This window comes from Arthrobacter sp. E44 (assembly GCF_041877125.1).
Classification (GTDB): Bacteria; Actinomycetota; Actinomycetes; order Actinomycetales; family Micrococcaceae; genus Arthrobacter.
The window spans coordinates 1-57671 of sequence record NZ_JBHDJA010000021.1 but is presented as its reverse complement, the minus strand read 5'-3'; the positions used below and the strand labels follow the sequence as shown (position 1 = coordinate 57671).

Genomic DNA, 57671 nt, shown 5'->3' with positions numbered 1-57671 from the left:
CCTCAAGCCCAGCACGAATACGGGCCGCCAATTCCACTGCGCCTGGACTGCCGCCCTGGAGGCGCAGGGAGTCCGGCCGGACCTTGACCGGCGTCCCGTCCACGGCCACCACTTCCCCTTGCGTTGCCAGTCGAACAGCGCGCTCAACTACCACATCAACGTCGTGCAGGACCGCGTCCTCGTCGGAAAGCGGCACCAAGCTGCCGTCGGCCAGGTACGCGCGGTCCGCGAAGGCCTCGATGAACACCGGGTGCCCTGCCTCTTTTGCCTGCTTCAGCAGCTCGGAGCCCGGGAAGCCCAGGATGGGAAGGCCGGGGTCATAGGCATTAACCGCGGCAACCACGGCGGAGGCCTGTTCGGCGTCGGAAATCAAAGCGTCGTACAGCGCTCCGTGTGCTTTCACGTAGTCCACGGAGGCACCCACGGCATGCGCGACGCCGTCGAGCGCCCCCAATTGGTACAGCACGTCGCCGAACAGCTCGTCGAAGCCCATCCCCAGCGCGCGCTGGCCATAGCCCGCCAGGTCGCGGTAGCCGAGGTGCGCCCCCACGGTGACGTCGAGTTCGTATGCTGCGCGGCAGCTGTCCAGCATGGTGACGGGGCCGCCCGCGTGCAGGCCGCAGGCCACGTTGGCACTGGTGATCAGCTGGAACATGGCCGGGTCGCCTCCTGCCGTCCAGGAGCCGAATGATTGGCCTACGTCAGCGTTGAGATCCAAGTATGTTGCCTTCCAGCGTCAGGTGGTCCGGTCCGGCAGCTGCGGTCAGCTCCCCGGGAATGGTGTCCGGCATCGGCCCGAACGCCTCACGGGCATTCTTGGCCACCGCACGGCCCATCACGAGGTTACCGGCTCCACCCACAACGGCCCCTATGCCGAACGGGAGCGCCCTGCCGAACAGGGCGGTACCCTGCCGCTTGAGCAGGTTCTTTAGGAAGGCGTGCTGGATTCTCTTGCGGACACTGCCGAAGCCCGGACCCACCATTGACTTGGAGAGCACATTGCCCCAATTATTGGCGGCGCTGTTGCCGCTGCCGGAGGCCTGGCCACTCAGCGTTCCCAGCAGGGCGGTACCCTCCTCGCCGAGCATGATGGCCATGACCATGGTGCCGGCCTTTTCCGGGTTGGTGAGGCGGATGCCGTGAAGTTCGGCCAGCGAGGTTGCGTAAAGCGCTGTTGCCTCCAGGAAGCCTACGGTGGCAGCGGCTGAGAGTCCCAGCGACGCCACTGTTCCAACCCCGGGAACGACGGCGGTTGCGCCCACCAGTGCGCCCCCTCCGGCGACGGCACGCAAGTAGTCGCGCTCTGCAATGTCTGCCAGTTGCGCGGCGGTGGCACGGGGATGCTTCTTCTGGAGCCGCCGGATGTAGGCAACCACCAGGGGCCGCTGGATCTGTACTGCCTTCAGGAGCATGTTGTGAACGCCGGGCTTGGGCTTGCCGTCAGCGTCAAACATCGCATTGTGGGCGGTTTCCTGTGCGATGCGTAATGCGGGATTGCTGCGCCGGGCCATGGTCACCTTCATTCAATCGACCTGCAGCGGGTTAGCTGCCGTGCACTTTCCATCCTATGTGGATAAACACTAAGCATGCTTAACTTCCCGCGTCCCGTACCTCTGCCCTCCTGGCAACCGCCCGTTAGCTGGCGTCCGCCAGATTATTGAAGGTGAAAACGTGGGCACCCTCCACCACTCCGCCGTCCTCCAGTTGGGTCAGGATCGTCGTGGGCGAGTAAAGACCGCCTTTGAGCAGGCGGCGGCCCAGGGGGCCACGCCGGTTCAGGAGTTTCAGGGATGGGCCCACGCCAATTTTCAGGGCGGCCCGAATCAGCTGCGCCCGGGGAAAGGCGCCGGATACCCCTGCCCACACAGGCAGCCGCACACCTTCCCGGCGCAGCGTTTCGGCGTACCACTGGATGCGGGGAGCCGAGAAGCACAGCTGTGTCACCACCCGCGAGGCCAGATGCTGCTTCTCCAGCAACGCATCAAGCATGTGCAGTTCAGTTTGGCTCGGATGTCCTTCCGGGTAGCCCGCCACGCCGGCCCGGATCCGGCCACCGGACAGTTCCGCGAGGTCTTCCAGCAGCCGAAGACTGCTGTCGTAGGGCCCGGCCGGTTCCCCTGCGTCACCACCGACGGCGAAAACCTCGGCAATACCGGCATCGTGGCAGTTCCGGACTACACCGGCCAGCTGCGCCCGGCTTTCGATGCTTCGTGCGGCCAGGTGCGGAACAACCTCAAAGCCGAGGTAGGCAAGCTCGATGGCTGTGCGAATGCTTGCCCCTACACCTTCGCGGGGCAAGCAGGACACCGTCAGCGCCGTCCCGGCAGGTACGTGGGCCTGGACGCGGGCGGCAATGCCCTCAGCGGGAATGATTTGAATCTGGACCGGCAGCTCCCGCCTGAAACCGCCGGTGGGCTGGTCGGCAGGCACTGATGCATGGGATGGTGCCGTAAGGGATTGAGTCGTCATGAGGAACTCCAGGTTTGGCCGGCCACGGGTGGCTCGGCATGGATCGGGTCCCTCCCCGCTCTGTATTGGACCTGAGAGATTCCGCAAACCCAGCCGGGGCCTGCTTGCACCGTCGGTGAGCGCTGCCGGAGCAGCGCTGCTTTCCAGAGTCGCCTCGCCGTGACGGTACATGGGCCTGAGAGATTCCTGGGGAGGATTTGCTCCTACGGCGCCTGCCCGGTGATGGCCGGGAGAACTCTCCCGCCACAGCTCGAAAGGCTGTCTTCAGATGTAGTGGTTCAACGGCCGGCGCCCGTCCCGTCACCGGATGGGATGCGGCGCCGGCCGCATGGATGGGCCGGCAATCAGCGCAGAATGACCGTCCGGTTGCCGGACAAAACGATTCGTCCTTCAGCATGCCAGCGCACCGCATTGGTAAGTGCCTTGCATTCAGCGTCGCGGCCAACGGTGACCAGGTCAGAGGCGGAATACGTATGGTCCACCTCGATCACCTGCTGAGAGATGATGGGTCCCTCGTCCAGCTCCGAGTTGACGTAGTGAGCAGTCGCGCCCACCGTTTTGACGCCGCGCTCGTACGCCTGGTGGTAGGGCTTTGCACCCTTGAAGCTGGGCAGGAACGAGTGGTGGATGTTGATGGCCTTGCCACTGAGTCGGGTAGTGGCTTCATCGCTGAGTACCTGCATGTAGCGGGCCAGCACCACCAGTTCCACGGCGTAGTGGTCTACCAGCTCCAGCAGGCGCTCTTCAGCATCCGCCTTGGTATCCGGGGTCACGGGAATGTGATGGAACGGAACACCGTGCCAGGCGGCAAGGGGTTCCAGGTCCGGGTGGTTGGACACCACGGCGGCAATTCGGACGGGCAACTCGCCACTGCGGGCACGGAACAGGAGGTCGTTGAGGCAGTGGTCGTACTTGGACACCATCACCAGGATGGGCTGCTTGCGGCCATGCCGTTCCAGGCGCCAGTCCATCCGCCACTCCCGGGCCACTTGCTCAAAACCGGAGCGGAGGCGGTCGAGTTCCATCTCTACCTGCGAGGTGACGTGGACGCGCATGAAAAACCGGCCGCTTGCCCTGTCGCCAAACTGCTTGATGTCCACGATGTAGCATTCCTGCTCCAGCAGGTATGCCGCCACCGCCTGGACAATGCCAAGGGCATCCGGGCAATGGAAGGTCAGCACGAATTCCTTGCCGGTTTCGGGAACCATGGCCTGGCGCTGTCCGGCCGCGGCCGTGCCCGCCTGCGATGTGCGGGTTTCCGTGCCGATCACCGCTTGACCCGCTCTTCCCCCACTTCTGCGGCGGCACCCGGACGGGAAGCCTTGCCGGATGCGGCGTCGGCGAAGTCCTGGTCTGCCTGCAGTTCAGCCTGGAACGTGGCAAAACGGGCCTGGTGTGCGGGCCGGCGGCGGAGGACGAACCATGCGGCGCCCAGCAGGATGAACCAGACCGGGGTGACCAGCAGGGCCACCAGGGTGTCTGGCTGGGTGGTGAGGGTCCAGATCACGAAGCCGAAGAAGGCGAAGACCACCCAGACCATGGCAATACCGCCGGGCATCTTGAACTTCGATGCGTCGTGCAGGTGCGGCCGGCGGCGGCGGAAGGCGATGTAGCTGGCCAGGATGATCGACCAGACAAAGACAAAGCAGACAGCGGACACAGTGGTCACCATGTCGAAGGCCTTGCCCACGTCCTGGCCCGCATACATGAGGACGACGCCGGACAGCAGCAGCACGCAGGAGAGGAACAGTGCGTTCTGGGGCACCTTCCGCCGGGACAGTTTGCCAAAGACGTCCGGAGCGTCGCCTTCCTGTGCAAGGCCGAAGACCATGCGTGAGGTTGAGTAGATGCCGGAGTTCGCGGAGGACATTGCGGAGCTCAGCACCACGAGGTTGACCACGGTGGCGGCGGCACCCAGGCCCGCCAGGGAGAACATGGCGATGAACGGGCTGTGGCCTGCCCTGAACTCGGTCCAGGGGGTGACAGCCATCAGGATGATGAGGGCACCTACATAGAAGAGCAGCACGCGGATGGGGATGGAGTTGATGGCCTTGGGCAGGTTCCGCTCAGGGTTCTTGGCCTCGGCCGCGGTGGTGCCCACCAGTTCGATGCCCACGAAGGCGAAGACTGCGATCTGGAAGCCGGCCACGAAGCCCATGAACTCGTTCGGGAAGAATCCGCCGTGGCTCCACAGGTTGGTGAAGGTGGCAGGGCCGGCGTCGGACTGGAAACCGGTGAAGATCATGAACAGGCCAACAATGATCAGAGCTGCAATGGCAATGATCTTGATCAGAGCGAACCAGAACTCCGTCTCGCCAAAGGCCTTGACGGTGGTGAGGTTCAGCAGGAGCAGGATGGCCACGGTGGCCAAGCCGGGGATCCACAGGGGCACCCCGGGCCACAGTTCACGGGAGTAGCCCGCGATGGCAATGACATCAGCGATGCCGGTGATGACCCAGCAGAACCAATAGGTCCAGCCCGTAAAGAAGCCGGCCCAGGGGCCCAGCAGGTCTGCGGCGAAATCGCTGAACGACTTGTAGTTGAGGTTGCTGAGCAGCAGTTCGCCCATGGCACGCATAACGAAGAACAGCATGAAGCCGATGATCATGTACACGAAGATCACCGAGGGGCCGGCTGCCGAAATGGTCTTTCCGGAACCCATGAACAGGCCGGTGCCGATTGCGCCGCCAATGGCGATCAGTTGGATGTGGCGGTTGCTGAGCTGCCGCTCCAGGTGCGGGGCTCCGCTTCCGGGGGACGTCGGGGAGTGGGTCGTCATTGAGGAACTCCATCGTTCGAGCGGCACCCGGGGTGTCGCAAAGATTGGATTTCCTCCCCGCTCTGTCTGGGACCTGAGAGTTTCCACGCGCCGGGATGGCGTGCTTGCACCGTCGGTGAGCCAGGACAGGGCCTGGCTGCTTTCCAGAGTTGCCTCACCGCGGCGGTACGTGGGCCTGAGAGTTTCCTGGGGAGGGTTTGCTCCTACGGCGCCTGCTGAACGTACCGGCAGGGCTCTCCCGCCGCAGGTCAAAAGCGTTAATTGGTAAATCAGTGTTCAGTTATCGGAGTGCATCCGCTGTGGACTTCAAGCCGCACGGTGCATTTCGGGGCCTCCGGTAATCACAGCCGGCGACGGAGCGCCCAGCGTTCTTTGGGCCAGTTCCGCTGCCCGGCCGGATCACGGGGTTCAGTGTGGCGTCCGTCACGAACAAAAGTCAAGCCCGGCATTACGGTCGCCGCGTAACGCACCTGTACTTGCCAGCGCGCTGCATGGCGGACCGATTTGCTCTCCGGGGGCGCCATCCTGTAACTTGTGAGCCGAATCACCCATATTTCAATAAGCCTTTCGAGCTGTGGCGGGAGAGTTCTCCCGGCCATCACCGGGCAGGCGCCGTAGGAGCAAATCCTCCCCAGGAATCTCTCAGGCCCATGTACCGTCACGGCGAGGCGACTCTGGAAAGCAGTGCTGCTCCGGCAGCGCTCACCGACGGTGCAAGCAGGCCCTGGCTGGGTTTGCGGAATCTCTCAGGTCCAATACAGAGCGGGGAGGGACCCGATCCATGCCGAGCCACCCGTGGCCGGCCAAACCTGGAGTTCCTCATGACGATTCAATCCCAACCGTCTGTCTTTGCGGACCGGCACATTGGTGCACGCCGCCAGGCTGACGTCGACACCATGCTCAAGGCCGTTGGCTATGACAGCGTTGACGGCCTGGTGGACATCGCTGTCCCCAGTTCGATCCGCCAGTCCAAGCCGCTCGCGCTCAAGGGCGCCCTGAGCGAGGTTGAGGTGCTTGCGGAACTGCGCAGGCTCGCCGCCAAGAACAAGACTGCCGTGCAGATGATCGGCCAGGGCTACTACGACACCATCACCCCTGCCGTCATCCGACGGAACATCCTGGAAGCCCCTGCCTGGTACACCTCCTACACGCCGTACCAGCCCGAAATTTCCCAGGGCCGGCTGGAGGCGCTGCTGAACTTCCAGACCATGGTCCAGGACCTGGTGGGCCTGCCCATCGCCAACGCCTCGCTGCTGGATGAAGCCACCGCCGTGGCCGAAGCCGTACTGATGATGCGCAGGGCCAATAAGGCCAGCGGCCAAAACGCTGGCGCCCGCGACGGCAAGACCGTGCTGGACGCCGACGTCCTGCCGCAGACCATCGCCATCGTCAAGGGCCGCGCCGAGGCGCTCGGCTTCGAGGTGGAGGTCGCCGACCTGTCCAAGGGACTCCCTGAAGGCGCGATCAACGGGATCGTGCTCCAGCAGCCCGGCGTCTCCGGCCGCGTCTTCAACCACGCCGGCGTCATCGCCGAAGCGAAGGAGCGCGGCGCGCTGGTGACGGTGGCCGCTGACCTGCTGGCCCTGACCCTGATCACCCCTCCGGGCGAGCAGGGTGCCGACATCGCCGTCGGCTCCACCCAGCGTTTCGGGGTGCCGCTGTTCTTCGGCGGCCCGCACGCCGCCTACATGGCCGTGGCCAAGGGCCTGGAGCGTTCCATGCCCGGCCGCCTGGTGGGTGTTTCCAAGGACGACGCCGGCCTCCCGGCCTACCGCCTGGCGCTGCAGACCCGCGAGCAGCACATCCGCCGCGAGAAGGCCACGTCCAACATCTGCACGGCGCAGGCGCTGCTGGCCATCGTGTCCTCCTTCTACGCCGTCTACCACGGCCCGGACGGCCTGAAGGCCATCGCCGAGCGCGTCCACAACAACGCCCGCGTCCTCGCCACCACCCTCAAGGCCGCCGGACGGGAACTGGCCACCGAGACGTTCTTCGACACTGTCACCGTCTCAGTTCCCGGCAAGGCCGCAAAGGTCATCACCGCAGCTGAAGCGCGCGGCATCAACCTGCGCTACATCGACGCCGACACCATCGGTGTCTCCACGGATGAAACCACGACGCCGGAAATCCTGTCCGCGATCGCCGTCGCCTTTGGTGCCGGCCCGGTGGTGGACGCCGAGGGCTTCGACCTCCCCGCAGAGGTACTCCGGACCTCCGAGTACATGCAGCACCCGGTGTTCAACACCCACCGGTCCGAGACGCAGCTGCTGCGCTACATCCGTAAGCTCTCAGACCGCGACCTGGCGCTGGACCGCACCATGATTCCGCTGGGCTCGTGCACCATGAAGCTGAACGCGACCGCCGAGATGGAAGCCATCTCCTGGCCCGAGTTCGCCTCCATCCACCCGTTCGCCCCGGACTCCCAGACCGAAGGCTGGCGCGAACTGATCAGCGGCTTGGAAGCCGACCTGGCGGAAATCACCGGCTACGACCAGGTGTCCCTCCAGCCCAACGCCGGGTCCCAGGGCGAGCTCGCCGGCTTGCTGGCCATCCGCGGCTACCACCGTGCCAACGGCGACACCCAGCGCAACGTCTGCCTGATCCCCGCCTCCGCCCACGGCACCAACGCCGCCTCCGCCGTCCTGGCCGGCATGAAGGTCGTCGTCGTTGCCACGGCCGCCGACGGCACGATCGACCACGAGGACCTGTACGCGAAGATCGAGGCGAACAAGGACGTCCTCTCGGCGATCATGATCACCTACCCGTCCACCCACGGCGTCTACGACGCGGACGTGACCGAGATCTGCGAGGCTGTCCACGCGGCCGGCGGCCAGGTCTACGTTGACGGTGCCAACCTGAACGCCCTTGTGGGCCTGGCCCAGCCCGGCAAGTTCGGCGGCGATGTGTCCCACCTGAACCTGCACAAGACCTTCTGCATCCCCCACGGCGGCGGCGGACCCGGCGTCGGTCCGGTTGCAGCCAAGGCGCACTTGGCGCCCTTCATGCCCGGCGATGCCAATAAGGCAGCGCACCAGGAAGGGCACGGCGTGGCCATCAGCGCCTCCAACTTCGGGTCCGCGGGTGTCCTGCCGATCTCCTGGGCCTACGTGAAGCTCATGGGCGGCGAGGGCCTGACCGAGGCCACCAAGGCAGCCTTGCTCGCAGCCAACTACGTTGCCGTTCGTTTGAACGAGTACTTCCCGGTTCTCTACACCGGTGAAGGCGGACTCGTTGCGCACGAATGCATCCTGGACCTGCGCGAGCTCACCGCCAAGACGGGCGTCACCGCGGAGGACGTCGCCAAGCGCCTCATCGACTTCGGCTTCCACGCCCCCACCTTGGCCTTCCCGGTCGCCGGCACCCTGATGGTGGAGCCGACCGAGTCCGAGGACCTGGCCGAGATCGACCGCTTCATCGAGGCCATGATCACCATCCGCAAGGAAATCGACCAGGTGGCCAACGGCGACTTCACTGTCCAGGACTCACCGCTGCGCAACGCACCCCACACCGCGTCCGCCGTCGTCAACTCCAACTGGGACCGCGCCTACCCGCGCGAGCAGGCTGCCTTCCCCGTCCACCACCTCAAGCAGGACAAGTACTTCCCGCCGGTGGGGCGCATCGACGGCGCCGGTGGAGACCGGAACCTGATCTGCTCCTGCCCGCCGCTGTCCGAGTTCGAAAACTAAGGATTCCCCATGACTGAGAACTACACGGCTCTTTATGAAGAGCACAAGAAACTGGGCGCCTCCTTCACCGACTTCGGTGGCTGGCAGATGCCGCTCAAGTACGGCTCTGAACTGGCCGAGCACCACGCCGTCCGCAAAGCCGCGGGCCTGTTCGACCTCTCCCACATGGGCGAAGTCTGGGTCACCGGCCCCGAAGCCGGCGCTTTCCTGGACTACGCCCTGGTGGGCAAGTTGTCCGCCATCGCGGATGGCAAGGCCAAGTACTCGCTGATCTGCAACGAGGACGGCGGCATCATCGACGACCTCATCACCTACCGTTTTGGCGACGAAAAGTACCTGGTGGTGCCCAACGCCGGCAACGCCCCCACCGTGGCGGCTGCGCTCGCCGAGCGGGCAGCCAACTTCGATGTGAAGGTGGAGGACGCTTCGGCGGCCACCTCCCTCGTCGCAGTCCAGGGACCCAAGGCCGAGGCCATCCTGCTCAAGCTCACGGATGAATCCCAGCACGCCCTGGTCACCGACCTGAAGTACTACGCCTTCAACGAGCTGACCATCGCAGGACAGGACGTCATCCTGGCCCGCACCGGCTACACCGGCGAAGACGGCTTTGAGCTCTTCCTGCCGAATGAAGGCGCCGCTTCCCTGTGGGAGTCCGTGGCCCAGGCCGGCGAAGAGTTTGGCATCATTTCGTGCGGCCTCGCATCGCGCGACTCACTCCGCCTTGAGGCCGGCATGCCGCTGTACGGCAACGAGCTGTCGCTTGAGCGTTCACCGTTCGACGCCGGCCTTGGCCCCGTAGTTGCGCTCAAGTCCAAGGAAGGCGACTTCATCGGCCGGGCCGCACTTGAGGCAGCCAAAGAGTCCGGTTCCAAGCGCAAGCTCGTCGGCCTGAAGGGCCTCGGCCGGCGCGCCGGCCGGGGTGGCTACCCGGTCCTCAAGGACGGCAACGTGGTGGGCGAAGTGACCTCCGGCCAGCCCAGCCCGAGCCTTGGCTACCCTGTTGCGCTTGCCTACGTCGACGTCGAGCACGCCGGGCTGGGCACCGCGCTGGACGTGGACCTCCGTGGAAAAGCCGAGCCCTTCGAAGTTGTTGCCCTGCCGTTCTACAAGCGCCAAAAGTAGCTCCGGCGCTTCCCACTCTTGAACACCAAACTTAAGGAAAAACACCATGGCTAAAGTTGCCGCTGAACTGAAGTACTCCGCCGAGCACGAATGGATCGCCGCTGACGGCTCCGGCCCGTCCGTGGTTGGTGTGTCCGCTGTTGCCGCCGAAGCACTGGGCGACATTGTCTACGTGGACCTGCCCGAGGTTGGCTCCACGGTGACCGCAGGTGAGACCTGCGGCGAGATCGAGTCCACCAAGTCCGTTTCAGACCTGTACTCCCCCGTTACGGGCGAGGTCACGGAAGTCAACGACGACGTCGTCAGCGACCCCGCCGTGATCAACAACGACCCGTACGGCGCCGGCTGGCTCTTCAAGGTCACCGTCACCGAAGAGGGCCCGCTGTTGTCCGCAGAGGAATACGCCGAAGCAAACGGCGGCGAACTGTGAGCGCGGCCGCTGACACCGCAGTGTTCGAGCAGGTAGTCTCCCCGAGCCTCAACGCGGGCCTTTCCGCGTTGGACCCGGAGGTCGCAGCCAAGATCGACGACGAACTGGTCCGCCAGCGCGATGGCCTGGAGATGATCGCTTCGGAAAACCACACCGCCGTGGCCGTGATGCAGGCCCAGGGTTCCGTGCTGACCAACAAATACGCCGAGGGCTACCCGGGCAAGCGCTACTACGGCGGCTGCGAGCACGTGGACGTCATCGAGCAGCTGGCGATCGACCGGGTGAAGGCCCTGTTCGGTGCTGGCTACGCCAACGTCCAGCCGCACTCCGGGGCCCAGGCCAATGCCTCGGTGATGCACGCGCTGATCAAGCCCGGCGACACCATCATGGGCCTGAACCTGGCCCACGGCGGCCACCTGACCCACGGCATGCGGATCAACTTCTCCGGCAAGCTCTACAACGTGGTTCCGTACCAGGTCCGCAAGGACACCCACACCATTGACATGGCAGAGGTGGAGCGGCTTGCGCTGGAAACCAAGCCGCAGCTCATCGTTGCCGGCTGGTCGGCCTACGCCCGCCAGCTGGACTTCGCGGAGTTCCGCCGGATCGCCGACCTCGTGGGTGCCTACCTCATGGTGGATATGGCACACTTCGCCGGCCTGGTGGCAGCCGGACTGCACCCGAGCCCGGTCCCGCACGCCCACGTGGTTACCTCCACCACGCACAAGACCCTCGCCGGTCCGCGTGGCGGCATCATCCTCTCCAATGACGCCGACATCGCCAAGAAGATCAACTCGGCTGTGTTCCCCGGCCAGCAGGGCGGCCCACTTGAGCACGTCATTGCCGGCAAGGCCGTGGCCTTCAAGATCGCAGCGTCCCCCGAGTTCAAGGAGCGGCAGGAGCGCGTCCTTGCCGGTGCCCGGATCCTGGCCGAGCGCCTCGTCCAGCCGGACGTCACCGCAAAGGGCATCAGTGTGGTGTCCGGCGGCACCGACGTGCACCTGGTCCTGGTTGACCTGCGCAACTGCGAACTCGACGGGCAGCAGGCAGAAGACCGGCTCGCCGCGATCGACATCACCGTCAACCGCAACGCCGTGCCGTTCGACCCGCGTCCCCCGATGGTCACCTCGGGCCTTCGCATCGGCACCCCTGCCTTGGCCACCCGTGGCTTCGGAGAGGACGCCTTCCGCGAGGTTGCGGACATCATCGCCGAGGCATTGATCGCCGACGCCGACGCGGACCTTTCCAGCCTGCGTCACCGCGTCGAGGCCCTGGCTGCAGCGCACCCGCTCTACCCGTCAATCACCAACCTCGCCTGAGTGCTTCACCCTGGTTGCGTCCGCGTCGGCGGACCGGACATTTTCACGCCTGCTGCTCGTTCCTCGCTTTGACGCAGGCTTTCGAAAAGTCCGGCTCCACGCTCGCGGGGTCCGTCTAGGTGGGCGGCCTTGACGACTGGGCGAATTCCGGAGACGTGCTCCCCACCGTCCCCCTAACCTCGCAAGCTCGGCCAGGGAACCCGGACGGCGTGGGCCCCGGGCACGCGGAGGAATTCGGTCACCGGCCCACCACCCCAACCACTGTTTTAGTTAGGAATCCCCGTCATGGCTGTTGGCGTTTTTGATCTTTTTTCGATCGGGATTGGTCCGTCGTCGTCTCATACGGTGGGGCCGATGCGGGCTGCTGCTGTGTTTGCGGAGGAGCTCAAAAGCCTTGGGGTCCTGGCTGACGTGGCGTCGTTGCGGGTGGATTTGTATGGTTCGCTGGCGGCGACGGGGCATGGGCACGGGACGATGACCGCGGTGTTGTTGGGGTTGGAGGGGTTTCATCCTGAGTTGATCCTGCCCGTGGAGGTGGAGGAGCGGCTGGCCTCGATCGCGGAGACCGGGACCCTGAACCTGGCCGGTGCCGTGCCGCTGCGGTACGGGGTGAAGGATATGGTGCTCCGGCCGTTGACGGTGCTGCCCCGGCACACGAACGGGATGACGTTCACCGTGTCTGATGGGGCCGGGGAGGTGCTGCATGCGGCGACGTTCTTCTCGGTCGGTGGCGGGTTCATCGTCCGCGAGGGTGAGGAGGACGCCGCGCAGCAGGAACTGGACGCGTCCAAACAGGAGTTGCCGTTGCCGTTCCGGACCGCCGCGGAGCTGCTGGAGCACTGCCGGAACACCGGGCTGGGCATCGCGGACGTGATGCTGGTCAACGAAAAAGCCGCCCGTTCCGAGGAAGAGATCCGGACCGGTTTGCTGCACATCTGGTCCGTCATGGCCGACTGTGTCCAGACCTCGCTGAAGCGGGAGGGGGTGCTGCCGGGCGGGTTGAAGGTCCGCCGCCGCGCCCCGGACTGGTACGACCGGCTGAAGAAGGAATGCGCGCGCCCCGGTGAGGACAACCAGGATCTGGATTTCCAGGACTGGGACTTCCACGATCCACGGTATTGGCAGGAGTGGGTTAACTTGGTGGCGTTGGCGGTGAACGAGGAGAATGCCTCGGGCGGCCGGGTGGTCACCGCGCCCACGAACGGGGCGGCCGGGATCATCCCCGCGGTGCTGTACTACGCGCTGCACTTCGCCCCCGGGATGGATAAGGCCACGAAGGAAGACCGGGAGGATGTGGTGGTGCGGTTCCTGCTCGCCGCCGGCGCCGTCGGGGTGCTGTACAAGGAACAGGCCTCGATCTCCGGGGCCGAGGTCGGCTGCCAGGGCGAGGTCGGGTCCGCGTCCTCAATGGCCGCGGCCGGCCTGGCGGAGGTCATGGGCGGCACCCCCGCGCAGGTGGAAAACGCGGCCGAGATCGCGATGGAACACAACCTGGGCCTGACGTGCGACCCGATCGGCGGGCTGGTCCAGGTCCCCTGCATCGAACGGAACGCGATCGCCGCCGCCAAAGCGATCAACGCCGCGAAAATGGCGCTCTGGGGTGACGGCACCCACCGGGTCTCCCTCGACGAAGTCATCATCACCATGCGCGAAACCGGCAAAGACATGTCCTCCAAATACAAGGAAACCGCCATGGGCGGCCTCGCCGTCAACGTCGTCGAATGCTGACACCCGGCGCACCTCCGATCCCCCAAGCAAACAAAGGAAAACGATCATGACTTTGGCACCTGAAGGCCGGAAGATGCTGCGGATCGAGCAGCGCAATGCTGCGGTCCCGGTGGAGCGCAAACCGGAATGGATCAAGGCCAAGGTCCAAATGGGCCCGGAGTTCGTCGGGCTGAAGAATCTGGTGAAAAAGGAAGGCCTGCACACCGTCTGCGAGGAAGCCGGCTGCCCCAACATCTTCGAATGCTGGGAAGACAAGGAAGCCACCTTCCTGATCGGCGGTTCCGAATGCACCCGCCGCTGCGACTTCTGCCAGATCGACACCGGCAAACCCTCACCCCTGGACCGGTTCGAACCCACCAAGGTGGCCCGCTCCGTCCAGTCCATGCAGCTCCGCTACGCCACCGTCACCGGCGTGGCCCGCGACGACCTCGAAGACGAAGGCGTGTGGCTCTACGCCGAAACCGTCCGCAAGATCCACGAACTGAACCCCGGCACCGGCGTCGAACTGCTCATCCCCGACTTCTCCGGCAACCCCGAGCACATCAAAGCGATCTGCGAGTCCAAACCCGAAGTCTTCGCCCACAACGTCGAAACCGTGCCCCGGATCTTCAAACGGATCCGGCCCGCGTTCCGCTACGACCGCTCCCTGGACGTCATCACCCAGGGCCGGGCCCATGGGATGGTCACCAAGTCCAACCTCATCCTGGGCATGGGCGAAACCCGCGAGGAAATCTCCGAAGCCCTCCGCGACCTCCACGCAGCAGGGTGCGACCTGATCACCATCACCCAGTACCTGCGCCCCAGTGAACGGCACCTGCCCGTGGACCGCTGGGTCAAACCCCAGGAATTCGTCGACCTCCAGCACGAAGCCGAAGAAATCGGCTTCCTCGGCGTCATGTCCGGACCCCTGGTCCGCTCCTCCTACCGCGCCGGCCGCCTCTGGGCCACCGCCATGCGCAAAAAAGGCCGCGACATCCCCGCCGAACTCGCCCACATCGCCGACGGCATCCAGGACTCCGGCACCACCCGCCAGGAAGCCGCCACCCTCCTGGCGGGCTAGCAGCCCTGCGTCAGCTGTTGCCGCGCACCACCGGGATGCTCGCCGTCGGCAGTCCGCTGGGAAAGACCGTTGGCTCCGGCTCCACGGCCGGTTCAAGCGGCACCTGCATAGGCGTACCGCCCACCGTGAAGTGCTGGCCGCGGACATCTACCTCCAGCGGCTCACCCTCCTGCACCGTGAGCGTGATGGAACCGGCGGCAAGCTGGACCAGCAGCAGGCGGCCGCGGATCTTCAGGTGGAAGGCCAACCCGTCCCATTCGGCGGGCAGGCGTGGATCGAAGTACGGCACCGGGCCCTGGTCGCGCATGCCGGCGAACCCGCACACCAGCGAACTCCACACTCCCCCGGTGGAGGCGATGTGCACGCCGTCGATGGTGTTGCCGTGGGTGTCGTCCAGGTCGATGAACGCGGCGTTGGTGAAGTGCTCCAGCGCTTCCTTCGAATAGCCCACCTCCGCCGCCATGATCCCCTGCACGCAGGCGGACAGCGTGGAGTCGCCGGTGGTGAGCGGATCGTAGAAGTCGAAGGCACGGTGCTTTTCCTGGGCCGTGAAGTCCTGCCACTGCAGGAACATGGCCAGGACCGTGTCCGCCTGCTTCAGCACCTGGTGGCGGTAGATGACCAGAGGGTGGAAGTGCAGCAGCAACGGGTACTTGGACCGCGGAGTGGTCCAGTCCCAGGCCTCCAGGGTCATGAAGTCGTTGTCCTGCGAGTGCACCTGCATGCGTTCGTCGAACGGCAGGTTCATCCGGCTGGCCGCAGCCTCCCACAGCTGGCGCTCCTCCAGGGTGATGCCGGCGTGCTCAAGGGCAGCGGCCGCGCGAAGGTTGAAGCGGGCCATGACGTTTGTGTACAGGTTGTCGTTGACCACGGCGGTGTACTCATCAGGGCCGGTCACGCCGTGGATATGGAAGAGCCCGTCCTTCCCGAAGAAGCCAAGGGAGATCCACATCCTGGCGGTCTCGATCAGCAGCTCGGCGCCCATCCCATCCCGGAAGGCGGTGTCACCGGTTGCCCAGAGGTACCTGTTGGTGGCGAAGGCGATGGCTGCGGCGATGTGGAACTGCGCGGTGCCGGCAGCGTAGTAAGCGCTGGCTTCGAGCCCGTTGATGGTGCGCCACGGGAACAGCGCACCGTCCACGCTCAGCTCCTTGGCGCGGATCCTGGCTTCGGGAAGCATGCTGTGGCGGAACTCCAGGACCTGCCGGGCGCCGTCGGGATTGGTGTACGTAAGGTAGGGCAGCAGGTACACCTCCTGGTCCCAGAAGTAGTGCCCCTCGTAGCCCGATCCGGTCACGCCCTTGGCGGGGATGCCGGCAACATCGGCACGCGCGGTGGCCTGGGCCAACTGGAACAGGTTCCACCGGATGGCCTGCTGCAGCCCGGGCCGGCCGCCCTCCACCAGAATGTCCGAGGTGGCCCAGTAGCTGCGAAAGTGCGCCTCGCTCTCGGCAAAGATGTCACCCACCGGCCGCAACGTTCCTTCCGCCACCGCGGCTGCATCGATCTCCGGGTCCTGCATAGTCCGGCCGGCGGCGTAGCTAACGCTCTTCTCCAGCCGGAACGGCTCATCAGCATCCACCGCAAGGACGTACCGGACGCTGCTGTCGTCCTGGTCCACCAGTGTCTCGAACGGCTGGTGCCCGGGTGACGTCCAGTGGTCCACGGCAATGCCCACGCGCTGCTTGGACTCCGCAGCCTCCCATGACAGGCGCAAGGAGCCGTCGCCGCCGTCGAGCCGCAAGGGCAGCAGCACGCGCCCCGCGTGGCGTCCGGCGCGGCGGGGATCGTGCACGGAGTGGTCTTCCACCGGCTGGTCCTGGCGGTTGATCACGGACGAGGTGACATCCAGGGAAACCTGCCGGTTCGTTGCCACCTCCAGCGAAATGCCCAGGCCGCCACGGGACTCGAATCCCACGGCCCGCCGCTCCGTGGTGGTCACCATAGCGCCGGACCGGCATTGCCAGGTGATGCGGCATTCATAGATTCCAGTGCAGAAGTCCACGGTCCGCCGGTAGTCCAGCACCTCGGACTCCGCCAGGCTGAGGCTTTCCCCGTCCACCACCACCGTGAAGTTGTTGGCGTCAGGAATGTAGAGGATGCGCTGCCCGGTCCGGGCGAAGCCAAACGCATTCTCGGCGTGCTTGATGTCCCAGATTTCGTGGAACCCATTGATGAAGCTGCCCGGCAGTTCGGCATCGGCCGCGGCACAATGCGCACCCCGGATGCCCAGGTGCCCGTTACCCAGCGCAAACAGGGTCTCAAGCGTTCCGGCGCCGTCGGTCTGGTACCGGGTTTCGACGAGCTGCCAGGGGGTATCGGGGAACCGCTCGCGGTCCTCGGTAATCAGTGCCATGGTCGGGGTCCTTTTGGCCTTGCTGTGCTGCCGGCGGGGCCGGCATGGAGTATTGGGGGGGAAGTGCGGTACTGGGATTGGTGCTGCCGGGGAAGCAGCGGGGTTGCCCGGGGAGGCAACGGAGGTTTAGGGGATAAGTTCCTGGAGATCGCTAACCACCAGGGTGGCACCGGCGTCCAGGAGCGTCAGCCGCCCTGCACCCCGGTCCACCCCGATAACGGAGTGGAAGGACCCGGCATGTCCTGCCTGCACGCCGGACACGGCGTCTTCCACCACCACGCACTCGGAACTGGACAGGTCCAGCAGCTTGGCGGCGTATTCGTAGGTGGCCGGGCTTGGTTTGCCGGGCAGGCCCTGCTCCGCGGCCACCACCCCGTCCACCACGACGGCGAAGTGCCGGCTGAGTCCGGCGGCCTTCAGTACGGCAGGGGCATTGCGGGAGGAAGAGACGACGGCGACCTCGAGTCCGCGCTCCAGTGCGGCTTGGAGGAAGCGGACAGAGCCTTCGAACGGTTCGACGCCGGCGCTCACGATGTCATTGAAGACCGCGTTCTTCCGGTTGCCCAGGCCATGGACAGTGTCGTGGGCGGGATCGTCCTCCAACGGGCCCTCCGGCAGCGTGATCCCGCGTGAGGCGAGGAAGTCACGTACCCCGTCAAAGCGCGGTTTGCCGTCGATGTGGTCGAAGTAGTCGCTTTCCCGGTAACCGGAAACACCTGGCTGTGAGGCGAGGTAGCCATCGAAAAGTTCCTGCCAGGCCCGCTCATGCACGCTGGCTGTGGGCGTCAGCACCCCGTCCAGGTCGAACAGGATTGCTTTGGCGCCGGTCCAGGCGGCGGTATCAGCTGCAGTTTCTTGTGTCATCGGCGGTGCGGTGTCCTCTCGGTTTGTGGACAGCCGGCCCCGCCGGGCAGCCTGAAGGAGGTTCTGCTGCGCGGCGTGCGCGCAGCATCACTTCCTTGTCCGCCCACTGCAGGACCGATCATGGCCGTAGACGAGTGTAAGCGCTTGCAAATTTCGCTGGCAACTGTTTTTTCTTACCCTCCACTGGAGCGGATACACAGTTAGCCCAGTACGTAATGGCGGAGGAAAGCGCTGACATCCACCATCTCCGTCTTTGACATGGCGTGCCCCATCCCCGGGTAGGTCCGGGTCGTCAGCAGCGTGTTCTGTTCCAGCCACTCGGCTGTGTACGCGATGGCGTCCTCGTTAATCACCAGATCAGCCTTGTCCCGCCCCCAAAAGAACGGCGGCTTCACTTCAAAGGAGTCCATGACCGAGAGGAGCTCGTTCTTGAGGACGAAGCCGGACAACCCCACAACAGCCGTGTAGTCCTCCGGATGCAGCCGCAGGAGCGTGGTTGCCATGGCCATGCCCTGGGAATAGCCCATAAGCGTGACACTGCTGTGCTGGTCCCTGACGGAACTGATCCACGCCCGCACGGAGTTCGCTGCGGAAATCACGTCGGCGAAGTCATTTGCCAGGAAGTAGTCCAGCAGGAACCAGCCCCAGTGGTCGCCGATTGGCATAGGAGCACGGAGGGCGGCGCAGGTGAACTCCTGCGGCAGGTAGTCGAAAAGGCGCACCATCCGTGCCTCGTCCGTGCCGTACCCGTGCATCATCACCAGCAAGGGAGTGCCGGAGCGCTGGCCTTCGGGCTTGGACCACACAACTGTTTCCACCGGAACAGCCTACGAGACATGCCCGCCCTAACGGCGCGGTGATTGAATCACGAATCCCCGGAAGGTAGCCTGACGCCTGACAGACAGCAGGCTTAGCTTTTGGCAGTGACGCACCACCCTTCCGTAACGCCCTACCAGCGCCGCGCAGGACGCGGCTATAAGGAGCAAGTCATGAGAATCGGCTCGTCAATCTTCCTCATCGCCCTTGGCGCCATCCTCGCCTGGGCCGTGGCTCCCGGCCTGATCCCCTTCGTGGACCAGCAGCTGGTGGGCTACATCCTCATGGCCGTGGGCGTCATCGGGCTGATCGCTTCCCTTATCCTCGCCTCACCCGGACGCAGCCGCCGCGTAAGCGAGTCCCGCTCCGTCATAGATCCAAACACCGGGGAGCGGATCACCCGCCACGAAAGCCGTGACGGCGGACTCTAACCGTCAGCGGTACCGGGGACGGGGTTCCGGGAACCCCGGGAACGGCCCCAAGTAACCCGAAGAGCCGGGCTGGACCATATGCGTCCGGCCCGGCTTTTTCGCGCCCCGGCCCTGGTGCCGGGTCCAGACCCGCAGGCCCTGGCGTCCTCCCAAGCCTGGAACCGGGGAGAGGAACTCCAGCCCCTCCCACATCCGCATCTTGTTTCATGTTGGTTTCCATTGACAAACCAACACAAGCAAAGATAAAGTCAAGTAACTCAACATCAGAGTGATCCAAGTCACGACAGCCACTACGCAACGGAGGGTACGTGTTCGCCGAGGAGCGCCAGCAAAAGATTGCCGAGCTTGTGGCCGGCAACGGCCGGGTCAGCGTGACCCTGCTCGCTGAGCGCTTCAGCATCACTACGGAAACCATCCGCCGTGACCTTGCCGCTCTGGAGAACGCCGGCACCGTACGGCGCGTCCACGGTGGAGCGGTGGCGGCAGACCGCTTCAGCACCACCGAGGAAAGCGTCACCGAGCGGGCCATCCAGCGGCCGGACCAAAAGGTTCGGATCGCCCAGGCCGCCCTCACACTGATCCCCCGGAACTCGCCGGCCAGCGTCCTCATGGACGGCGGCACCACCACCGAAGTGCTGGCGGACCTGCTGGCGCGGCGCACCGCCGTCGAACCTTCCGACGGAACCGGGCCGCAGCACGAACTAGTGGTTATCACCCACGCTGTGCCCATCGCCAGCAAGCTCTCCAACGTCCCCGGAGTCGCCCTGCAGATCCTGGGCGGCCGGGTCCGCGGACTTACCCAGGTGGCCGTGGGCCAGGCGACGGTGAACGCCGCTGCCCGGATCCGCCCGGACATCGCGTTCATCGGCACCAACGGCATCCATGCCACCTTTGGCGTCAGCACTCCCGATCCTGAAGAAGCAGCCGTCAAGGCAGCCTTCGTCCAGTCGGCCCGCCGCATTGTGGTGCTGGCCGACTCCTCCAAGCTGGACACGGAAACCCTGGTCCAGTTCGCCTCCCTGAAAGATCTGGACACCTTGATCACAGACAGTGAACCCGGACCTGAACTCGCGGCCGCCCTGGAAGAGGCCGGCGTCGATGTGGTGATCGCATGATCGTCACCTTCACGGCCAATCCAAGCCTCGACCGCACGGTGGCCCTCCCCGGCCCCCTGGCACGCGGCGAAGTACAGCGCGCCGTCTCCGTCCGCCAGGAGTCCGGCGGCAAGGGCGTCAACGTCTCCCGCGCCCTGGTGGCATCCGGACTCGAATCCCTGGCCGTCCTGCCAGGCGCGGACAGCGATCCCGTCCTGGCCGGCCTGCGCGAAAGTGCAGTCCCCTTCATATCCCTTCCCATCGACGAGCCGCTGCGCACCAACGTGGCGCTCACCGAGCCCGGCGGCGTGACCACAAAGATCAACGAACCCGGGCCCGTCCTTGCCGCGGACCAGCAGGAAGCCCTCATCAAGCTGCTGCTGGAAAGCTCCCGTGGCGCCAGCTGGGTAGTCCTGGCCGGCTCGCTGCCGCCCGGATTCCCGGACAACTTCTACGCAACGGTGGCCCGTCGGATCCGGGAGGCGGGCAACGGCAATGCGCCGCTGATCGCCGTCGACTCCTCCGGGACGCCCCTCGCCGCTGCCCTCACCGACGCCGGAACCCCCGACGACGGCACAGGCACCAGCGGAACAACCACGGGTTCCGGGAAACCGGACCTCCTCAAGCCCAACGCCGAGGAACTGGCGGAACTGGCCGCAGCCGCCGGTTTTGCCCCGGCATCCGGTGACGAGCTGGAAGCGGACCCGGCGGCTGCCGCCGCCGCTGCAGCCGCCGTCGTACGTTCCGGCGTAGGTGCTGTGCTGGCAACTCTCGGTTCCAAGGGAGCTGTCCTCGTAACGGCCGACGGCGCGTGGCTGGCCACGCACCCGCCGGTCGCCGCGGTCAGCACGGTAGGTGCGGGCGACTCCGCACTTGCCGGCTACCTGCTTGCCCACGGCCGGGGCGCCGCCCCCGCCGACTGCCTTCGTCAGGCGGTGGCCCATGGTGCCGCCGCTGCCTCGCTGCCCGGATCCACTGTTCCGGCAGCAGACCAAACCACCCCGGATGCCGTAACCATCACGGCCCTTCGAAAGGATTGACAGTGACCCAGCTCATCACCACGGACCTGGTCGAGCTCGACCAGAACCTGGGCAACGCCCCCGAGACGGTGATCCGGCATCTGGCAAGCAAGGTAGCTGCCACCGGACGCGCGTCGGAAGTTGAAGGACTCTTCGCCGACGCCTTCGCACGCGAACAGAAGACCGCCACCGGCATCCCCGGCGGCATCGCCATCCCGCATTGCCGCTCCGCCGCCGTCACGGTGCCCACCCTGGCCATGGCACGCCTGGACCCGAAGGTTGACTTCGGTGCCAAGGACGGCCCGGCTGACCTGGTGTTCTTCATCGCCGCTCCGGACGGCGCGGACCAGGAGCACCTGAAGCTGCTCTCCAAGCTGGCCCGCTCCCTCATCAAGAAGGACTTCACCGCGGCCCTGCGCAACGCCTCCTCGCAGGCAGAAATCGTGGAGCTCGTGGAAGGCGCCCTGGCCGACAAGCCAGCCGCACACGCCGCAGCCGCCCCGGTTGACGCCGTTCCGGTCGGTGCGAGCGTTGGCGCAGCGGCAGGTGCCAGTGCAGCAGGTTCTTCAGCCTCTGCAGGCGCAAGCGCCGGCAACACTGCCACAGGCTCAACCCCTGCCCGTCCCAAGCGCCTCGTCGCCGTGACCGCCTGCCCCACCGGCATCGCCCACACCTACATGGCGGCCGACTCGCTGGTGGCAGCTGCCAAGGAAATGGGCGTCGACCTGCAGGTGGAAACCCAGGGCTCCTCCGGGGCCAAGGCATTGGACCCCGCTGTCATCGCAGCAGCTGACGCCGTGATTTTCGCCGTGGACGTGGATGTGCGCGGCAAGGAGCGCTTCGCCGGCAAGCCGGTCATCAACGCTCCGGTCAAGCGCGGCATCGACGAGCCGGACAAGATGGTCCAGGAAGCACTCGCCGCGGCAGAAAACCCCCACGCCCACCGCGTCCCCCACTTCGGTGCCGAGGAACAGGCCGAGCACGAGGCTGAGGAAAAGGGCGAGCACATCGGACAGAAGCTCAAGAAGGCCCTGCTCACCGGCGTCAGCTACATGATTCCGTTCGTTGCCGGCGGAGGCCTGCTGATTGCGCTGGGCTTCCTCCTGGGCGGCTACGACATCACCGGCGTCGCTGACAAGGTGGTGGTGCAGAACAACTTCGGCAACCTGCCCGAGGGCGGCCTGCCCATCTACCTGGGCGCCGTAGCCTTCAAGATCGGCGCGCTCTCCATGGGCTTCCTGGTCCCCGCGCTGGCAGGCTACATCGCGTACGCCATCGCTGACCGGCCCGGCATCGCCCCCGGCTTCGTTGCGGGTGCCGTGTCCGGATTCATGGGTGCAGGCTTCCTGGGCGGCATCGTGGGCGGCCTGCTGGCCGGCTACGTCGCCCACCTGATCGGAACCTGGCAGGTTCCCCGCTGGCTGCGCGGCCTGATGCCCGTAGTCATCATCCCCCTGCTCGCCTCGATCGTGGCCTCCGGCCTGATGTTCCTGGTCCTCGGTGGACCCATCGCCGGACTCACCACGGCGCTCAACAACTGGCTGTCCGGCATGACCGGTGCTTCCGCCGTCGTCCTTGGAATCATCCTTGGCCTCATGATGTGCTTCGACCTGGGCGGCCCCGTCAACAAGGTGGCCTACGCGTTCGCCGTTGCCGGCCTGAGCGCCGGCAGCGCCACCAACCAGGCCCCGTGGCAGATTATGGCGACGGTGATGGCAGCGGGCATGGTTCCGCCGCTGGCCATGGCACTGGCCACGGTCCTGGACAAGAAGCTGTTCAGCCTGGCCGAACGCGAGAACGGCAAGGCAGCCTGGCTGCTGGGCGCATCCTTCATCTCCGAAGGCGCCATCCCGTTCGCCGCGGCCGATCCGCTGCGCGTCATCCCCGCCTCCATGCTGGGCGGCGCCCTTACCGGCGCACTCACCATGGCCTTCAACGTGACCTCCCAGGCCCCGCACGGCGGCATCTTCGTCTTCTTCGCCATCGGCAACCTGCTGATGTTCGTCGTCTCGATCATCGCCGGCACCATAGTCAGTGCGCTGGCGGTCGTGGGCCTCAAGCGCTGGGCAGTCAAGAAGACCGTTGATACGGTGGAACCGGTTCCCGCAACCGTCTGAGCCGGCCTAGCCACACACCTCACCGGCCGCTGAACCCTCAGCACGCCGAAAGACAAAGGAGCAAAAATGCCAGAACGCACAGCAACCGTCGCCAGCCGCGTGGGCCTGCACGCCCGCCCGGCCGCCATATTTGCCGAGGCAGCCGGAGAGTTCGACCTGGACATCACCATCGCCCGCGAAGGCGAACCGGCTGACGAAGCCATGGACGCTGCCAGCATCCTGTCCCTCATGAGCCTGGGTGCCTCGCACGGTGACGTGGTGGTCCTCCGCGCCGAAGGTGCCGGCGCAGACGACGCGCTGGACCGGTTGGTGCAGATTCTGGAAACGGACCACGACGCCGAGTAGCAGCAACGCTGCCCCAAGCCACAAAGCCGGCGGCCGCCGTCGGGCTTCCCTAAATGGGAACGTCCGAGGGCGGCCGCTTGGCTTTAAACGCCGGGCCCACCTTCAGCGCGCCTCACCCAAGTAGGTCGCATTTGTTGTCGTTTTGACCCTTCAAAACGACAACAAATGCGAGTCAGTTGGGAGGGGAGGGGCGTTGGGTTCGTTCGGCGAGCGCCTTCACGTCCGCCAGGAGCTTGTCCCACATGCCCTTGGAGTGCGCGGCGGCGTCCTCGGTGGGGTTGTTGTCCTGTGCCAGCGACAGGCGGGTGGCGCCGCCCAGATCCTCGAAAGTCCATTCGAGCTTGTGGTAGTTCTCGGGCTTATCCTCCTGGCCGGACAGTGGGCTGAAGTGGGTGTGGACCAGCTTCCGGCCCGGTTCGACCTTAAGGATCCGGCCTTTGTCCTGGTACGTCTTCCCGTCCCATTCGCCCTGCCACGTGATGGGACTGTCCACCTTCCAGTCCGTCTCCAGGACGGCCCCGAACATGAACTCCTTCACGGCCGCCGGGTCCGTGATCACCTCCCACACGCGCATGGGATTGGCGTTGATGGTGGTGACGGAGACTGCCACGTGGTTCCCGGCCATGGGTCAGGCCTTCTTTGCCGTGAAGAGCAGGTATTCCCATTCCATCTGGAACGGGACGTCGCCGTGGGCGTCGCCAAAGGAGTCAGCCAAATCGGTGAGGGCCTTGTCCAGCGCCTTGACCCTGTCCTGATCCTCGGCGAGCGACTTATACACCGAAATGATGGGGCCGTAGTGGGACTTGAAATACCTCACGAAGTCCGCGGGCTGGTGGAAGCTTTTGACGGCCAGGTTCTGCTTGCGGGTGCGGACATCAGTGATCCTGTCCCCCAGCAGTTCGCGGACATGGTCCTCGCTCCCCCACAACGGGGCAGGCTGCGCACCGGGCGGGGGCGGCGGCGCGAAAGGCTTCATGACCGCAAACATCTGGCCAATAAATCCTTCCGGCGTCCAGCACAGCAGCCCCAGGGAGCCGCCAGGTTTACAGACCCGAACCAGTTCGTCCGCGGCCGCCTGGTGGTGCGGTGCGAACATCACCCCGATGCAGGACATCACGGCGTCGAACTCCGCATCACCGAAAGGCAGGGCTTCCGCGTCACCTTCCTGCCAGTCCAAGGTGACACCGCGGTTCGCGGCTTCCCGCCGCCCTGCCTCGAAAAGCTCCGGGGTGAGGTCGCTGGCAACCACTTTGGCGCCCATCATCGCGGCCGGAATGGCGGCGTTGCCCGTTCCCGCCGCCACGTCCAGCACCCGCTGGCGCGGCCTAATGCCCGTGGCCTCCACCAGGACGGCGCCCAGTTCCAGGAGCATCTCGTCCGCGAGGGCCGGGTAGTCCCCTGACGCCCACATGGCCCGGTGCTTCTTTTTGAGCTCCCGGTCCGCCTCCACTGCATCGGTCTGCTGGCTCATGCCCGTGCCCCTCTACGTGTCTGGTCCAAATGGGTGACAGCACGCTGTTGGCACAGCGGAGGCTGTGATGCGACTCATTGTGGACGCGATGGAGGCAGCTGTAAAGGTGGGACTAAAGGTGGGCAGGTCAGGAGGGCTTGCGCTCAGGCGGGCTTGCGGGCCCTGGTGGTCTTGGCGGCGGGCTTGGCTGCGGTCTTCGTTCCCGTGGACTTGCTGTCCGCCGACTTGGTGCCGGTGGACTTCGACCCGGCTGTTTGGGAGGCGGCAGGCTTTGACGCGGTCGATTTGGCGGCAGTGGACTTGGTGGCTGCCGTGGACTTCGCGGACGACTTGGCGGGTTTCGCGTCATCCGTGCCGGTCTTCGCGGCCGCCGCCCTGGTGCCGGAAGCCTTGGTGCCGGAAGCTTTGCGGGCCGGCTTGGCTCCCTCGGCTTCCCCGTCCCCGGTGTCGGCTTCATCGGTGTCAGCTTCGTCGTCGGAACTTCCGCCGGCGGAGGCGGCCTCCCCGCCGCCGCGTTTCCGGTCCAGGCTCCGTTTGAGGGCCTCCATGAGGTCGATGACTTCGCCCTTGCCGCCCTCGCCGGCTTCCACGCCGAACGTCTCCTCCGTGTCCAGCGATTCGCCCTGTTCGAGCTTGGCGTCGATGAGCTGGCGAAGCTGCACCTGGTACTCATCGGTGAAGGAGTCGGGTTCGAAGTCGGCAGCCATGGACTCCACCAGCGCCGCGGACATGTCCCGTTCCTGCGCTGAAATCCTGATGTCGGCCTCCAGGGAAGGGAAGTTGGCCTCCCGCACCTCATCCGGCCACAGGAGGGACTGCAGCACCAGCACGTCGTCCTTGATCCGCAGGGCGCCCAGCCGGGTCTTCTCCCGCAGCGCGAACTGGACGATGGCCACCCGATCCGTGTCCTCCAGCGCCCGGCGCAGCAGCACATAGGCCTTGGGCGACTTGGAGTCCGGTTCCAGGTAGTAGCTCTTCTCGAACATCATGGGCTCAAGCTGCTCGGACGGGACGAACTGCACCACTTCAATCTCGTGGCTGTTCTCCGCGGGAATGGACTTGAGCTCATCCTTGGACAGCACCACGGTGCGGCCGTCCTCATCGAACGCCTTCTCGATGTCCGAGTAGTCCACCACCTCGCCGCACACCTCGCACCGGCGCTGGTAACGGATCCTGCCGCCATCGGCATTGTGAACCTGGTGCAGACTGATGTCATGATCCTCAGTGGCGCTGTAGACCTTCACGGGCACGTTGACCAGGCCGAACGCGATGGCACCTTTCCAGATGGCTCTCATTCCTACAGTCAACATCAGAGCGGGCCGGAGGTGAAGCCCCATGGCCGCTAGCAGGGAGCGTGTCCGGGTGGCGGGACGGGAACTGACCCTCACCAACCTGGACAAAATCATCTATCCGGAGACCGGCACCACCAAGGCGGACGTCCTGGCGTACTACGCCGCGGTGGCCCACGTCCTGATTCCTGCGGCTGCCAACCGGCCGGCCACCCGCAAGCGGTGGGTCAACGGAGTGGGCACAGCGGAGAAACCCGGCGAGGTGTTCTTCCAAAAGGAGCTGGAGGATTCGGCCCCGGGATGGCTGCCGCGAGCGGCGATCACGCACAAGGACCGGACCATCCACTACCCACTGGTCAACGACGCGGCCACCTTGACCTGGTTCGGCCAGATCAACTCGTTGGAAGTCCATGTGCCGCAGTGGCGGGTGGACTCGCACGGCAACCAGCTGAACCCGGACCGGCTCGTGCTGGACCTGGACCCGGGCGAGGGAGCCGGCCTGCAGGAGTGCCGCGAGGTGGCCCTCCTGGCGCGCACCATCCTGCAGGACGTGGGCCTGGGTCCGGTGCCGGTGACCAGCGGCAGCAAGGGCATCCACCTTTACGCAGCCCTGGACGGGAGCCAGACCTCCGAGCAGATCTCCGCGTTCGCACGGGAACTTGCCCGCGCACTCGAGGCCGACCACCCCGACCTCGCCGTCAGCGACATGAAGAAGTCCCTCCGCAAGGGCAAGGTGCTGGTGGACTGGAGCCAGAACAACGCTGCGAAAACCACCATCGTCCCGTACTCACTCCGGGGCCGGCCGACCCCATTGGTGGCTGCACCCCGGACGTGGGGGGAGATCGACTCGCCCAACCTGAAGCACCTGGACTACCAGGAGGTACTGCGAAGGGTGCGGGACGGCAAGGACCCATTCGCCGCCGTCGTCAACGCTGCAGGTGGTGGGGATGGAGCCGGAGCGCCCAGCGATGACGCCGCCCGGGAGGAAGCGCACGACGGCGATCCGCGCCTAAGCAAGTACCGCTCCATGCGCGATCCCAAGGCCACGCCCGAGCCGTTCGCCGGCCTCCCCGCCGCCGGCAACAGCTTTGTCATCCAGGAACACCACGCCAGCCGGCTGCACTGGGATCTGCGGTTGGAGCATGAGGGCGTCCTGGCCTCCTGGGCCCTGCCAAAGGGCGTTCCCGAGTCCGGCGGGAAGAACCATCTGGCGGTCCAAACCGAGGACCACCCCATGGACTACCTCACCTTCCACGGGACCATCCCGAAGGGAGAGTACGGCGCGGGTGTCATGACCATTTGGGACACCGGCACCTACGAACTGCATAAGTGGATCAACGGCAGGGAAGTCATCGCCACGCTGACCGGTTCCGAGGGCGGCGGGCTGGGCGGCACCAGGAAAATCGCGCTGATCCACACCGGACGGGGCCAGGGCAAGGACGCTGAAAGCCAGTGGCTCATCCACCTCATGGACCAGGAGCAGGCAGGCGGACGACGGCGGCATGCGGCTCCGGAGGCGCAGGCTCAATCCGCTTCAGCGTCCCGGGCGGCGCAAGCGGAGGAGCAGGAAGAGGACGACGGCGGCGCGGTGCCTGGGCAGGAAGCCGAGCCCAAGGCGTCGGCCGGGTCCGCCGCCGGTACCGTTGCGGACCCTTTGGAATACCAACCCATGATGGCGACGTCCGGCACTACGGCCGACCTGCAGGGCAGCTCATGGCAGTACGAACTCAAGTGGGACGGCGTTCGGGCCATCCTGGTGGCCGACAGGGAAACGGTGCGCATCTTCTCGCGCAACGGCAACGATGTGAGCCGCACCTATCCCGAGTTCACGGACCGGTCCTGCTGGCCGGATCAACCGTTCGTGGCGGACGGTGAGATCATCGCCGTCGGCCCCGGTGGGCGGCCGGACTTTGGCCTCCTGCAGGGCCGGATGAAGCTCACCCGGGCCGCCGACGTCGCCAGGGCCCGCACCGCCATTCCAGTCCAGTTGATGCTGTTCGACCTCCTTTTCGACGGCGGCAAGGATCTCCGCCGCCTGCCGCTCAGCAAACGCCGGCAGCGGCTCGAGGAGTTTTTTGAGCCGTCCGACTGCCCGGTGGACCTGTCCATGGTGCTGGCGGAGTCCGTTGAACTCCTCATGGAAAGCGCGCAGGAGCTTGGCCTTGAGGGCGTGATGGCCAAGAGGACCGACAGCCGCTACGTCAGCGGCCAGCGGACCCGGACCTGGATCAAACTCAAGACTGAACAAACCCAGGAAGTGGTGGTGGGAGGCTGGCGTCCGGGAAAGGGAGGCCGCCAGGAGACTGTTGGATCACTGCTGGTGGGCATTCCCGATGGCGACAAGCTGCAGTACGTGGGCCGCGTTGGCTCCGGCTTCAGCACCCGCGAGCTCACAGAACTGCGGCAGACCGTGGAGCGGCTGGGCCGGAAGAGCTCACCGTTCCACGAGGTCCCCCGCCCCGACGCGGCCGACGCCCACTGGGTGGCACCGGAACTGGTGGGCGAAGTGACCTACAGCGAATGGACTGGACCTGGACGGCTGCGGCATCCGCGGTGGCGGGGCTGGCGTGTGGACAAGGACCCGGCGGACGTGGTCCGGGAAAGCTGACAGCAGGGTTTTCGACGCGGACGTGGACCCGCGACGCGCAAATTACCTGGCGCGCTCATATTCTGAGGGCGCCAGGTAATTTCAGTGTCGACACGGCCGGTGCGCGTCGCCATGCTGCATCCAAACGCTCGTTGGCAGCTGCGACTTACCCCAGTACCTATGAGGAGTGCGGCATCTGCGGGCGGCCGGTGCGGTGCACCGCCGTCACGGCTGCCTCGTGGCCCATCCGCCCATGTCCGGAAGCGCGGTCCTTGGGATGGCGCCGCTTCCCCAGGCCATCCGGCCATCCGCCCTGCTGCGGCAACTGAACGCCGCCGACTGCTGCGGGGCCCGGGGCTACCGGCACATCCATAGCCGCCGCGAGGTGGTCCGCGACCTCCGGCTTGATGTGGAACTGGTTGGACTCTTCACCCATTGTGGTTCTTCCCTTCTTCCCTCGTTCTTCCTTGAAACGGAACGCCAACGAAAACGCCCGGGCGCGCGCAGGTTACTGCCCGGAAAGAAGTGTGTTCATCGCTCTACCATAGGCACCCCCGAGGCGCCTGTGAACCCCCTCCGAGTACGGTGGCCGCAGTCACTTTCCCGGCTGCAACCGCCGCAAAACCGGCGCCGGAAGGAACCAAAAACAAAAATTTTCGGTAACGATGCCGTTGATCAGCCTGCTTCCCAGTAACGACGCGGGAAAAGCCGGGGAAAAATATCCAGGATGGAACCGGTTCCGGGGGCCTAAACGGCCGTATCCTAGGCCATTTGGCGAGCCGACGATACCGATCTCCCGTAAAATTGAAGGCCTGCCCAGAGCGGGGCAGCTACAAGTCGCAAGCAAATGACCTCCACAGGAGTTGCCCAAATGCCCACAGACCGAAGCAGGACCGACTCTTTCGCAGGCGCCACAAACGCCGGCGGAACCTACCCCGCAGCCGCCACGGCTGCCAAGAAGCCCAGGCTGCTCCCACGCCGCCGGCTCAAGGAATCCGATGTCAACGTGGTTGACCAGCCGATGCTGAAAAAGGCACTCGGCGGAACCATCGTGGGCAACACTATGGAATGGTACGACGTAGGTGTCTTTGGCTACCTCATCACCACCATGGGGCCAGTGTTCCTTCCCGAGTCGGATCCCACCACGCAGACGCTGTTCCTGCTGGGGACCTTTGCCGCCACCTTCATCGCCCGTCCTTTGGGCGGCGTCATCTTCGGTTGGCTGGGCGACAAGATGGGCCGCCAAAAGATCCTGGCCACCACGCTGATGATCATGGCAGCGAGCACCTTCGCCGTCGGCCTCCTGCCCGGGTACGCCCAGATCGGCCTGTGGGCAGCTGCACTGCTGGTGCTCCTTAAGGTCATCCAGGGCTTCTCCACCGGCGGCGAGTACGCCGGTGCCACCACTTTCGTCAGCGAGTACGCCGCCGACAAGCGCCGCGGCTTCTTTGCCAGCTTCCTGGACCTGGGCAGCTACCTGGGCTTCGCCATCGGCGCCGCCCTTGTGTCCGTCCTGCAGCTGACCCTGGGCCAGGACACCATGGAGGACTGGGGATGGCGCATCCCGTTCCTGGTGGCCGGCCCGCTGGGCCTCATCGCCGTCTACTTCCGGAGCAAGATCGAGGAATCGCCGCAGTTCCAGGCCACCCTTGACGCCCAGGAAGAGCACGCCAAGAACGCGTCCGCTGGTGAGACCGCCCAGGCCAAGGGACCTGTGGGAATCGTCAAGGCCTACTGGCGCCCCATCATTGTGGCCATGGTTGTGGTGGCCGCCGCCAACACTGCCGGTTACGCACTGACGTCCTACATGCCCACGTATCTGACTGAATCCAAGGGCTACGACGAGGTGCACGGCACGCTGCTGACGATTCCCGTGCTGGTCATCATGAGCCTCTGCATCCCGCTGACGGGCAAGTTGTCCGACCGGATCGGCCGCCGTCCCGTGCTCTGGATCGGCGCCGTGAGCACCATCGTCCTGGCCATCCCGGCCTTCCTGCTGATCGGCATCGGACAGATTTGGTCCACCCTCGCCGGGCTGACCCTGGTTGCCTTCCCCGTGACGTTCTACGTGGCCAACCTGGCTTCCGCCCTGCCGGCCCAGTTCCCCACGTCCAGCCGCTACGGCGCCATGGGGATCGCGTACAACTTCGCCGTGGCCATCTTCGGCGGCACCACCCCCTTCATCGTGGCCGCGCTGATCGGCGCCACCGGCAACGACATGATGCCTGCCTACTACCTGATGGCCACCTCCCTGGTAGGTGCCATTGCCATCTACTTCCTCAAGGAATCGGCAAACCGTCCCCTCCCCGGATCGATGCCGAGCGTTGACTCCGCGGCGGAGGCAAAGGAACTGGTGGCAACCCAGGACGAAAACCCGCTCATCAACCTGGATGAACTGCCGTTCGACACCCACGACGGCAACGATCCCCAGGCACACCGCGGGGTTCCGGCCGGCGCCTAGTTCCAGCTGGACACAGTTCCATCGGGACTCAGTTGCAGCCAGGGTTAGTTCCAGCCGGCCGCCGGGGTGCTCTTGTAGCCCACGCTCACAGGCCCGTCCCGCGTGCTTCCTTGGGGGAAGCACGCGGGACGGGCCTTTGCGTGCCTGCCGCATGTCCGAATATGACCGCCCTCAATGGAACTCTGCCCGAGCCCGGTGATACGTTCCGAAGGGCACAGCGGCTGCGACAAGCCACGAATGGCGCCACAACAAAACAGGACAGGTCAGGTACATGAAGCGCGTAGTGGAGCAGGTCCGTGCGCTCCACCGGCTGGAACCCGCCACCGGTGACCACCTTGCCGCACTCCGCGTGGCAATCAGCGTCGCCGTTCCCTCGCTGCTCCTGCTGGTACTGGGCCGCACCGACCTGATGATCTACGCCGTGTTCGGAGCCCTCACCGGCATGTATGGCCGCTCCGAACCCCACCAGTTGCGCCTCCGCCACCAGGGACAGGGCGCCCTGGTGCTGCTCAGCGGCGTGGCCGTGGGAGTGACGCTGTCCATCAACCACATCCACTCGTGGTGGCTGGTGGCCGTGGAAGCCACCCTGGCAGGAGTTGGCTCGGTCTACGCTGACCGCGTGCGCCTGAAACCGAACGGTCCTTTCTTCGGAATTCTTGCCCTTGGCGCCTGCGCTTCCGTTCCCACCGTGGTCCCCTGGTATGCCGCCATGTTCATCGCCTGCGCATCGTCCGTGTTCTCCATCCTGATCGGCTTCAGCGGCTGGGTGCGGCGGAGGTCCTGGGAACCCGGCGCAACCAGGAGCGTGCCGTCCCGTTCGTCGGCCCGGCGGCGGGAACTGTCCGTCCACGCTGCCCGGTACGTGCTGGCGGTGGGTGCCGCGGGGACGGCAGGTGTCATCAGCGGCACCGGCCATCCGCATTGGGCCATGGCGGCAGCGGCAGTGCCGCTCGCCGGCGCAGACCTGCCCAGCAGCGTCCGGCGGGGCGTCCACCGCATCGTGGGGACGTTCGTGGGGCTTGCGGTAACCGCCGTCGTCCTCCTGCCGGAGCCCTGGGCACTGGCAGGCCTCTACCCCGCACTCCTTGAGCCCGTACACCGGGCCGCTGTGCTGGCCCTGCTGGTGATCCTCTTCCAGTTCGCCACCGAGTTGTTCATGACCAGGCACTATGGCCTGGCCATGGTCTGGTTCACGCCGGTCATCCTGCTGATGACCCAGCTGGCCGCGCCCATCGAGCCGGGGGTCCTGATCCTTGAGCGGGCGGTGGAGACGCTGGTGGGCGCACTGCTGGGGATCCTGGTGGTACTGGCTGTGCGACGCCCCGGCTCCCGCACCGGAAATGCCCTGCCGGGGCCTAAGAGCGGCTCCGCGTCCCTACTTAGGCTTCCGGGCCGGTCCGGCCATTAGGCGCGCCGGAGCAACCCTGGCCACGGCGACCACCGCCTTGTAGCGCTTGGACGGGATGCAGACTGCCTTGCCGCGCTCGTTGTCCGCAAGGCCTTCGCTGACCACCCGCTCGGCCCGAAGCCAGGTCCAGGAGGGGGCCACGGACTTGTCCATCCCCATCCGGTCGTGGAACTCGGTGTGTGTAAAGCCGGGGCAGACAGCCGTCACCTTGACGCCATGCTTGCGGTAGGCGAGGTTTGCCCACCGGCTGAAACTCAGCAACCAGGCCTTCGCTGCCGAGTAGGTGCCGCGCGGCAGGAACGCCGCCACGCTGGCCACGTTGATGATCCTGCCCTCCCGGCGCTCCAGCATGCCCTTCAACGCTGCGTGGGTAAGCAGCATGGACGTTTCGGCATGCAGCTTCAGGTGCTTTTTCTCCTCCGCCGGATGGTTGTCCTCAAAGTTGTGCAGCAGGCCGATCCCGGCATTGTTCACCAGGATCCCCACCGGCCGCGTTGCGTCCTCAAGGCGTTCGACGACGGCCGCCACGTCGTCGTCCCGGGTCAGGTCGGCGGGAAGCACCTCAACCGTCATGCCATACTGCCGCCGGAATTCTTCTGCTGCTTCTGCAAGCCGGGACGCGTTGCGTGCCACCAGGACGAGGTCATGCCCCTGGGCAGCAAGCTGCTTGGCGAATTCATGGCCGAGCCCTGCGCTGGCCCCGGTGACGAGTGCTGTTGTTCGGGTGGTGGATGGCGTCATGCTGCAAGCCTAACCAGCAAGGCGGCAGGATGGACCGTCGCTCGCGCACCATGACCGCTACGCCGGAACCCCTGGGGCCCAGGTTGCCATGAAGGGGAAAAGGACCAGCAGCAGGTTGTTGCCGGTTTTGCCCGTGGTTTTCCTGCTTTTCTGGCTCGCCTGGCAGTGGCAGCGCTGTAGCGGATGTTGCGATTCCCCAAACGTAACTTGTGCAACATTTAGTAAGCATGCTTTGCTTGCGGGGATAGATGAACCTCCGCAAGCAGTTCGCGGCGGGGTTGCCAACGCTGGCGGCTCCGTGAAAGAAGCCCAAGGAAGAACATAATGACCACCGCATTGGAAGACCAGCTGGCAGCGTTTGGGGAGCGCACTGAGGCAGCTGGAAATGTATTGACCGCCACGGTACCCGTGGACGCAGGGCTGCTGTTGACCCTCAACTCACGCATGCATTGCCGCACGCCGATGCAGCGCGTTGACCACGACGAGCTGCCTGTCCGGCAGCCCGTGTACGTTGACGGAAACTCCATCGTTGCCCTGCGTCCGGGATCCGTCCCGGAGAGCGTGGTCACCTACCGCTGCGCCTGCGGCTTCACCATCGATGACCCCGGGACCGCCATGGCGGTCAGCGGCGAGGCCCTCGCCAGCTAACCGGCCCCTGCTTGGCCCTGAGGGCCCGCCAGCTCACAGCCGGCGGGGGCCCTGCCGGTTGCTGACAGCAGCCGCACTGGCCGCACTGGCAAGGCCCGCAACCCCAAAGCCTGGGGCGGCCAGGGCCCCAACCTGGCAAGGCCCGCAACCCCAAAGCCTGGGGCGGCCAGGGCCCCAACCTGGCAAGCCCGGCGACCTACTGCCCCGCAGGCACCCTGGCTGCTTCAACCTCCCGGCGCGTGTCCGCCAGGACCAGGTCCGCATTGATGGCCTCTGCCGCGCGAAGGCCGGCGGCGGCGGCGGTCATCACCTGCGCTGAAACATCCGTGGCGTTGCCGGCCGCCCATACGCCGGGGCAGGATGTTCGGCCACTGTCATCGGTTTCCAGTCGGGTCCCCGGGCCTTCCTGGAGGGCGGCCGGCTCCAGCCCCAGTCGCTGGAGCATGTTGGCCTTGCTCACGGTGGCGGGGCTGACCACCAGCACGTCCAGGCCCACCGTGGCGCCGGAGTCCAGGATGGCGCCGCTGAGCCGGTCGTCGCGAACATCCAACTCCCGGACCTTTCCCTCCACTACCTGGATGGAACGGGCTGCCAGCTGTTCTGCCTGGCCCGCGCTGAGTTCCAGGGCGTCGTTGAGCAGCATGGTCACGTCTGCGCTCCACTGCCGGAACGTCAGGGCCTGGAGGACGGAGTGGGAATCCGCGGCCAGCACGCCGATCTTTTGGTTCCGGATTTCCCATCCGTGGCAGTAGGGGCAGTACAGCACGTCCCGGCCCCAGCGGTCGGCCACGCCCGGAAGCTCCGGCAGCTCATCCACGATTCCGGAGGCGATCAGGAGGCGGCGTGCAGTCCGCGTGGAACCATCGTTCATACCCAGGATGAACTGGTCTTCTCCACGGCTGGCCTGCCGGACGAAACCTGAAGTCATCGCCCCGCCATACCGTGCCAGCTCTTCCCGGCCGGCGGCAAGCAGGTCCCGCGGGCTCATTCCCTCCCTGCTGAGGAATCCGTGAACGCTCTCCGCTCCGAGGTTCCGCTGTTCGCCGGCGTCGATCACCACCACCGAGCGCAGTGCCCGCGCCAAGGCTATCCCGGCACTCAACCCCGCCGGTCCCCCGCCGATCACTGCCACATCGAATACGTCGTCCTGGTGTTCCGCCATTCGTAAGGCGTACCCGGGGCGGCCCGGGGACTAACGGTTCAGGGGCACTACGGCTCAGGAAATAAGGAGTGGGAGATAAGGAAGGCCCAATAGGGTCACCCGGCGGACTTCAGCTATCCGCCGGCCAGTCAACGAACTGTTCGTAGCCTTCATGCTTGCGAAGGTAGCCGGAAATGAACGGGCAGTGCGGGATGATTCGCTTGCCGGTGGCCACTACATCGTCCAGGGCGAAGTGCGCCAGGACCTTCCCTAGGCCTTTGCCGTCAAAGTCCTGTCCGGTCTCGGTGTGGGTGAAATCAATGTGCCCGGGAAGGTCGCGGAAAAAGGCCTGCACCGCAAGCCGGCCATCCACGAGGAGTTCGTACCGGTGCTGGGCGTCATTGCGCCGCAGCGATACATTGGCGGTGAACTTGTCCTCCGCGGACGCGGTGTTCTCGGTCATGGTTCGACACTGGCACTACTTCACCCCGCTGGCAATGCCCCTCCTCCCCCTCTTCCGCCGGTCACCCAGCGGGACGCCAGCGAGCAGAAGGGTCGCCACGAAGAAACAGACAGCGCCTGCTGCGAGCAGTCCCAGTGACAGTCCGTTAAGGGCGGCGTCCGCAACGGGGATGAAGACCACCACGACGCCGGCCCCCGCCAAGGCGGGCCGGCAGCGGAAGGCGTGCATCGCCGTCGTCCGTTCCTCCAAATGGCCAAAGGCCGCCACCACCGGCAAAAGCAGGAGGACCAGCGCAAGGACAACCAGGGGCCGGGACCACCACCAGGCGGCCGTGCCGGAACCGGGTTTGGGGATCGGGGCCAGGAGCAGCAGCCCGGACATGCCTGCCAGAAGCGGCAGGTGCCACAGGTACACGGTCAGGGACCTCGCCCCGGCCAACGCCAGCAGCCGGCTGATCCAGCCCACTTCGGCCAGCTGCACCAGGAACGGCCGCGCCAGTTCCATCACGGCCAACTGCGCGACACCCAGGATCACCAGGGTCAGGTTTGGCGGGTTGAGGTTGACCAGCATGTTTCCCCGATACAGTCCCAACCCGGTCACCAGGCCCAGCAGCAGGTGTGCCGCCATGGCGACGCCCAGCAGCCCCGAGCGGGAAAGGCGGGAAAAGCAGCCGTCGGCAGCCAGGAACCCCAACTGCTGGACCGCGCACCACACGAAAACCAGGTTGGCGTTGGCAAGGTCAGGCAGGGCGCCCCGCAGGCAGTCCACAACAACCACCAGCCCGGCGAGCAGGCCGAAGGTCAGCCAGGGGGCCCGGGCATGCAGCGCCGCCAGGACCGGGATGTTCAGCTGCGCCGCGAGGTACGCGGCGAGGAACCACAGGGGCATGGCTGCGCCGGCGGCAATCAGTTGGATTACCTGCTGGTCCACGCCGAGCACGCCTGCCACGGACAAGCCCGCTACCATCGTGGCAAGCAAGGCTGTTGCCGGGCGGACCAGGCGCAGGAGCCGGGCCCGGACGAACTGTGCCGCCGTGCCGCCGCCAGCCTTGAGCCGGCGCCAGGACTGCAGTCCGGTGATGCCGCCGGTGACGAAGAACAGGGGCATGACCATAAAGATCCAGATAACGGGCTCGAACCAGCGCTGATCACCCAAGGTGTTTTCTGTGGTCACCGTGCCGTCCGGGTGCAGGACCGGGCTGACCATCATGGAGTGCCCCACCACCACCAGCGCCAGGCAGATGAAGCGCACAAGGTCGATGGCCGGATCACGGTTCGCCGTGTCCGGCACTGAATCTGACCCCCGCCTGCCGGTGTTGTGCACGGGTCCTACAAGCGCTCGAGGCTGCCCACGGCACTATTGTGCCCCCGTTGCCCGTCCTGGCTAAGGACCTTGGGCCCCTTCTGCCGCTATTGCGACACGGCCAGCAGGCCCAGAACGACGGCGAGCAGGGGCGCGCTGCCCTGGGTCACGGCTGCGCGGAGGTACTTGCGCCCGGTGATGGCCAGGACCGCGGCCGCCAGCAGCATGGACCCGCAGCAGCTGAAAACCAGGGTCCACCCCGCCACGGACTGCGCCGACCCTTGGCCGCCAGCGGCTGCGAGCCCGATGCCGGCAAACGCCCCAACGGCCAGGAACAGGTTATAGAAGCCCTGGTTGTAGGCCATGGGTTTTGTAGTCTCCGCATCGGACTGCGAGGCGATCCCGAAGCGTTTCCAAGTTGCCGGCCGGGTCCAGGTGAGCGACTCCATCGTGAAAATGAAGACGTGCAGCGCCGCGGCAAGGAAGGCAAAAAGAAGGGAGGCCAGGACCATTGCTCGATCCTAGCCTCCTGTTGAACCCCGGTCTCGCCCCGCAATCCGGCGGAGGCACAAAAAAGGAGGCCAGGACCGGCTGCTTGATCCTGGCCTCCCGCTTGTGGAAGATTCAGCTACCGTGCCAGCGTGGCCAGCGTGGTGGCGGCAAAACCCTTCGCCGACTGGTTCCACAGCGACAGCAGGCCCTGCAGGTTCTCCCCGTCCGCGCGGTGCGCCGGAAGCTGGTCCTGGAGGGTGGCCAGCACGCCGGTCCGCAGTTCGGTGTTGAAGTTGACCTTGCCAACGTTCATGGCCGCCGCCTTGACCAGCTCCTCCGTCGGAATGCCGGAGGCGCCGTGCAGCACCAGGGGGATGTGGATCCGCGCCGCGATGTCCTGCAGCACGTCCCAGCGCAGCTTCGGCTCGCCCTTGTACTTGCCGTGGACGTTGCCCACCGCGACGGCCAGCAGTTCCGCGCCTGTGCGGGAGACGAAGTCCTCCACCTGCGCGGAGTCCGTCAGGCCGGCCACGTCCACGCCGGACTGGTCTGCTCCGAAGGCGCGGTCCTCGTCCCCTGCCAGGCCGCCGAGTTCTGCTTCGAGCACCACCTCGGCCCCCAGGAGCGCACGGGCTGCCTGGACCAGCGCAATGTTGTCCCCGTAAGGAAGGGACGAACCGTCGGCGAGGACGGAATCCGCCCCTGCCTTGACGGCGTCGGCCATGACGTCCAGGTCCGATGCGTGGTCAAGCTGCACCGCGACCGGTACCGAGGCAGCATCGGCCAGGCCGCGCAGCGCGTTGATGAGGCGGAGGCCGTTGGCGGTGGCGGCGGTCTTGGGTGCCACCAGCAGGATCACGCCACGGCCGGCTTCTTCTGCCGCGCCCACCACCGCCAACGCGGTGGTGAAGTCGTAGCAGGTGAAGGCGGGTACTGCTGAACCCTGCTGCAGGGCGGAGGTGACCAGGTGGTCCAGTCTGGTATGCATTAGGCGCCCAAGCCTCCTACCAGGATCCAGGCGACGAAGGTCAGCAGGAAGCCGGCCACGCCGAGGATGGTGGTCAGGACGGTCCAGGTCTTCAGGCCGTCGGACACTGTCAGGCCGTAGTAACGCACCACCACCCAGAAGCCGGCGTCCGTCACGTGGGACAGGCCCAGGGCGCCGAAGCCGATGGCGATGACGATCACTGCGATTTGCGCCGGGCTGTAGCCGCCGCCGCTGACCGCTGCGGACAGCAGGCCGGTGGTGGTTACGATGGCCACGGTCGCCGACCCCTGGGCCGCACGCAGCGCCAGCGAGATGATGAAGCCGAGCAGCAGCAGCGGCACGCCAAGGGTGTCCAGCGTCTTGGAGAGCGCTCCGCCAATGCCGGATACCTGCAGCACGTTGCCGAACACGCCGCCGGCAGCCACCACCATGAGGATGGAGGCGATGGGCGGCAGCGAGCCCTCGAAGATCTCACCGGTTTCCTTGAAGGACCAGCCGCGGCGGACGGCCAGCAGGAAGAAGGACAGCGCCACGGCCACCAGCAAGGCCAGGAACGGGTTGCCCACGAATGCCGCGAGGCCGTACAGCGGGTGGGACTTGGGGAGGATGAGGGTGCCAACGGTGCCGAGCAGGATCTGCACAATGGGCGCTGCGATGAGGAAGATGATCAGGCCAGGCCGCGGCGGCGCAATGGCCGCGGCACCGGGTCCGTCGTGGCCAACCTTCACCAGCGACTTGGAGCCGAATTCCTCCACCTGCGTCTTCACGGCCGGCAGCAGCTCGTAGTCCTTGCGGTTCATGATGGACGCAACCCAGTAGGACAGGAAGCCCAGCGGCACGCAGATCAGCAGCGAGATCAGGGCGATAAGTCCAATGTCGGCACCCAGCACGCCGGCGCCTGCCACGATTCCGGGATGCGGCGGGACTGCCACGTGGATGGCGAGCATGATGCCGGCCATCGGCAGGCCGAACTTGACCGGGTGGACTTTGGCGATCTTGGCGAAGGCGTACACGATGGGCACCAGCACGATGATGCCCACCTCGAAGAAGACGGGGATGGCCACCAGGAAGCCGACGGCGGTCAGCGCCACTGCCACACGGCGGGCACCCAGCTTGCGGGTGAAGTGGTCGGCCAGTGACTGGACGCCGCCGGACACCTCGATCATGCGGCCCAGGATGGCGCCGAGCGCGATCAGGATGGCCACCTTGCCCATGGTGCTGCCCACGCCGCCGGAGACCACGGTGAAGATGTCCTGAAGCGGGATGGTTGCCGCCACGGCCACCAGGATGCTGACGGTGAGCAGGGCCACGAAAGCCTGGATCTTGAAGCGGATGATCATCACCAGCAGGATGGCGATGCCCACTGCTGCGATAGTGAGCAGCAGCGGGGTGCCCAGCTCAACGGCGGGTTTGATGGCCGGGGCGTCGGCCGCCCGCTGTATCAGCGGATTCAGAAGGTGGTTCACGGGGAGGTGTCTCCTTTGACGTGCCGGCCTGGGGGCAGGCGGGCAGCACGGAATGGCGGGGTGGGGATAAACGTTGCGGGACTGCGCCGGCAACGCTGGGAGGTAACGACGACGGCGGAGGGGGGACCGCCGTCGTCGTACCTTTTTGCCGCAAGGGCAGGAGGATGGCTTAGTTGGCGCGCTGGCTTACTTGGCGCGCTTGGTGGGGGCGACCACCTTGATGACCGCGGAGTCATCGGCGGCGGCGAGGCCCTGCGCCTGGCCCAGCAGGTAGAGCTGCTCGGCGGCGGCGGCAACGGGGGCTGCCAGGCCGGCGGCGCGGGCGGCCTTGCCCACGATGCCCATGTCCTTGACGAAGATGTCCAGGCGGGACAGGACCTCGGCGCCCTCCTCGTTGTAGGCCTCAAGGATGCGCGGGCCGCGGTTGGAGAGCATGAAGGAGCCGGCCGCGCCGGCTTCCAGGGCGGCGAGGGTCTTGGCCTGGTCCAGTCCCAACGCGTCGGCCAAGGCAAGGGCCTCGGCGGCGGCGGCGATGTGGACGCCGCACAGGAGCTGGTTGACGGTCTTGAGGGCCTGGCCGTCGCCGGGGTTGTCACCCACCACGGTGAGCGTGGAGGCCAGCAGCTCCAGGGCGGGGGCTGCCTTTTCGCGGGCCTCGGGGGAAGCGCCGACGACGATCAGCAGGTCGCCTTCACCGGCGCGCTTGGGCCCGCCGGACAGCGGGGCGTCCACCAGGTCCACGCCGTATTCGGCGAGCTTGGCGACCGTTGCGGGGATGGCGTCGGTGCCCACGGTGCTGCCGAGGATGACGACGGCGCCAGGCTCCAGTACCGGGGCCACGCCGTTCTCGCCGAAGAGGACATCGTTGAGCTGCTCGCCGTTGCGGACGGCCAGGAGCACGGCATTGGCACCCTTGGCGGCTTCGCGGGCGCTGGAGAAGGTGGCGATGCCGGCTTCTTCGGCAAGCTTGAGGCGGGCTTCGGCGATGTCGAAGCCGTGGACGGTCAGCTGGGTGGCCAGGCGGGTGGCCATGGGCAGGCCCATGGCGCCGAGGCCCAGGACGGTGACGGTGTAGTTGCTGGTCATGGTGTTTCTCCGTTGAAGTCTTGCGGGCTGGGGCGGGGACTAGAAGGTTGTGCTGAGTTTGCGGGTGACCTGGGCCAGGGAGTCGTCGTCGCCTACGTTGCCGGCGAAGACGATGTAGGGGATGCCCTTGGCGGGTCCGTCCACCGGTTCCCAGAGGGAGACGATGCCGGGCAACATGGGGCCGCGGACAATCGCGTGGCGGATTTCCAGGCCGTGCGCTGCCACGTCGGAGGACGTGATGCCGCCCTTGGCGATGACGAACCGGGGCGGGAAGGTCTTCAGGGTGCGGTTGACGACGTCCACGACGGCGGCAGAGACCGTGCGTGCAATGCGGAGGCTTTCGGCGGGGTCGTCGGTCTTGATGAGCAGCCGGCTGGTGTGGACGATGACGTCGCCGGTGCGGAGGGCTTCAACCACTGCGTCCACGGTTTGGTCCAGGTGGGCCTTGGCTCCCGCCTCATCGGCGAGGAGCTTTTCGACATCGATCTCGATGATGCGTGCTGAGCTGTGTTCCGCCGTGAGGATATTGAGCTGGCGCGTTGTGAGGCCCACGTGCGATCCCACCACGATCAGGCCGCCGGCCTCTGATGGGGTGTTGCCCTCGTATGCTTCTTCCCCGGTCAGTGCAGCGCGGACTTCCTGGCCGATGCGGCCGCGGACGAAGGGCGGGCCAACGCGGTACAGGAGTTTCTTGCCGCGGCGTTCTGCTTCTTCCAGGCCCAGGGCCAGCGCGCGGAAGTCATTCTCGGTGACGATGTCCGCAACGATCGGAGTGGAGTTGGTGGCCGGCTCGATGGCGTCGGCGATGGCCTTCGCGGAGATGGCGGGGTCCTGCGCGGAAGCACCGGCGCGGATGATGTTCAGGTCCAGGACGATCACGGAGTCGGCGGGGAACCGGCCTTGGGACTTCTCTGCGATGTAGTCGGCCATGACGGAGGTGCTGAAGCCGAAGGATGCGTCCTTGGCAAACTCGGTTTCGGAGACCGGGACCAGGGTGCCGTCAGCGCCGCGCATGTAGTGGACCCCGCCAATGGTGACGCGGCCGGCGTCCGGGAACGCCGGAACCAGCACAACACCGTCGGTCTTTTCCCCGCTGGCCTCGGCCACCGTCGCCGCGATGACGTCCGGTTCCAGGGGATAGTGGCCGCGGAGGGTGGAGTCGCTGCGGCTGACGAAGCCGAGGCGCAGCTTTTCCTGCTGCCCTGCTGCGGCCAGCGCATTGCGGACCACTTCCTCATTGCGGGCTGCCGCTTCTGCCGGGTCGAGGCTGCGCGTGTTGGTCAGGACGTAAACGGCGGGCTTGGCGGTGCTCTGCGCAATGTGCGCAAAGGCCCAGGCGAAGTCTTCCACGTCCCAACGGGTGAGCACGGGCAGGTCTGCGACGGACTGCGTACCGGTGGGATCGTCGTCGAGCACTACCAAGACGCGGGGAACCTCCGCATTGGAAGCGGCAAGCGTGCCGGCTACGAGCCCAGCTTGGATCTCGAGGTCCGCCGGATAGGCGGCCAGAACGTCTGCTTCATACGTCACAGTGCACTCCGTTGTGTAGCGATCCAGGGTGGCGGATCCAGATGTAAAGGTAACTGTAAGATGTCTGACATCTTGCATTTGAAGTTAGTGTGGCACACGGCATAGAGACGCGCAAGTAGACTTGTCTGACATATCCGCCGGAAGCCGGAAGCAGGAATCGGGGGCAACATGGCAAGGAAGTCGCTGGTCGGCGTGGTGGCCGACGAACTGCTGGACCGCATCATCGAAGGCGAGTTCCCGCCCGGCTCCACCGTTCCCGGCGAGCACGAACTCAGCGCCCGCCACGAGGTCAGCCGCATGACGGTCCGCGAAGCGATGAAGACCCTCCAGGCCCAACGCATCCTGAGCGTGGAGCGCGGCCGCGGAACATTCGTCAATCCCCTGAGCCGCTGGGCCTCACTCGAAGCCGTCCTGCGCGCAGCATCGGAGGGCAAGAACGACGCCGATGCCTCCATCCAGCTCATCGAACTCCGCCGCATGCTCGAAACGGGCGCCTGCGAGCTTGCCGCCGGACGGATTGCCGAAGAGGACATCACTGCCCTCTTCAATTACGTCTCGGCAATGAAGGCCGCGCACAGCATCAACGACGTCGCGTCCTTTGTGGAGGCGGACCTCGCCTTCCATGACGTCATCCTGCGCGCCTCCGGCAACGTCTTCGTGTCGGTCCTGTTTGAGCCGCTGCATCGGGTCCTGGAAAAGCGAAGGACCGAAACTTCCGCCGTTCCTGAAATCCAGGAGCACGCCATTGGCCATCACCAGAACATCGCCGAAGCCCTTCAGTCCCGCGACGCAGTGCGGTCCCGGGAGGCCATGGACGCCCACATGCAGCAGACCCTGGACGACCTCAAGCAGCTGGTGCTGGAAACCAAGTAACCCCTCCCCTCGAGGTCCGGGGCGGGAAGTGGGTCCCCTAATTGCCCTTGACCCTGTTCAACGCTCCAAGTGTCCTACTAGGCTTCAGGGACGGCCCGCAACCGGGAGCATCGACGATCACGAGGAGCGAAGTTGTCCAACCACACGTACAGCATTTCTGAAATTGTCGGCACCTCCACCCAGGGCGTGGATGACGCCGTCCGCAACGGCATTGCCAAGGCGTCCCAGACCCTGCGGAACCTCGACTGGTTCGAGGTCAAGGAGGTCCGCGGCCACCTGGAGGACGGGAAGATCGCGGACTGGCAGGTCACCATCAAGATCGGTTTCCGTTTGGAAGAGCACTAGTTAAAGCAACCGGCCCGCAGCCAATACGTCCGTGTCGACGTTGGCCGCGGGCCGTTTTCGCTTATAAGCAGGCCTCAGTTTGCCGTCCCAGGGCTGCGCCGTCGCCAGACCGTGGGGACGCCGTCGAACGCGGGAAAAACGTGGCCCTCGAAGAAGGACAGCACCGTGTGGGGATCGAGGTCCGGGCTCCAAAGACCGGAGGCAGGGCAGTGCGAACCGGTGGCGGTGGAGGCGGCGCCGGCGGATGCCTGGCGTTCCTTCAGCAGGGCGATGCGTTTCATCGTTGAGACCATCCTGGGGTGACAAAAAGTGGGCGGAAAAGCACGTACTCCCACCCTAGGAAAGGGCGCACGCCGCACCAATGGGCGGCTGGCCAGAATCAACCCCTCCTGCTGGACGAATGTACAGTCACGCGCCGCCCTGACCGGCGGATCAGCCCACCTCGCCGCTTTCCGCAACGACGGCAGCGTCGTGTTCCATGCCGAGGTCCGGGCCCGCGCCAAGGCTGCCCAGCAGGGCCAGGGCGTCCGACGACGGCGATCCCGGCCGGGCCGAGTACACCCGGAGTGTCTGGTCGGGGTCCTCCGGCAGGACAAGGTTTTCAAAGTTCAGTTCCAGGTCGCCCACCGAGGGGTGGTGCAGCCGGACGGTGCCGGCAGCGCGGGTTGCCACCCGGTGTCCGGCCCACCACTGGCGGAAGTGTTCACTGTGGACCGCCAGCTCACCCACCAGGTGGTTCGCCTGGGGATCGTTGGGGTGCCGGCCCACGTCCAGGCGGAGAGATCCGGCCGCTTCGGCCGCCACCGTTTTCCAGTCCCGGAACAGTTCCCGGGCGGCGGGATCAAGAATGGTCCAGCGGGTGAGGTTACGCTCCGCGGGCGGCAGCGCCGGGAAATCGGTGAACAGCAGGAATGCCATCCTGTTGCCGGCCAGGACGTCGTTGCGGCGGCCCAACACCAGAGCCGGCACTTCCCCCACCGCGTCAAGCAGTTGGCGCAGCGCCGGCCGGACACCCTGTGCTGCAGCGGCACCGGGTTCACGGGGAGCACTGGCGCAGTTCTCAAGCAGGTCCAGCATGTGCGCGTGCTCGCTGCTGTCCAGGCGCAGCGCCCGGGCCACCGCGTCCAGGACAGTCCGGGACGGGTGGATATTGCGGCCCTGTTCCAGCCGGACGTAGTAATCCGTGCTGACGCCGGCCAACCGCGCCACTTCCTCGCGCCGCAGGCCGGGGACCCGTCGGGCACCCGTGCTGGGGCCCGTCCCGGCGACCTCCGGACTCAACCGGGACCGCATGGCTTTGAGGAATTTTCCGAACTCGGCGCTTTGACCCATGCAGACCATTCTGCCTGCGTTGGGGTCCCCGCTCTACAACGAAGGTAGGACTGGCAGTCCTAGGAAAAACAGGAACAGCTTTGCCTGCTGACTTGGGGACCAAAAGTGCATAGGCTCAGGAGTGAGCCGGTGGAAACCGCTTTCTCATCTGTCGAGCAGCCGGCACCGATTTTCCAGCACCTCATCTTCCAGCCACACCCTCCCAGAGAAGGAGCACACCCATGTCAGAGCTGACACTCAACAATGGCGTCACCATCCCGCAGCTTGGCTTCGGCGTTTTCCAGGTCCCGCCGGAAGACACCCAGCGGACCGTGGAGGATGCGCTCGAGGCAGGCTACCGCCACATCGATACCGCCGCGGCCTACCGGAACGAGGCAGGAGTGGGGGCAGCACTGGCCGCCACCGGCATCGCCCGCGAGGAAATCTTCGTCACCACCAAGCTCCGCAACGGCGAGCAGGGCAGGGCACAGGAAGCATTCCAAAACAGCCGCAAGGCGCTGGGCCTGGACTTCATCGACCTCTACCTCATCCACTGGCCCGTCCCCTCCCAGGGGCTTTTCGTCCAGGCGTGGAAGGAGATGGAGCGGCTCTACGAGAACAAGGAGATCCGTGCCATTGGCGTCTCCAACTTCCTCTCGGACCACCTGGACACCCTGCTGGAATCCGCCGAAACTGTGCCGGCCGTGAACCAGATCGAGCTCCACCCCAGCTACCAGCAGGCAGACCTGGCGGCCAAGTGCCGCGGCCTGGGCATTGCCGTCGAGGCCTACAGCCCCCTTGGACAGGGCGGAGACCTCAACGGAAACGCCGTCACCGAAATCGCTGCTGCGCACAACGCCACCACTGCCCAGGTGGTGCTCGCCTGGCACCTTGCCAACGGAAACATCGTCATTCCCAAGTCGGCCAACCCGGACCGCATCCGCGAGAACTTCGCGGCTTCATCCCTGACGCTCTCCCGGGACGAACTGGCCGCCATCACGGCGCTGGAGTCCGGCGCCCGCATTGGTTCCGATCCCGCCGTCGCCTCCTTCACCCAGATGTAGGGACCTGCAGGCTCAACCTCTGCCTGCCGGCTCCCCCACCGAAAGGATTTTCCATGCAGTACACCCACTTGGGCCGCTCCGGCCTGAAAGTCTCCCGCCTCTGCCTGGGCACCATGAACTTTGGGCCGCAAACGGAAGAAGCGGACGCCCACAGCATCATGGACTCCGCCCACGAGTCAGGCATCAACTTCTTCGACACCGCCAACGTATATGGCGGCGTTGACCACCGCGGCTGGACCGAGGAAATTATCGGACGCTGGTTCGCCAAGGGCGGCGAGCGCCGCGAGCACACCGTCCTGGCCACCAAGCTCTACGGCACCATGACGGACCGTCCCAACGAGTCCAAGTTGTCAGCACTGAACATCCGCCGGGCCCTGGACGCAAGCCTCAAGCGCCTGCAGACCGACTACATCGATGTGTACCAGTTCCACCACATCGACCGCGACACCCCGTGGGACGAAATCTGGCAGGCCATCGAGGTGGCAGTGCAGCAAGGGAAGATCCTGTACTCAGGCAGCAGCAACTTTGCAGGCTGGCACATCGCACAGGCCCAGGAAGCCGCCCGACGCCGCAACTACAACGGCCTGGTCAGTGAACAGTCCATCTACAACCTGTTCCGCCGCGAGCTCGAACTGGAGGTCATCCCGGCGGCACAGCAGTACGGCCTGGGCCTGATCCCCTGGTCACCGCTGCAGGGCGGGCTGCTGGGCGGCGTGCTGAAGAAGGAACGCGAGGGCGTGCGGCGCACCGAAGGACGGGCCGCCGAAACGCTGAAGAAGCACCAGGACCAGATCCGCCAGTACGAGGACTTTGCCGACGAGCTGGGCCACGAACCCGGCGACGTCGCCCTGGCGTGGCTCCTGCACCAGCCCGCGGTCACGGCTCCGATCGTGGGCCCCCGCACCCAGGAACAACTGGATGCCGCCATCCGCGCCCTGGACGTCTCGCTTGACGAAGACGCGCTTAAGCGCCTGGACGACATCTTCCCGGGACACCGCACGGCGCCGGAAGACTACGCGTGGTAACCCAATTCGCTGCCGATACGGTGGCGCCGAGGAGCATCCTGTTCATCGGTGGCACGGGAGTCATCAGCGCGGCGGCGGCAGAGCGTGCCGTCGCGCTGGGGCACCGGCTGACCATCCTGAACCGCGGCCAGTCCACCCGGCCTGTCCCGGAGGGCACGGAAGTGCTCCACGCCGACGTCCGTGATGCAGCGGCCGTCCGGGAGGTGCTGGGCGGCAGGGAGTTCGACGCCGTCGCGGACTTTATCTCCTACACCCCCGACCAGGCGCAGGCCAGCATGGAGCTGTTCCGGGAGCGGACCGGGCAGTACGTCTTTATCAGCTCCGCCTCCGCCTACCAGAAGCCGCCCACCAGGCTGCCGATCCGTGAGTCCACGCCGTTGAAGAACCCCTTCTGGGAGTACTCCCGGAACAAGATCGCGTGTGAGGAGCTGCTCTTCCGGGCCTTCCGGGAGGATGACTTTCCCCTGACGGTCATCCGGCCATCGCACACCTACGACCGCACCAAGATCGCCATGGTGGGCGGCTGGACGGACATCCACCGCATGCGCAACGGCCTTCCGGTCATGGTCCACGGCGACGGCACCTCGCTGTGGACGCTGACGCACAGCAAGGACTTCGCCAAGGCCTTCGTCGGCCTGCTCGGCAGGCCGCAGGCGGTGGGCGAGAGCTACACCATCACCTCGGACGAGTACCTGCCCTGGAACCAGATCTACCAACTGTTCGCGCGGGCAGCGGGGGTCCGGGAACCCGAACTGGTACATGTGGCATCCGAAACCATCGCCACCCATGACGAGGAACTGGGTTCCAACCTCCTGGGCGACCGGTCCCACTCGGTGGTCTTTGACAACACCAAGATCAAATCGCTGGTGCCGGACTACACCGCCACCATCCCGTTCGCGGACGGCGCCCGGGAGATTATTGAGTGGTACGACAGCCACCCGGAACTGCAACAGGTGGACGAGGCCTACATGCAGCTTTCCGACAAGCTCACCGGCTGGGCGCGCCAGGGAGCCTGAGCCCACGGACTCCGCCGCAACTGGCCTGCCACCCTCCGATGGCAGGCCAGTTGCGCAGGGCGGCTGTGCTACATTTCGGCGCATGACTTCGCCCCCTTCCAACCAGCCCGCGGACGGGCATCCCGCCGACGGGCCTGTCGCCGCAGCCATCGGGCTCCTGGCGAAGCAGGGCTTCGATGCCACGTCGGTCGAGGAGCTCGCGGAAGCGTCGGGGATGAGCCGCAGCACGTTCTTCCGCAGGTTCGGGTCGAAGGAGGACGTGGTCTTCGCGGATCATGAGCGGATCCTGCGCCAGGTGAATGACCGGCTCGCCGAATCAAGGCTTGAGCCGCTCGCCGCCGTTGCGGACGCCGCCCTGTTGGTCTTCGAGCACCACCTGCGGAATCCGGCAACGTCCAGGGCCCGCTACGGGCTGCTGCAGGCAGTCCCGGCCCTTCGCGACCGGGAACTGGTCACGTCCCACCGCTACGAGCGGGCATTCCTGCAGTTCCTCAATGACCGGCTGTCCGGGAAGGGGCGGCACGAGTACAAGGCCGTCGCCTTCGCCGCGGCCGTAGTGGCCGTGCACAACGCCTTCCTCCGCCAGTGGCTGCGCACCACCCCGAAGGCCGGGGACACTACTGCGGCAGACAAGAACAGGGCGGCAGCCCTCGCCGCAGAACTCCAGGTCCTGTCGGATACGTTCCGGCCTGCGCTCCTCGGTTCCCCCGCCCCCTCCCAACCAGCCCCGACCGTCGTCGTGACCGTCCTTCCCGGCCCTGCCGACAGGGAAGCCATCGCCCAGGCGGTCCGGGACGCCCTGCCCTAGCAAAATTCCCTACCAGCCCTCGTGGTACGCAGTTTCTTGACGTGGAACTCCGTTTCATTGCATCCTTGTTCAATGTGGCGCGAGCCACACTGCCCGGCAGTTCCGCCGCCGCTGATTTAAAAGGCAGTTCCGCCGCCGCTGATTTAAAAGGATGCAAATACATGACGACGACGTCCCCCACCCGGGTGCCCGCCAGCGCCAAAAGTCCCACCAGCTTTCCCGGCGGCACGGTGGAACCGGACTACATCCTCACCGAGGCGCTGGGCACCGACCCGGCATCCGTCCTTACCGGCGTCACCGATGGAGACCGTGCCTACTGGGACCGCGCCCGCAGCTTTGTCCAGAATGAGGTCCTCCCCGTCATCGATGGCTACTGGGAACGCGGCGAGTACCCCCTGCATCTCCTCCAGCGCCTTGGCGAACTGGACCTGCTGCGCGACGGCGTTGCGGTGGAGGGCTATGCACCCATGAGCAGCATGGCCGCCGGCCTGGTGAACATGGAGCTCAGCCGCGGCGATGGCTCCGTGGCCACGATGGTGGCAGTGCAGGGCGGCCTTGCCCTGCGGTCCGTCGCGGAATGCGGCTCCCCGGAGCAGAAGGAGCGCTGGCTCCCGACGATCGCCGGCGGCGCGGAATACGCAGCCTTCGCCCTCACCGAACCCACCCACGGCTCCGACTCCGTCGCCCTCGAGACGACGGCCACCCGCACCGACGGCGGGTTCCTGCTCAACGGTGAAAAGAAGTGGATCGGCAACGGCTCAGTAGGCGGCGTCAGCATCGTCTGGGCCCGGGGCGAGGACGGCCAGGTCCATGGCTACCTGGTTCCACAGGACTCCTCCGGCTACACTGCCACCAAAATCGAAGGCAAGCTGGCCCTCCGAGCCATCTGGCAGGCGCACATCCGGCTGGAGGACGTCTTCGTCCCGGAAGAGAACGTCCTGCCTGGCGCCCGCACCTTCAAGGACACGGCCCGCGTCCTGTTGGCGACCCGGCTGGGCGTGGCCTGGTCCGCCGTCGGGCATGCCACTGCGTGCTACGAAACGGCCGTCCAGTACGCCAAGCAGCGCAAGCAGTTCGGCCGGCCCCTGGCCGCCTCCCAGATCGTGCAGGAACGGCTGGCCCGGATGCTCAGCGAACTGGCCACCATGCAGCTGATGGTGGTTCAGATGACCCGGCTTGATGAAGCCGGAACACTCACGCCCGAGCAGGCGTCGCTGGCCAAGTACACCTGCACCCGCACCGCGCGCGGTATTGCTTCCAACGCGCGCGACCTGCTGGGCGGCAACGGCATCCTGCTGGAAAACCGCGTGGCGCGGCACCTCGCCGACATCGAGGCCATTCACACCTACGAAGGTACCGAGACCATGCAGGCCCTCATCATCGGGCGCGGCATCACCGGCACTTCCGCCTTCGCGTAACCCCGCCCAACACCTTCGAAAGGATTGTTCTTGAACCAGAACGCCAACATCCCCGTCATCCTGGGCGGCGCCCGCACCCCGTTCGGCCGGTTCCGCGGCGGCCTCACGCCCTTCTCCTCCAGCGACCTCGGAGCGCACGCCATCCGGGCCGCCCTGGAACGGACCGGTGTGGCACCGGAGCTGATCGGTGCCGTCATCGTGGGACAGGTCATCCAGGCCGGTGCCGGACAGGGTCCCGCCCGCCAGGCCAGCCTGGCCGCGGGAATCGGCTGGGACGTCCCCACCATCACCATCAACAAGCTTTGCCTGTCCGGATTGACTGCCGTCATCGACGCTGCGCGGATGATCCGGACCGGGGAAGCGGACTTCATTGTGGCCGCCGGCCAGGAGTCCATGACCAACGCACCGCACCTGGTCCCCGGCCTCCGCGCGGGCGTGGTCATCGGCGATGCCCCAATGCTGGACTCGCTGAACCATGACGGACTGCAGGACCCGGTCACCGGCAAGCTGATGGGCGAGGCCACCGACGCCGGGAACACCGAACGCGGCATCACCCGTGAGGAGCAGGACGCCGTGGCGGCACGCTCCCACCAGCGCGCCGACGCTGCACGCGCTGCCGGGGTGCTGGCCGATGAGATCGCGCCGATCCAGGTGCCGCAGCGCAAAGGTCCGGCCGTCACCCTTGAGCACGATGAAGGCATTCGCCCCGAAACCACCGCGGAGTCCCTGGCGCAGCTGCGCCCGGCGTTCTCCAAGGCGGAGACGGCCACCATCACCGCGGGTTCGTCGTCGCCACTCTCCGACGGCGCGGCCGCCCTGGTCATTGCCAACAAGGCGGCGGCTGAAGCCGCAGGCCTGGAATGGATCGCCGAGATCGGCGCCCACGGCCAGACCGCCGGCCCGGACGGATCGCTGCACTCCCAGCCCGCCAGGGCCATCGAGCGGGCGCTGAAGGTCCAGGGACTCACGGTCCAGGAGCTGGATTTGGTGGAAATCAACGAAGCCTTCGCCTCCGTCCTCATCCAGTCCGCCAACGACCTCGGTATTGAAGCCGAAGCCGTGAACGCCGAAGGCGGCGCCATTGCCCTGGGCCATCCAGTGGGAGCATCGGGGGCGCGGCTGGTGCTGCACCAGGCGCTGGCCCTGAAGCGCCGCGGCGGCGGCACCGGCGTCGTGGCCCTCTGTGGCGGCGGCGGCCAGGGTGACGCCCTGATCCTCACAGCATGACCCACCCCGACGAAGAAGCAGGCCATGACAAACACGAACTCCGCTGACGGCTTCGCCACCATTTCGGTGGCAGCCGTGCTGGCTGAATCAGCCAAAAGGACTCCCGACAGCATCGCCCTGGTGGTGGGTGAGGAGCAGGTCAGCTACGGCGACCTGTGGCGCCAGACCCGCGCCTATGCCGGCGCACTGAGGGCGCGCGGCGTCGGCCCTGGAGACGCCGTCGCCGTCCTGATCCCGAACGTTCCGGACTTCGCCCGGGTGTACTACGCCATCCTGTCGCTCGGTGCCATCGTTGTGCCCGTGCATGCCCTGCTCAAGGCGCGCGAAATCGAGTACGTCCTGCAGGACAGCGGCGCCAAGCTGCTGATCTGCGCCGCTCCGCTGCTCGGGGAGGGGGCAGCGGGTGCCACGGCCAGCGGAATCGACGTGCTGACGGTGATGGCTCCCGACGACGGCGGGTTCCCCCGGCTGGAAGCGGAAGCTGCGGACGCGGAGCCCATCCGGACGTGCGAACCGTGCCGCCCCTCGGACACGGCCACCATCCTCTACACCTCGGGCACCACCGGGAAACCGAAGGGCGCGCTGGGCACCCACTTCGCCCTGGTGGAACAGACCAGCACCCTGCTGACCAGCGTGATGGACTTCCAGCCCGGCGATGTCCTGTTCGGCGGCCTGCCGCTCTTCCACACCTTCGGCCAGACGGTGGTCCTCAACACCGGGCTGCGCGCCGGCGTCACCATCGTCCTGATGCCGCGGTTCACCGGCGAGGACGCCCTGAAACTGCTGGCCAAGCACAACGTCAACATCTTCATCGGGGTGCCCACCATGTACGTGGCGCTCCTGGAAGCCGCCAAGACCGTACCGGACCGGCCGGCCGCCCTGCGGTACGGCATCTCCGGCGGTGCATCCCTTCCGCTGGCCGTCATGGACAGGTTCCGCGACGTCTATGGCGTGGAGATCCACGAAGGCTACGGCCTGACGGAGACGTCGCCGGTGGCCGCCTTCAACCACGTTGGCACCGCACCCCGGCCGGGCACCATTGGGATCCCGATCTGGGGTGTTGATATCGAAATTGCCAGGCCCGAGGTGGTGGACAGCATTGAGCTGCTTCCCAACGGCGAATTGGGTGAGCTGGTCATCCGAGGCCACCTGCTGATGAAGGGCTACCTGAACCGGCCCGAGGCAACGGCGGAGGCCGTGGTGGACGGTTGGTTCCGCAGCGGGGACCTTGGAACAAAGGACGACGACGGTTACCTCACCATCGTGGACCGCAAGAAGGACATGATCATCCGGAACGGCTACAACGTCTACCCGCGGGAAGTGGAGGAGATCCTCCTGACGCATCCCGCTGTGGTCAGTGCCGCCGTGTACGGGATCCCGGACGAGGTGCACGGCCAGGAGATCGCGGCAGCCATCGTGCTGGACGCCGGAGCAAGTGTCACCGAGGCGGAGTTGATCGACTTCGCCAGCGCACAGCTGGCCGCCTACAAGTACCCCCGGGTGGTCCGCATACTCTCCGAACTCCCCCTGGGGCCCAGCGGAAAGATCCTCAAGCGCAAGCTTGCCGAGGACCCGGCCTAGTAGGTACGGCTGCCGTACCGGGCCCGACAAGTCCAGGCATTGCCCGCCAGGCGCGGGACACCTGGCTGGCACGAGTGGCACCGCGCGGCGTGGAGGTGGGGCGCTTGATCCGGAGGGCCGGCTGCAAAAGCAGCAGGCCCTCCGGACTTCTACAACGTTCTAAATACCCTCTCCGCGCCAGGAAAACAAGGCTTCCCCTACCCCTCCCCCCACCGCTAGATTGCTGGGGAAGCGTTTTCCGGTCTCAAAATTGAAAGGATTCATTGATGAATCCACACCTTACCCCCGTTCGCCTGCTCTCCGTGGGCGCCGCCGGCCTGGCACTTGCGGTCGGATGCCTCGCAGCCCCGGCCTCCGCCGTCGGCCCCTCCCCCCAAGCCTGATAGTCCCGGCATCCAACTGGACCATCTTGACCGTGGCCTGGTCGCCGCCGGCACCTCCGAGGGCGTGTTCCTCAGCTGGCGGCTGCTGGGCACCGAGGCAACCGGCTCCTCCGCCACCGGCCTTACCGGCACCGACTTCAACGTCTACCGGGACGGCCAAAAACTGGCCACCGTCACGGACAGCACCAACTTCCTGGACCGGGCTGGAACGGCGGGGTCGGCCTACCATGTGCGGGCCGTCGTCGGAGGCGTCGAGGTGGACCGAAGCGCCACTGCCACGCCGTGGGGCAGCAACTTCAAGGACATTCCGCTCAAGAAGCCTGCCGACGGCGTCACCCCGGGCGGCCAGGCCTACGCCTACTCCGCCAATGACACCTCCGTGGGGGACGTGGACGGCGACGGGCAGTATGAGTTCATCGTCAAATGGGACCCAAACAACTCCAAGGACGTCTCGCAGGTGGGCTACACGGGCAACACCTACGTCGACACCTACAAGGCAGACGGGACGCTCCTCAGCCGCATCGACCTGGGCGTCAACATCCGCTCGGGCGCGCACTACACCCAGCTGCTGGTGAACGACTTCGACGGCGACGGCCGGGCGGAGATGATGATGAAGACGGCCCCGGGGACCAAGAGCACCAGCTTCAACGCGGACGGCAGCGTGGCGGCCAGCTCGTTTATCTCCCTGCTTCAATCCGATATCGAAGCCGGCTACTCCAACACCGACGACTACCGCATGAGCGCGGCGGATTACTACCAGCACATGGTGAAAACCTTCCAGGGCTGGACCGGGCACCCGGAGGTCAAGGCAGGCCGCTGGCCTGCCACCCTTGAGGAAGCCTTTGGCATCGCCCCGCAGTACAAGTACCCGCTCTCCCAGGCTGACGCGGAAAAGCTCACCGACTACTTCATGGACGTCTACGCCCCGTCCCGCAGTGCACGCAACAACCTGCGCGCATTTGAGGGCTTCATCGTGTCGGGACCGGAATACCTGACCGTGTTCGAAGGCGCCACGGGCAAGGAACTTAAGACGGTGGCCTACACCCCGGGGCGCACGGATGACGGCCTGATGTGGGGCGACTATGCCATGGCGCGGATTGAGCCGGGGAACCGTGTGGACCGGTTCCTTGCCGGCGTTGCGTACCTGGACGGGCAGAAGCCGGCGGCGGTCTTCGCCCGCGGTTACTACACGCGCACCACCCTCGCCACTTACACCTGGGACGGATCCAACCTTTCGCCTGTCTGGAACGTGGACTCAGGCTGGACGCCCATGACCAACCCGTTCAACGACTCTCCGCACGGCCGGGACGGAACAGACCCCACGTACGGGAAGCTCACCACGCAAGGTTTCCATTCCCTGAGCGCCTCCGACGTGGACGGTGACGGCAAGCAGGAGATTGTGTACGGGTCGGCAACGCTCGACGACGACGGCTCGGTTTTGTACACGTCCTTCGACACCCTGCCGGCAGGCAGTGCGTCACCCGGCCAAGAGGCCCGGCTGGGCCACGGCGACGCCATGCATGTGACCGACATCGACCCCAACCGGCCCGGCAAGGAAATCTTCACCGTCCACGAGGGAGCGGCGTACGCCCCCTACGGCTACGCCATGCGGGACGCGGCCACCGGGGAGGTCCTGTTCGGAGCCTACTCCGGCAAGGACACGGGCCGCGGCATGATCGGCGACGTGGACCCGTCCGTCCCCGGCATTGAAAACTGGGCCATCGGCATGCAGTCCGCCGACGGCCGGAAGCTGTCCAGCAGCGCACCGGGAACCAACATGAGCATCAAATGGGCCGCGGACATGACCACCCAAGTCATCAACGGCTCCGGGGACCAGACCCCCACCATCGATGACTGGAAGCGCGGCCGGGTGCTCACGGCGGACGGTACCCGCACCAACAACAGCACCAAGGGAACTCCCAGCCTGGTGGCGGACATCATGGGCGACTGGCGCGAGGAAATGGTGGTCCGGACGGCGGACAGCTCGGCCCTGCGGATCTACCTGAGCACAGAAGTGACCAACCACAAGCTCTACACCCTGATGCATGATCCGCAGTACCGCGCCGAGGTAGCGCGCCAGAACACGGCCTACAACCAGCCTGCCTACACAGACTTCTACTTCGCGTCCGACATGAAGTTCGGCAACGTCCCGCTGCGCAGCGCGTGGCTTCCGGGCAGCATTAAGGCCCTGCAGGACATCCTGGCGGACCTGGTGGAGTCAGGGGACGTTTCCGGTCCGGTGGCGAGCCAGCTTGGCACCAGCGTGCAGCAGGCGGCAAAGGCGGTCCAGGACCGTAACCCGGCCAAGGCGGGCCAGGCCGTGCAGCGGTTCGTGGACTTCCTTGCGCAGCAGAAGAACCCGGATACGGTATCAAATACGGCCCGGGTGTCGCTGGAGTACAACGCCGGCAATATCCTGAGGGCATTCTCGAATGCCGGGCAGTGAGAGCCGGGACCGCCGATACAGGGGAGACTGATGGCATGACACTTGCACCGCTCATCGAACTCAATGACGGCAACAGGATTCCGCAGCTGGGGCTTGGCACCTGGCCGCTGGACGACGAACAGGTGGCAGCCGCCGTCGTACAAGCCGTGGAAGCCGGGTACCGGCACATCGATACCGCTGTGAAATACGGCAACGAACGCGGGGTTGGCAACGGCATCCGCGCCAGCGGCGTGGACCGCAGCGAGCTGTTTATCACCACCAAGCTGGACGGCGAGTTCCAGGGCCACGACCGCGCCGTGGCCGGCCTGGAGGGATCACTGAAGCGCTTGGGGCTTGACTATGTGGATCTTCTGCTGATCCACTGGCCGCTCCCCGGCCGGGACCAGTACGTTTCCACCTGGCAGACGTTTGAACGGCTGCAGGCCGAGGGGAAGGTCCGGTCCATCGGGGTGTCCAACTTCAAGCCTGCCCACCTTGAGCGGCTCATGGCGGAAACCGACGTGGTTCCGGCGGTGAACCAGATCCAGCTCAGCCCTGCAATCACCCGGACTGCTGAGCGCGAATTCCACGCCCGGCATGGGATAGTTACGGAGTCCTACAGTCCTTTGGGCGGCTCGGGAGCAGATTTGCTCAGTGCTCCCGTCCTTTCCCAACTGGCCGAAAAGCATGGAAAAACGCCTGGCCAACTCGTCCTGCGATGGCACATACAAAACGGATTGGTAACGATTCCCAAGACGGCTTCTCCGGAGCGTATGGCCGAGAACCTGGACGTGTTCGATTTCGCCCTGGACCCGCAGGATCTAGCGGAACTTTCGGTCCTGGACGAGGGTCCCGGCGCGGGCAACGACTCGGACAAAACGGGGCACTAAAACGGGCCCAAACAGCACTTTTTTCCTAAAACAGGGTTGGCAAAAAGATAGTAAGCATGATTACTATTGAGCCAGAAGGACGAAGTGCCTCCCGAACATGGGGGCCTCCTTTACTTTGGAAGAGAGCGACAAATGGGATTTATTGCATTTCTGATTCTCGGACTTATCGCCGGCGCGATTGCTAAGGCAATCCTTCCGGGACGTCAGGGTGGCGGCTGGATCATCACCATGGTGCTGGGTGTCGTAGGCGCACTGCTCGGTGGTTGGATCGGTGGCGCCCTGTTCGGCGGCGGACTGCAGGAGTTCTTCTCGCTGCAGACCTGGCTGCTGGCGATTGTTGGCTCGCTGATCGTTCTTGCGATCTATGGCATGGTCACCAAGCGCGGCGCACGCGGCTAATAACTGCAAACGCCAGGAAGCCGGCCTGGGGACACCATCCCCGGGCCGGCTTTCACTTTCTCCGGCCGGGGCCATCATGGCGGCTCTTCGTGGTTGATGGTGAAACAGGTTCGTGTCTTGAAAGCTGAAGGGCTCGTAGCCCTGCTGTGATGGATGTTCTCTACGCATTCATCAAGTCAGGAGCTACGAGCCTTGATC

At 65.9% G+C, this 57671-nt stretch carries 50 protein-coding genes and 3 riboswitches (1 of these 53 running past the window's edge); of the genes, 27 read left to right on the top strand and 23 right to left on the bottom strand.

Annotated features, from left to right (window positions below):
- The 5 genes from ACETK3_RS17065 to cycA form a co-directional block, all read right to left on the bottom strand.
- On the bottom strand, nucleotides 1-718 hold the 5' portion of the coding sequence (locus ACETK3_RS17065; protein WP_373993247.1) for a LamB/YcsF family protein. The gene continues 32 nt to the left of window position 1, outside the view; 718 of the gene's 750 nt are visible here — the first part of the coding sequence; its start codon is at nucleotides 716-718; its stop codon lies beyond the left edge, outside the window.
- On the bottom strand, nucleotides 702-1511 hold the full coding sequence (locus ACETK3_RS17060) for a hypothetical protein (protein WP_236802756.1): 810 nt from the start codon (nucleotides 1509-1511) through the stop codon (nucleotides 702-704). Before ACETK3_RS17060 ends, ACETK3_RS17065 begins: the two co-directional genes overlap by 17 nt.
- A 124-nt stretch (nucleotides 1512-1635) precedes the next feature.
- The gene (locus tag ACETK3_RS17055) at nucleotides 1636-2469 is read right to left on the bottom strand and encodes a methylenetetrahydrofolate reductase (protein WP_373993246.1); all 834 of its coding nucleotides are present in this window, start codon (nucleotides 2467-2469) and stop codon (nucleotides 1636-1638) included.
- Nucleotides 2470-2622: 153 nt separating this feature from the next.
- Nucleotides 2623-2722: riboswitch (glycine riboswitch) on the bottom strand.
- A gap of 91 nt (nucleotides 2723-2813) precedes the next feature.
- Nucleotides 2814-3740: a formyltetrahydrofolate deformylase gene (gene purU, locus ACETK3_RS17050; RefSeq protein WP_373993245.1), complete on the bottom strand. Its 927-nt coding sequence runs from the start codon at nucleotides 3738-3740 to the stop codon at nucleotides 2814-2816.
- A complete protein-coding gene (gene cycA, locus ACETK3_RS17045) occupies nucleotides 3737-5248 on the bottom strand; it encodes a D-serine/D-alanine/glycine transporter (RefSeq protein WP_236821126.1) in 1512 nt (503 codons plus the stop codon). The genes purU and cycA overlap by 4 nt, the downstream gene beginning before the upstream one ends.
- A gap of 153 nt (nucleotides 5249-5401) precedes the next feature.
- A riboswitch (glycine riboswitch) is annotated at nucleotides 5402-5499 on the bottom strand.
- Between the two features lie 317 nt (nucleotides 5500-5816).
- Nucleotides 5817-5916, top strand: a riboswitch (glycine riboswitch).
- Nucleotides 5917-6069: 153 nt separating this feature from the next.
- On the opposite strand from cycA, the gene gcvP reads away from it, so the two are divergent.
- The 6 genes from gcvP (at nucleotide 6070) to lipA (ending at nucleotide 14593) form a co-directional block, all read left to right on the top strand.
- Nucleotides 6070-8934 (top strand): aminomethyl-transferring glycine dehydrogenase, encoded by a 2865-nt coding sequence (gene gcvP / locus ACETK3_RS17040; RefSeq protein WP_373993244.1) that lies wholly within the window; start codon nucleotides 6070-6072, stop codon nucleotides 8932-8934.
- Nucleotides 8935-8943: 9 nt separating this feature from the next.
- Nucleotides 8944-10056, top strand: a complete 1113-nt coding sequence (gene gcvT, locus ACETK3_RS17035) for a glycine cleavage system aminomethyltransferase GcvT (protein WP_373993243.1) — start codon at nucleotides 8944-8946, stop codon at nucleotides 10054-10056.
- A gap of 46 nt (nucleotides 10057-10102) precedes the next feature.
- The gene (gene gcvH, locus ACETK3_RS17030; protein WP_141158408.1) at nucleotides 10103-10486 is read left to right on the top strand and encodes a glycine cleavage system protein GcvH; all 384 of its coding nucleotides are present in this window, start codon (nucleotides 10103-10105) and stop codon (nucleotides 10484-10486) included.
- Nucleotides 10483-11805 (top strand): serine hydroxymethyltransferase, encoded by a 1323-nt coding sequence (gene glyA, locus ACETK3_RS17025; protein WP_373993242.1) that lies wholly within the window; start codon nucleotides 10483-10485, stop codon nucleotides 11803-11805. The genes gcvH and glyA overlap by 4 nt, the downstream gene beginning before the upstream one ends.
- Nucleotides 11806-12090: 285 nt before the next feature.
- Nucleotides 12091-13533, top strand: a complete 1443-nt coding sequence (locus tag ACETK3_RS17020) for an L-serine ammonia-lyase (RefSeq protein WP_373993241.1) — start codon at nucleotides 12091-12093, stop codon at nucleotides 13531-13533.
- Between the two features lie 46 nt (nucleotides 13534-13579).
- Nucleotides 13580-14593, top strand: coding sequence for a lipoyl synthase (gene lipA / locus ACETK3_RS17015; protein ID WP_236821122.1), 1014 nt, complete (start codon nucleotides 13580-13582; stop codon nucleotides 14591-14593).
- A gap of 10 nt (nucleotides 14594-14603) precedes the next feature.
- Here lipA and ACETK3_RS17010 read toward each other — a convergent pair whose 3' ends face one another.
- From ACETK3_RS17010 to ACETK3_RS17000, 3 genes are all read right to left on the bottom strand, one after another.
- Nucleotides 14604-16949: a glycoside hydrolase family 65 protein gene (locus ACETK3_RS17010; RefSeq protein ID WP_373993240.1), complete on the bottom strand. Its 2346-nt coding sequence runs from the start codon at nucleotides 16947-16949 to the stop codon at nucleotides 14604-14606.
- A gap of 126 nt (nucleotides 16950-17075) precedes the next feature.
- Nucleotides 17076-17813: an HAD family hydrolase gene (locus tag ACETK3_RS17005; protein ID WP_373993239.1), complete on the bottom strand. Its 738-nt coding sequence runs from the start codon at nucleotides 17811-17813 to the stop codon at nucleotides 17076-17078.
- Nucleotides 17814-18013: 200 nt separating this feature from the next.
- Complete coding sequence (locus tag ACETK3_RS17000) at nucleotides 18014-18631, bottom strand: alpha/beta hydrolase (RefSeq protein ID WP_373993238.1); 618 nt, start codon at nucleotides 18629-18631, stop codon at nucleotides 18014-18016.
- A 171-nt stretch (nucleotides 18632-18802) separates the two neighbouring features.
- Between ACETK3_RS17000 and ACETK3_RS16995 the strand changes: the two genes are divergently transcribed.
- The 5 genes from ACETK3_RS16995 (at nucleotide 18803) to ACETK3_RS16975 (ending at nucleotide 23635) form a co-directional block, all read left to right on the top strand.
- A complete protein-coding gene (locus ACETK3_RS16995; RefSeq protein ID WP_236800775.1) occupies nucleotides 18803-19060 on the top strand; it encodes a DUF6458 family protein in 258 nt (85 codons plus the stop codon).
- A 308-nt stretch (nucleotides 19061-19368) separates the two neighbouring features.
- A complete protein-coding gene (locus ACETK3_RS16990; protein ID WP_236821119.1) occupies nucleotides 19369-20175 on the top strand; it encodes a DeoR/GlpR family DNA-binding transcription regulator in 807 nt (268 codons plus the stop codon).
- A complete protein-coding gene (locus tag ACETK3_RS16985) occupies nucleotides 20172-21194 on the top strand; it encodes a 1-phosphofructokinase family hexose kinase (protein WP_236800772.1) in 1023 nt (340 codons plus the stop codon). Before ACETK3_RS16990 ends, ACETK3_RS16985 begins: the two co-directional genes overlap by 4 nt.
- A gap of 2 nt (nucleotides 21195-21196) precedes the next feature.
- Nucleotides 21197-23290, top strand: coding sequence for a fructose-specific PTS transporter subunit EIIC (locus tag ACETK3_RS16980; RefSeq protein ID WP_373993237.1), 2094 nt, complete (start codon nucleotides 21197-21199; stop codon nucleotides 23288-23290).
- Between the two features lie 66 nt (nucleotides 23291-23356).
- A complete protein-coding gene (locus tag ACETK3_RS16975) occupies nucleotides 23357-23635 on the top strand; it encodes an HPr family phosphocarrier protein (protein ID WP_142131405.1) in 279 nt (92 codons plus the stop codon).
- 172 nt (nucleotides 23636-23807) lie between these two features.
- On the opposite strand, the gene ACETK3_RS16970 is transcribed toward ACETK3_RS16975, so the two are convergent.
- The 3 genes from ACETK3_RS16970 to ACETK3_RS16960 form a co-directional block, all read right to left on the bottom strand.
- Entirely contained in the window at nucleotides 23808-24260 is a 453-nt protein-coding gene (locus tag ACETK3_RS16970; RefSeq protein WP_237429672.1) for an SRPBCC domain-containing protein, read from the bottom strand.
- A 3-nt stretch (nucleotides 24261-24263) separates the two neighbouring features.
- On the bottom strand, nucleotides 24264-25106 hold the full coding sequence (locus ACETK3_RS16965; protein ID WP_236800769.1) for a class I SAM-dependent methyltransferase: 843 nt from the start codon (nucleotides 25104-25106) through the stop codon (nucleotides 24264-24266).
- Between the two features lie 143 nt (nucleotides 25107-25249).
- Complete coding sequence (locus ACETK3_RS16960; RefSeq protein ID WP_237429671.1) at nucleotides 25250-26401, bottom strand: Ku protein; 1152 nt, start codon at nucleotides 26399-26401, stop codon at nucleotides 25250-25252.
- A gap of 40 nt (nucleotides 26402-26441) precedes the next feature.
- Here ACETK3_RS16960 and ACETK3_RS16955 point away from each other — a divergent pair, with 40 nt between their 5' ends.
- Nucleotides 26442-29003: an ATP-dependent DNA ligase gene (locus tag ACETK3_RS16955; protein WP_373993236.1), complete on the top strand. Its 2562-nt coding sequence runs from the start codon at nucleotides 26442-26444 to the stop codon at nucleotides 29001-29003.
- Nucleotides 29004-29160: 157 nt separating this feature from the next.
- Here ACETK3_RS16955 and ACETK3_RS16950 read toward each other — a convergent pair whose 3' ends face one another.
- The gene (locus ACETK3_RS16950; RefSeq protein WP_236800766.1) at nucleotides 29161-29418 is read right to left on the bottom strand and encodes a hypothetical protein; all 258 of its coding nucleotides are present in this window, start codon (nucleotides 29416-29418) and stop codon (nucleotides 29161-29163) included.
- Between the two features lie 435 nt (nucleotides 29419-29853).
- On the opposite strand from ACETK3_RS16950, the gene ACETK3_RS16945 reads away from it, so the two are divergent.
- A complete protein-coding gene (locus tag ACETK3_RS16945; protein WP_236800764.1) occupies nucleotides 29854-31443 on the top strand; it encodes an MFS transporter in 1590 nt (529 codons plus the stop codon).
- A 271-nt stretch (nucleotides 31444-31714) separates the two neighbouring features.
- On the top strand, nucleotides 31715-32851 hold the full coding sequence (locus ACETK3_RS16940; RefSeq protein WP_373993235.1) for an FUSC family protein: 1137 nt from the start codon (nucleotides 31715-31717) through the stop codon (nucleotides 32849-32851).
- On the opposite strand, the gene ACETK3_RS16935 is transcribed toward ACETK3_RS16940, so the two are convergent.
- Nucleotides 32819-33592 (bottom strand): SDR family NAD(P)-dependent oxidoreductase, encoded by a 774-nt coding sequence (locus ACETK3_RS16935; RefSeq protein WP_373993234.1) that lies wholly within the window; start codon nucleotides 33590-33592, stop codon nucleotides 32819-32821. The two genes, ACETK3_RS16940 and ACETK3_RS16935, sit on opposite strands and share 33 nt — an antisense overlap.
- A 324-nt stretch (nucleotides 33593-33916) precedes the next feature.
- Between ACETK3_RS16935 and ACETK3_RS16930 the strand changes: the two genes are divergently transcribed.
- The gene (locus ACETK3_RS16930; protein ID WP_373993233.1) at nucleotides 33917-34240 is read left to right on the top strand and encodes a hypothetical protein; all 324 of its coding nucleotides are present in this window, start codon (nucleotides 33917-33919) and stop codon (nucleotides 34238-34240) included.
- Between the two features lie 196 nt (nucleotides 34241-34436).
- On the opposite strand, the gene ACETK3_RS16925 is transcribed toward ACETK3_RS16930, so the two are convergent.
- From ACETK3_RS16925 to ACETK3_RS16890, 8 genes are all read right to left on the bottom strand, one after another.
- On the bottom strand, nucleotides 34437-35402 hold the full coding sequence (locus ACETK3_RS16925) for an NAD(P)/FAD-dependent oxidoreductase (RefSeq protein WP_373993232.1): 966 nt from the start codon (nucleotides 35400-35402) through the stop codon (nucleotides 34437-34439).
- Nucleotides 35403-35511: 109 nt separating this feature from the next.
- A complete protein-coding gene (locus tag ACETK3_RS16920; RefSeq protein ID WP_236800759.1) occupies nucleotides 35512-35844 on the bottom strand; it encodes a GNAT family N-acetyltransferase in 333 nt (110 codons plus the stop codon).
- Between the two features lie 15 nt (nucleotides 35845-35859).
- Complete coding sequence (locus ACETK3_RS16915) at nucleotides 35860-37167, bottom strand: acyltransferase (protein WP_373993231.1); 1308 nt, start codon at nucleotides 37165-37167, stop codon at nucleotides 35860-35862.
- 86 nt (nucleotides 37168-37253) lie between these two features.
- Complete coding sequence (locus tag ACETK3_RS16910) at nucleotides 37254-37658, bottom strand: DUF1304 domain-containing protein (protein WP_236800757.1); 405 nt, start codon at nucleotides 37656-37658, stop codon at nucleotides 37254-37256.
- Nucleotides 37659-37774: 116 nt separating this feature from the next.
- Nucleotides 37775-38626: a class II fructose-bisphosphate aldolase gene (locus ACETK3_RS16905; RefSeq protein WP_373993230.1), complete on the bottom strand. Its 852-nt coding sequence runs from the start codon at nucleotides 38624-38626 to the stop codon at nucleotides 37775-37777.
- Nucleotides 38626-40092, bottom strand: a complete 1467-nt coding sequence (locus ACETK3_RS16900; RefSeq protein WP_236821109.1) for a GntP family transporter — start codon at nucleotides 40090-40092, stop codon at nucleotides 38626-38628. Before ACETK3_RS16900 ends, ACETK3_RS16905 begins: the two co-directional genes overlap by 1 nt.
- A gap of 186 nt (nucleotides 40093-40278) precedes the next feature.
- Nucleotides 40279-41178, bottom strand: a complete 900-nt coding sequence (locus tag ACETK3_RS16895; RefSeq protein WP_236800753.1) for an NAD(P)-dependent oxidoreductase — start codon at nucleotides 41176-41178, stop codon at nucleotides 40279-40281.
- A gap of 39 nt (nucleotides 41179-41217) precedes the next feature.
- Nucleotides 41218-42708 carry a four-carbon acid sugar kinase family protein gene (locus tag ACETK3_RS16890; protein WP_237429665.1) on the bottom strand — a complete coding sequence of 497 codons (1491 nt, stop codon included), beginning with the start codon at nucleotides 42706-42708 and terminating at the stop codon, nucleotides 41218-41220.
- A gap of 168 nt (nucleotides 42709-42876) precedes the next feature.
- Here ACETK3_RS16890 and ACETK3_RS16885 point away from each other — a divergent pair, with 168 nt between their 5' ends.
- The gene (locus tag ACETK3_RS16885; protein WP_236800750.1) at nucleotides 42877-43581 is read left to right on the top strand and encodes a FadR/GntR family transcriptional regulator; all 705 of its coding nucleotides are present in this window, start codon (nucleotides 42877-42879) and stop codon (nucleotides 43579-43581) included.
- Nucleotides 43582-43713: 132 nt separating this feature from the next.
- Nucleotides 43714-43926 carry a dodecin gene (locus ACETK3_RS16880; protein WP_018769638.1) on the top strand — a complete coding sequence of 71 codons (213 nt, stop codon included), beginning with the start codon at nucleotides 43714-43716 and terminating at the stop codon, nucleotides 43924-43926.
- A gap of 74 nt (nucleotides 43927-44000) precedes the next feature.
- Here ACETK3_RS16880 and ACETK3_RS16875 read toward each other — a convergent pair whose 3' ends face one another.
- Nucleotides 44001-44207 carry a hypothetical protein gene (locus ACETK3_RS16875; RefSeq protein ID WP_056331347.1) on the bottom strand — a complete coding sequence of 69 codons (207 nt, stop codon included), beginning with the start codon at nucleotides 44205-44207 and terminating at the stop codon, nucleotides 44001-44003.
- A 151-nt stretch (nucleotides 44208-44358) separates the two neighbouring features.
- Nucleotides 44359-45258, bottom strand: a complete 900-nt coding sequence (locus ACETK3_RS16870) for a helix-turn-helix domain-containing protein (RefSeq protein ID WP_236800748.1) — start codon at nucleotides 45256-45258, stop codon at nucleotides 44359-44361.
- 221 nt (nucleotides 45259-45479) lie between these two features.
- Here ACETK3_RS16870 and ACETK3_RS16865 point away from each other — a divergent pair, with 221 nt between their 5' ends.
- The 10 genes from ACETK3_RS16865 (at nucleotide 45480) to ACETK3_RS16820 (ending at nucleotide 57473) form a co-directional block, all read left to right on the top strand.
- Nucleotides 45480-46301, top strand: coding sequence for an aldo/keto reductase (locus ACETK3_RS16865; RefSeq protein WP_373993229.1), 822 nt, complete (start codon nucleotides 45480-45482; stop codon nucleotides 46299-46301).
- A gap of 53 nt (nucleotides 46302-46354) precedes the next feature.
- Entirely contained in the window at nucleotides 46355-47326 is a 972-nt protein-coding gene (locus tag ACETK3_RS16860) for an aldo/keto reductase (RefSeq protein ID WP_236821105.1), read from the top strand.
- Complete coding sequence (locus ACETK3_RS16855; protein WP_373993228.1) at nucleotides 47320-48342, top strand: NAD-dependent epimerase/dehydratase family protein; 1023 nt, start codon at nucleotides 47320-47322, stop codon at nucleotides 48340-48342. Before ACETK3_RS16860 ends, ACETK3_RS16855 begins: the two co-directional genes overlap by 7 nt.
- Before the next feature lie 82 nt (nucleotides 48343-48424).
- Nucleotides 48425-49150 (top strand): TetR/AcrR family transcriptional regulator, encoded by a 726-nt coding sequence (locus ACETK3_RS16850; protein ID WP_373993227.1) that lies wholly within the window; start codon nucleotides 48425-48427, stop codon nucleotides 49148-49150.
- 161 nt (nucleotides 49151-49311) lie between these two features.
- On the top strand, nucleotides 49312-50568 hold the full coding sequence (locus tag ACETK3_RS16845) for an acyl-CoA dehydrogenase family protein (RefSeq protein ID WP_373993226.1): 1257 nt from the start codon (nucleotides 49312-49314) through the stop codon (nucleotides 50566-50568).
- Nucleotides 50569-50598: 30 nt separating this feature from the next.
- Nucleotides 50599-51795 (top strand): acetyl-CoA C-acetyltransferase, encoded by a 1197-nt coding sequence (locus ACETK3_RS16840; RefSeq protein ID WP_237429659.1) that lies wholly within the window; start codon nucleotides 50599-50601, stop codon nucleotides 51793-51795.
- Nucleotides 51796-51819: 24 nt separating this feature from the next.
- The gene (locus ACETK3_RS16835) at nucleotides 51820-53376 is read left to right on the top strand and encodes a long-chain fatty acid--CoA ligase (protein ID WP_373993225.1); all 1557 of its coding nucleotides are present in this window, start codon (nucleotides 51820-51822) and stop codon (nucleotides 53374-53376) included.
- Between the two features lie 447 nt (nucleotides 53377-53823).
- On the top strand, nucleotides 53824-56205 hold the full coding sequence (locus tag ACETK3_RS16830; RefSeq protein ID WP_373993224.1) for a rhamnogalacturonan lyase: 2382 nt from the start codon (nucleotides 53824-53826) through the stop codon (nucleotides 56203-56205).
- Nucleotides 56206-56240: 35 nt separating this feature from the next.
- Nucleotides 56241-57074, top strand: a complete 834-nt coding sequence (locus ACETK3_RS16825) for an aldo/keto reductase (RefSeq protein ID WP_373993223.1) — start codon at nucleotides 56241-56243, stop codon at nucleotides 57072-57074.
- 132 nt (nucleotides 57075-57206) lie between these two features.
- Complete coding sequence (locus ACETK3_RS16820) at nucleotides 57207-57473, top strand: GlsB/YeaQ/YmgE family stress response membrane protein (RefSeq protein WP_142131436.1); 267 nt, start codon at nucleotides 57207-57209, stop codon at nucleotides 57471-57473.
- Nucleotides 57474-57671 lie beyond the last annotated feature (198 nt).

Coding starts and splice junctions, on each gene's coding strand:
- ACETK3_RS17060 (WP_236802756.1), bottom strand. CDS start 1,511: ATGGCCCGGCGCAGCAATCCCGCATTACGCATCGCACAGGAAACCGCC.
- ACETK3_RS17055 (WP_373993246.1), bottom strand. CDS start 2,469: ATGACGACTCAATCCCTTACGGCACCATCCCATGCATCAGTGCCTGCC.
- cycA (WP_236821126.1), bottom strand. CDS start 5,248: ATGACGACCCACTCCCCGACGTCCCCCGGAAGCGGAGCCCCGCACCTG.
- gcvP (WP_373993244.1), top strand. CDS start 6,070: ATGACGATTCAATCCCAACCGTCTGTCTTTGCGGACCGGCACATTGGT.
- gcvT (WP_373993243.1), top strand. CDS start 8,944: ATGACTGAGAACTACACGGCTCTTTATGAAGAGCACAAGAAACTGGGC.
- gcvH (WP_141158408.1), top strand. CDS start 10,103: ATGGCTAAAGTTGCCGCTGAACTGAAGTACTCCGCCGAGCACGAATGG.
- ACETK3_RS17020 (WP_373993241.1), top strand. CDS start 12,091: ATGGCTGTTGGCGTTTTTGATCTTTTTTCGATCGGGATTGGTCCGTCG.
- lipA (WP_236821122.1), top strand. CDS start 13,580: ATGACTTTGGCACCTGAAGGCCGGAAGATGCTGCGGATCGAGCAGCGC.
- ACETK3_RS17010 (WP_373993240.1), bottom strand. CDS start 16,949: ATGGCACTGATTACCGAGGACCGCGAGCGGTTCCCCGATACCCCCTGG.
- ACETK3_RS17005 (WP_373993239.1), bottom strand. CDS start 17,813: ATGACACAAGAAACTGCAGCTGATACCGCCGCCTGGACCGGCGCCAAA.
- ACETK3_RS16995 (WP_236800775.1), top strand. CDS start 18,803: ATGAGAATCGGCTCGTCAATCTTCCTCATCGCCCTTGGCGCCATCCTC.
- ACETK3_RS16985 (WP_236800772.1), top strand. CDS start 20,172: ATGATCGTCACCTTCACGGCCAATCCAAGCCTCGACCGCACGGTGGCC.
- ACETK3_RS16975 (WP_142131405.1), top strand. CDS start 23,357: ATGCCAGAACGCACAGCAACCGTCGCCAGCCGCGTGGGCCTGCACGCC.
- ACETK3_RS16970 (WP_237429672.1), bottom strand. CDS start 24,260: ATGGCCGGGAACCACGTGGCAGTCTCCGTCACCACCATCAACGCCAAT.
- ACETK3_RS16965 (WP_236800769.1), bottom strand. CDS start 25,106: ATGAGCCAGCAGACCGATGCAGTGGAGGCGGACCGGGAGCTCAAAAAG.
- ACETK3_RS16960 (WP_237429671.1), bottom strand. CDS start 26,401: ATGAGAGCCATCTGGAAAGGTGCCATCGCGTTCGGCCTGGTCAACGTG.
- ACETK3_RS16955 (WP_373993236.1), top strand. CDS start 26,442: ATGGCCGCTAGCAGGGAGCGTGTCCGGGTGGCGGGACGGGAACTGACC.
- ACETK3_RS16950 (WP_236800766.1), bottom strand. CDS start 29,418: ATGGGTGAAGAGTCCAACCAGTTCCACATCAAGCCGGAGGTCGCGGAC.
- ACETK3_RS16945 (WP_236800764.1), top strand. CDS start 29,854: ATGCCCACAGACCGAAGCAGGACCGACTCTTTCGCAGGCGCCACAAAC.
- ACETK3_RS16940 (WP_373993235.1), top strand. CDS start 31,715: ATGAAGCGCGTAGTGGAGCAGGTCCGTGCGCTCCACCGGCTGGAACCC.
- ACETK3_RS16935 (WP_373993234.1), bottom strand. CDS start 33,592: ATGACGCCATCCACCACCCGAACAACAGCACTCGTCACCGGGGCCAGC.
- ACETK3_RS16930 (WP_373993233.1), top strand. CDS start 33,917: ATGACCACCGCATTGGAAGACCAGCTGGCAGCGTTTGGGGAGCGCACT.
- ACETK3_RS16925 (WP_373993232.1), bottom strand. CDS start 35,402: ATGGCGGAACACCAGGACGACGTATTCGATGTGGCAGTGATCGGCGGG.
- ACETK3_RS16920 (WP_236800759.1), bottom strand. CDS start 35,844: ATGACCGAGAACACCGCGTCCGCGGAGGACAAGTTCACCGCCAATGTA.
- ACETK3_RS16910 (WP_236800757.1), bottom strand. CDS start 37,658: ATGGTCCTGGCCTCCCTTCTTTTTGCCTTCCTTGCCGCGGCGCTGCAC.
- ACETK3_RS16905 (WP_373993230.1), bottom strand. CDS start 38,626: ATGCATACCAGACTGGACCACCTGGTCACCTCCGCCCTGCAGCAGGGT.
- ACETK3_RS16895 (WP_236800753.1), bottom strand. CDS start 41,178: ATGACCAGCAACTACACCGTCACCGTCCTGGGCCTCGGCGCCATGGGC.
- ACETK3_RS16885 (WP_236800750.1), top strand. CDS start 42,877: ATGGCAAGGAAGTCGCTGGTCGGCGTGGTGGCCGACGAACTGCTGGAC.
- ACETK3_RS16875 (WP_056331347.1), bottom strand. CDS start 44,207: ATGAAACGCATCGCCCTGCTGAAGGAACGCCAGGCATCCGCCGGCGCC.
- ACETK3_RS16870 (WP_236800748.1), bottom strand. CDS start 45,258: ATGGGTCAAAGCGCCGAGTTCGGAAAATTCCTCAAAGCCATGCGGTCC.
- ACETK3_RS16865 (WP_373993229.1), top strand. CDS start 45,480: ATGTCAGAGCTGACACTCAACAATGGCGTCACCATCCCGCAGCTTGGC.
- ACETK3_RS16860 (WP_236821105.1), top strand. CDS start 46,355: ATGCAGTACACCCACTTGGGCCGCTCCGGCCTGAAAGTCTCCCGCCTC.
- ACETK3_RS16850 (WP_373993227.1), top strand. CDS start 48,425: ATGACTTCGCCCCCTTCCAACCAGCCCGCGGACGGGCATCCCGCCGAC.
- ACETK3_RS16845 (WP_373993226.1), top strand. CDS start 49,312: ATGACGACGACGTCCCCCACCCGGGTGCCCGCCAGCGCCAAAAGTCCC.
- ACETK3_RS16835 (WP_373993225.1), top strand. CDS start 51,820: ATGACAAACACGAACTCCGCTGACGGCTTCGCCACCATTTCGGTGGCA.
- ACETK3_RS16825 (WP_373993223.1), top strand. CDS start 56,241: ATGACACTTGCACCGCTCATCGAACTCAATGACGGCAACAGGATTCCG.
- ACETK3_RS16820 (WP_142131436.1), top strand. CDS start 57,207: ATGGGATTTATTGCATTTCTGATTCTCGGACTTATCGCCGGCGCGATT.